The sequence below is a fragment of the Desulfitobacterium elongatum genome, from assembly GCF_055378975.1.
Map to the genome: position 1 here is coordinate 1,268,211 of NZ_AP038772.1, position 57,671 is coordinate 1,325,881.

Sequence of the window (57,671 nt, forward strand, 5' to 3'; positions counted from 1 at the left end):
TTGGAATACTAAAAAACCTTATGATTCTAAAGTAGTGGATTACCAATTTGTTAAAGACACCGGAGTAAGTTATGGCTGGAATGTGACGAGTATTGTCAAGGATTGGTATACAACCGGAAGCAACTATGGTCTAATGCTAAAAAACAATGATGAAGCTTCCATCGGTTATACCGAATATGTTTCGGCCAATACCAGTAGCGAATACACAGCATTGCGGGCTACCGTAGTATTATCCTATATCAATAATTCGGGACTGGAAAGTTATTGGACCTATCATTCGCAGGATGTGGGGAGAGCCGGAACAGGATATGTCAATGACTATAACGGAAATTTGATATTCACCCATAATGATTTATCCATGAATGGAAACCGAATGCCCGTTTCTCTGAAGCATGTTTATAACAGCAATGACAAGGATAAAGACATCAAGTACGGCCCTGGTTGGAGACTGAACTTGAATCAAAGGATAGAGGAACAGACCATTAGCGGCATTCAATATTATATTTATACCGATGAGGATGGCACCAAACACTACTACAAATATGATTCCTCAAGGGGTGCCATTGTTGACGAACTAAACCCGACAGAATACACACTGACCAAAAATCCGGATGCCTCTTATGTTATAAAAGACAAAAAGAACAACCAGTTAGAGTTTGTTGCCGGAGGGTATCTGCTCAAGATTATCGATTCCAACGGGAATGCCTTAAGTTTAAGTTATGATGGGATAAATCTAAAAACCATCACCGATGGAGCAGGAAGAATAACAACCCTCGACCTTACACCGGAAGGATATTTGATTGGAATTATCGATCCAGCAGGCCGAAGAACGAGTTTTTCCTATAATGGAGTTCAACTTGATACCATCACTTACCCTGATGGCGCGACGACGAAATACAGCTATGATGCCTCAAACAAACTTACCAGCGCCAACTATAACAACGGGTATAAAATAACCTACGAGTATTATAGTGCATCTCCATATCGGGTGAGTAAAATTCTTGAAACCCATGTGAATGGAACTTTAGGAAATGAACTTAATATTTCTTACGGTTACAATTCGACGTTCTTCACCGATGTTAAGGGAAGAAAGAACACGTACCAGTTTAATAACAGCGGAAATACGATCAACGTCAAGGATGCCGACGGTTACGCCAAATATTTTGAGTATGGTAGCGGCAACACCGTAAATAAGCTTTCCCTGGAGTCCAAACTGCAGAAGACGGTGATTAACCTTCTCAAAAACCATAACATCGAGACCAGTGGGTACTGGAATGCCGATTATTGGACTGGATCGACGGGAACTGGAAGCTTTACAACAGAAGACAAATATATTGGCAACCAATCATTGAAGGTAAATAAAACCAATAACACGTCGAGGCAGTTTTTCAATCAGGCATTGAGCCTTGAAAAAGGAAAAACCTATACTTTTTCGGGATACGTCAAAGCAAGTAATGTCTCCAGTACAAATAATAAGGGTGCTGCACTTTTTGTAAACTATCAGGATGGTGTCGGTAATTGGTATACAAAAGAGAGCAGCTATCTCAATGGATCTGCCGGATTTAACCGGTTAGAAATTTCCTTTACCCTTCCTGCTGATGCCATTTCCACAACGGTCTATCTACGAGCAGGAATCATTGAGGAAACGGGGACTGCTTATTTTGACAATCTCCAGCTTGAAGAAGGTACTATCGCTAATCGGTATAATTTACTAGAGAATCCAAGTTTTGAATTGGACACAGGAATCCCTTTATTTTGGGGAATTGGTGGAGCGTATGATGCCAATGACACGTCTGTCGATATCGAGAAAGCGTTTGGGTCAAGATCCGTAAGATTAAACGGAGTGGCAGACAACACCAAATATTATGCTCAGACGGTCAATGTATCCGGTTCAAAAGACGAGGTTATCGTTGTTGGTGGCTGGGGTAAAGGAGCCTCAGTTCCTTTAAATAATGGAAGTGGAAGATATTTTGCTTTAGATATCGGTATCAATTTAGATAATGGGACGACTCAGTGGCAAGTTGTACAATTTAATGAGGATTCTTCAGACTGGCAGTATGCAGCGAAGAAATTCCTAGCTTCAGGTCCGTATCACAGCATCACGTATTATTTGCTCTACTACAACGAAGCCAATACCGCCTATTTTGACGGGTTGCAATTGTATAAAGAAGAGTTTGGCCAGAGTTATACCTATGATAACAACGGAAACGTGATATCGACGGTTGAACTTGCAAACCAAAATTCAACCTTTGAATACACGAATAACGATGTATCAAAGGCTATTGATCCGAAAGGGAACCAGTATAATTATACCTATGACACCAACCACAATGTTAAAACAGCCACTTCAGCTGAAAATGTGGTCTATTTCTTTGATTATGACAGCTACGGCAACCCCCTTACTACTAAGGTCGGCGATAGTACGCTATTTAATCAGGCAACAGCTACCTATACCCCCAATGGGAACTATATCGAGACTCTAACGGATAGTGAAGGGAATACCGTAAGGTATAATTATAACCAGACGAAAGGTAATCTGGACACATTCACCGATGCTAAGAATCAAATCACATCATATGCTTATAATCCGAACAATGATACGTTAACATCGGCCTCAAAAACAGCGGATGGCCAAACCGTAGCCAACGGCTACACCTATGAAAATGATCGAGTTAAAACGATCAAGAACAACAACGACCAGGTGACCTATACCTTTGATTACGATTCCCTTGGGAACAACACATCTGTTAAAGTCGGAACCCAATCCCTGGTTACCAACGTGTATGAAACCTATAATTCAAGGAATACCGGGATTTTGAAAGAATCCACGTATGGAAACGGGCAAAAGGTTGGTTTCGATTACGATACCTTGGATCGGGCAATAGCGAAAAAGTATGATGGCACGGTCAAATTCAAGTACCTATATGATGGAAGCGGAAATTTAGGTTATGAAGAAGATTTAATGAACGGCCTTAGTTATCGCTATGTTTATGATCTTGCAGATCGATTAGTCAAAGTTAATGATTCTCAGGGCAATTTAAAAGATTATGGGTACGATAAGAATAATAACCAAACTACCTTCACCGAGGTGATTGGCGGAGTATCCTACGCCACAAGCTACGCCTATGATAAGGATAACCGCCTTACAGAAGTCAACTACTCCAGACCAGGTCAATCCGGTATCAAGATAGCTTTTGCTTATGATCCGAAGGTTGGCAGATTAACGACTAAGACCATCACGATCGGAACCGTAACCCGTACTACAATGTACTCCTATAAGGATGGAAGCACTCCCGGTTCCACGACAAGCAAGATCGCTACCGAAACAATAAACGGTAAAACCATCACCTATGCCTATGATGCTAACGGAAATATTACCGATATCACGGATGGCGACAGCAAGACTATTCATTATGAATATAATGAGCTCAATGAACTAAAACGAGAAGATAGTCAAGTAATAAATAACACCATCGTCTATACCTATGATACAGGCGGAAATATCCTCAAAAAAGAAATTTATCCCTATACCACAGGAACTCTAGGGACACCAACCTCAACGATTAACTATGCTTACAGTGACACGAACTGGAAAGATAAGCTAACAAGTTATGATGGTAAAGCGATAACCTATGATGCTATCGGCAACCCCTTGACCTATGATGGCTGGACATATACCTGGGAAGCAGGCAGACAGCTCGCTTCAATGGTGAAGACTGGGCAAAGCTTAACTTTTAAGTATAACGATTCAGGGATAAGAACCCAAAAGACCGTTAACGGAGTAACCACAAAATATTACCTAAACGGGGACGAAGTAACCCTTGAGGATAACGGTACGGATAAGATCTATTACACCTATGATTCTACAGGCGACCTTGTAAGCATGAACCTTAACGGAGTCGAGTACTATTATATCCGCAATGCCCAAGGGGATATAACAGGGCTTTGGGACGGCTCCGGGAATGAAGTTGTTAAGTATTCTTATGATAGTTGGGGAAGACTGATTTCAACTACAGGAACTCTTGCAAACACGGTAGGAGCAAAGAATCCGTATTTGTATAGAGGGTATAGGTATGATGCTGAGATTGGGTTGTATTATCTGCAGAGCAGGTATTATAATCCGGAGTGGGGAAGGTTTATTAATGCCGATGCTGAAGGGGGAACAGTTGGCGAATTACTCTCCCATAACGTTTTTGCGTATTGTAAGAATAATCCTGTAAATCTTGTTGACCCCAATGGTCATCGCCCAATAATTGGTGCTAATATAGGAGGAGATATAGAAAGTCTTGCTGATTATAATGCAATATCGGATGAACCATATAGGCCTACACCGAATACGGGGGGACAAAGTTCAAATTATGTATTTTCGAAGATAACTGATTTAGGAAGAGGATGGGAATCAAGAGAAGATACTCAATCTGAAGAAGTCCAGAAACACATGCACGTTTATGGCAAAGGAAAACAATGGGCTCAAAATGCTGATGGAAGCGTTCATGACAAAGGTAAGAACAGTCCTGGACAACCACCAAGGAAAGTCTTAGAAGAATTGAAGAGAAAAACAGGTTGGGATTGGAACCCCAAAATCACCCCTATTCAGTTTGATGGCGGGTCTCGAACTCCATTCCTGTTTTTCCCACTACCATTATCAGTGCCAACAACGATAACGATACCGATGACCGCACCAATTCTTATTTTCCCATAATATCTAGGAGGTGGATGATAAATGCAATATTTTACCGACGAGCTTTGGACTAGAATAAATTCTGAGGATTATAATACAAAAATGTTAGCGCAGGAGCAATGGAATAGAAATAAAGAAGCATACTCTATAAGGTTTAAATCTTTAAAGGGTAGATTCTCTAAAAAGACCTTCGATATCTTCTCGAAAAAATCTTTTCACGACTATAATCTCAAAGAGATCCAAATTCCTCATAAGGATTTTGGACAACCTAATCCAATCACTGTTAGTGTAATTTTAACCAACATGGAAGAGGTTTGGACACTTACCTATAAAAAGGTGAGTAAAATAGGTATAAATTTCGTAGAAGAAAAAACTCCTTATAATTATCAAAGGGGATTTGATGACCTCGGATATATGGAGTTCTTGGATGTTAACACAAATGTCTTATCTCACGAAATCCTTTTTGCATCTGGAGCCACGATTCTGGTCCACTTTGCTAACAAAAACGTTTTTATTTCAAAGGAATCAGTCAATTTCATTAGTTCAGCGAAAAGTAAGTAGGGCTTGCTAGCCAAACCCTGATTTTGATTTCAATTAGCCAAAATTATGTCATTATCTTTCCAAAACATCCAGCTCAAAATTTGGACAAAAAGAACTCTGAGCTTATGCTCTAAGTTCATCACCAAGAATTGCATAGCAATCATGCTCTCTGCTGTTTCTTCTAGCTTTGCAGCGATTCGAGCGAGTCCATATTTCCTTTTCCCTTCACCAAACTTGCCTTCAACTGCATTCCGTTCGCTGGCATCTTGTCTTTCGATTCTCTTTTCTGCTTTCTTTATCAAGGCTTTCGCGATCGGTCTGCCAAGTTTCGGTCCACTGAGTCGGATCCCATGTTTTTTGCAATAGGCCAAATTCTCTCGATTTCTATAGATGCGGTCGGCTAGAACTGCCTCTGGATAACAGCCATTTCGACTCTTGTAGCCCTCTAAGCTTTGAATCAGGGTGTTTGCTTCGTTAAAGGGATCCCAGGACAGTTTCTCTATTCGGCTGTATCCGTTTTCAAGACTGATGGCTACCTTGGCTCCAAACTCTACTGCTGCTCCGGCTTTACCTCGGACGATGGGTCTCACATGCGGTTGATAGAGGTTTACGATACGATCTTCTACTCGGTGAATCTTTGTTTTGTACATCTTGCCTTGCTGATCAAGTAACGTTCGAATCGTGGTGAGTAGTTTTTGGTGTCGCTTGCTTAACTGCTCGATTCCTGCAGCTGATTCTTGGAGCATTCGGTCGACAATTCTCAGGTTCCGTCTTGCGTATTGCAATTGTTTCCTAATGGCTTTTCGGAGTTGGTTTTTTTGGGGACTCTTTTGTTTGGAAACATTCAAATAGTCTTTCCGAGCTTTCTCACGATAGGTTCTGGGTCTTCTCTGTTCTTTTCCATTGGCGCTATGAAGTGTATCAACGATTTCATCAAGTTTTTCTCTGGCTTCATTCAATAAACCCAAGTCTGTTGGAAATCGAACGTCGGCAGGGGTGCAGGTTGCATCGAGAATTAACGTTCCTTGGTTAGGTCTATCTTCTGTAGTATTCTCCGAGCTCTCCTCGTTTTCAGCCCTGCTTTCGACAGGCTCAGCTGGAATCACTTGACCGGATCCGCCTTGAGGATCATTGTCGTTGTCGTCGTGGTCTTCCCGTTTTTCGCTTTGTGCTGCTTTTAGTGCCGTTTCGACGGCCATGATACGCTCGTTGATTTTAGCTAACCGTTTGGCATTGAAGCGTTTACGAAATTTAACCATCGCAACAGGGGTAAAGGGTTGGGTTAACTGATATTCCTTCAGACCAATGAAGTATTGCAGATAGGGGTTCTCCGTGATCTGTTGCACCGCTTCGCGGTCGGTATAGCCACAACGGGCCTGTATTATTAACGATCCAAGAGCCATGCGGACAGGTTTAGCCACATTCCCTCGATCACTGGGAAACATAAAAGCGTATTCTTCCTCGATTTCATCCCAGGGGATAATTTTAGCCAATTTTACCCAACGATTCTCGGCACTGAGCTTACCCGAGAAGGGTAGAATGAAATCATCGATTGTAATTTGCGGATCGGGCTTTCGGTACATCTTTTCAGCCTCCATGTGCAAGGTTTTTTAGAGGTAAAATTGTTTTTCCATGCACATATATTCGACAAAAACGCCCTCAAACCCTTGTAAAATAAGGATTTTTTGAGATTTTAGCAAGCCCTAAGTAAGTAATTAGTTATTTGTTTTATAATGAAGGCATCTTGTCGCTTCTCAACTTCTCTGTCGGAGTTGGGAAGCGATTTCTTTATTTCATTGACAGTTTAGCCCATCTGAAATTTATAGTGACCCTAGCCCAATTTTCGTTTTTCCAAGCCAAAATAAGGGGGTTAAAAAACACATTTTTTAAGAGTGAAACAGGGACGGTTTTTTTGTCAAGCTAAATCCTTTGAATTATCCCCGTGTTTCTACGATCGGCAATCCCAAAACCTATGATGGATGGACCTATACTTGGGAAGCAGGAAGACAGCTGGCCTCCATGGTCAAGGGGACGAGCAATCTATCCTTTAAGTATAACGACGCCGGGATAAGAACTCAGAAAACCGTCAACGGAGTCACCACCAAATATTATCTCAATGGGGATAAGGTCACTCTCGAAGAAAAGGGTTCGGATAAGATCTATTACAGTTATGATAGTGCTGGAGACCTTGTTAGTATGAACCTAAACGGTGCGGAGTACTTCTATATCCGGAATGCCCAGGGTGATATTACTGGCCTTTGGGATGCTTCGGGGGCTGAGGTCGTTATGTATTCCTACGATAGCTGGGGTAAACTGATCTCAACCACGGGAACTCTCGCCAGCACTGTTGGAGTAAAGAATCCGTATCTGTATAGAGGGTACAGATATGATGCCGAGACCGGGTTGTATTATCTGCAGAGTAGGTATTATAATCCAGATTGGGGTCGGTTTATAAATGCTGATGACTTGGCCGGAACAGTTGGAGATTTATTAAGTCACAATGTATTTGCTTATTGTGGAAATAATCCCATTAACAGAGTAGACCCTACTGGACACTTTTGGGTTGAATTATTGGATTTAATGTTGGACTTATTAGGCATACCTGACCCAGTACCAGTAGCGTATGATTATGGTTCGGATGGAATGGATAGTCAAGGAGGATTAGTCTTAGCCGATAATTCGAACTCTTCATTAGTATCGCATGATACCCCTCCGCCTAGTTCATCTGGGTATAAGTCTCCTAAAACTAAGGGTGCAGTAGAACCAACAAAAGCCCCAAATGGTCAAGTCGGTTGGCCAGACAGATCGGGTAATGTTTGGGTACCTGTCCCTGCAGGCCATCCAAATGCTCATGGTGGAGAACACTGGGATGTCCAGTATCCTAACGGAGGCTATGATAACGTATATCCAGATGGGTTTGTAAGGAAAGGAAAGGAAAGGGGCCAAGAGGTAAGTTTTCGCCCTCGGGAGTGAGATTTTCTCCGACAGATTTGGGATTGACTGGAGGAGGACTTGCAACTTATTGGATAGTTTCAGAGGATTTAAGGATATTTCCTGCGAGATGGGCAATTCCGTTGCCGTAAACTTTATGAGAATAGGTGATAAAAATGAATGATAAGGATTTATATCAAAAAATTAAAGATGTGGTTTTTTCAGTCCCTGATGAGATTTTTAAGTTTCAAAAACCTAATCACTGTTTTAAGATTGAATGGGATGAGGCAACTCCAAAAGAAAAAGCCTTTCTGTTAATTTATGACTTGATGCTAGAAAGTAATAAAAAACAAGAAAGCGTGGAGGAAATACCTGAAGGAAAGATTGGACAATTAAAATTAGGTAAAGGGCCGAGATTTTTAAGTCGGGCTGATGAAAACATGTTTTTTTCAGCTATATATTCAATGCCCTCATTCGTGAGAATAGTAGGTGAAGGAGGAGAGTTAAATTTATTTTACAAAGAAACGATTTCTAACGAAGAGACGAAATTCTTAATAGACTTGTTAACACGTTATCAGATGCAAGTTTCCTCTGAATTGAGAGATTTGACAAAACGAGGAAAGGGAAATTAAAACTAGCTTATCTTTTTTCAGTGAAGTGTTGGCAGAACACCAAACATCCATACAAACATGGGTCAAGTCTGGCAACGGCCCGGCTCTTATGTTTTCAATTGATAAAGTGGGGCCATCTCTTTCAAGGGGTGGCTCCCTTGCTACCCTATAGAAACGATATAAAATGATTTCCTGATTTTATGAGTTACTGTCGCGTGTAGTGATGGCAAGAGTATTCATTATGATTAAAATGAGCTCAATCAACTCAAGCGGGAAAATAATCAGATCACGAACAGCTCCGTTGTCTACACCTATGATGTGGGCGGGAAATCCTGAAAAAGCAAATCTATCCCTACACGACAGGAACCCTTGGGACTCCGACCTCAACGATTAACTATTCCTATACCGATACCAACTGGAAGGACAACTGACCAGCTATAATGGAAAAGCGATCAGGGGAAGGTTTATAAATGCGGATGCTGAGGGTTGACAAGTAGGAGAACTGTTAGGTCATAATGTGTTTTCGTACTGTCTAAACAATCCTGTAAATTTATTTGATCCAGATGGTTATCGTCCAATTATAGGAGGCGATCCACGTCATGAGAGTATTGCAGATTACAATGTAGTATCAGATGAGCCTTATAGGTCTACAACGTCTTCATCTAACACTGGTGCCCATACATTACCGCCAGTAGCAGCGTTAGTTCAAAAACCCTGGCATTCAGATTATGACCTAAGTAAGAACAAGTATTTGCATTGGAAAGATGATAAATTCAATTTAAGATTTAATCGCGAAGGAAAAATTGTTGAACTTCTGGTAAAGTAATAGGTGAACTACAAGGAAGGGAACTGAAGATTCTAGAAAAACTAATGAAAGCTGCTCCTAATTTTTTCTCTCAACCAAAAGGTTTTGTGCCAATGTTTTTTATTGAAATTGAACACGGAAGCCAGGGGTCTATGAAATTAAGGAGATACCCGACGTTCACTTGGGAAGCGGGAAGACAGCTCGCATCCATGATTAAAGGAACGGCCAATTTATCCTTTAAGTATAACGATGAAGGAATTAGGTCTCAGAAGACGGGGAATGGGGTTACAACCAAAAATTACCTCGATGACGATAAGGTCACTCTCGAGACGCCTGAAAAACAATAAAAGAATGCCGTGGAGAGGGCAATTGCAGGAAAGGCTACAGGATCGTATCGAAGAGATTTTGGGGATTTCTGTTAGGGTGAAACTTGTTGAACCGAAGAGTATCCCACGCAGTGAAGGCAAGGCGACATGCGAAAAGAGTTTTAGATCGTCGCCGAATGAAATAAAATAGCTATATATAACTATTTTCTTGCAGGTTAACATGGCCAACCTTTGCAGCGACTAATAGAGGACGAGCTCCGCAACACAGCTATACACTGTAATTTAAAAGTATACTTTAGGATAAATATTATATAAGTTTTTCACATACAGTTAACGGACCACCTAGAGGATCGGAAAACATTTGGTGTCTCATTGATGGGAATGTTAGGGGGAATGAGAAATGACTAAGGTAAAAGTGATTGATTTACGTTCAGCGATAGAACGACTAAGAACAGTTCCAGGTCAGTTAATCGAAACGGATGAACCCGTAGATCCACATGCTGAATTATCAGGAGTATATCGTCATGTTGGTGCAGGCGGAACAGTCATGCGTCCAACACAAATTGGACCGGCAATGATATTTAACAATGTCAAGGGTCATGATGCTGCAAGAGTTATTATTGGACTTCTTGCAAGTCGTGAAAGAGTAGCCTTAATGCTAGACACAAGACCAGAACGACTTGGTTTTCTTCTTAATGAAGCTGTCAAAAATCCAATTGATCCAATTGCGGTTTCTAGAGATAAGGCTAAGTGTCAAGAGGTAATTCACTACGCTGATGAGCCAGGCTTTGATATTAGAAAACTCGTTCCTGCACCAACGAATACAGAAGAAGATGCAGGACCATACATAACTATGGGTATGTGTTATGCTTCCGATCCAGAAACTAGAGAATCGGATGTTACAATCCATCGTCTATGTTTACAAAGTAAAGATGAGATTTCGATGTACTTTGTTCCAGGAGCTCGTCACTTGGGAGTATTTCGTGAAAAGGCTGAAAAGGCCGGGAAACCCTTGCCAATCTCTATTAGTATAGGTGTTGACCCTGCTCTGGAAATTGCTGCGTGTTTCGAGCCACCTACAACTCCCCTTGGCTTTAATGAATTAAGCATCGCAGGAGCTATCAGAAATGAAGCCGTCGAACTCGTTCAGTGTATGACAATTAATGAAAAAGCAATTGCTAATGCAGAATATGTCATAGAAGGTGAATTGCTCCCCGGAGTACGTGTTCGAGAAGACCAAAACACAAATACAGGAAAAGCAATGCCAGAATTCCCAGGTTATACAGGGCCAGCACTTACTGAAGTACCCGTTATTAAAGTAAAAGCTATTACACATCGACTCAATCCAATCATGCAAACATGTATTGGACCGAGCGAAGAGCACGTTAATTTGGCAGGCATCCCAACCGAAGCAAGTATTTTACAAATGGTAGAAAAGGCTATGCCCGGCAAATTACTAAATGTTTATGCTCATTCTTCAGGTGGTGGTAAATACATGGCTATTTTACAGTTTATGAAGAGCCAGCCCAGTGATGAAGGACGTCAAAGACAAGCAGCGTTATTGGCATTCTCCGCATTTCCAGAGCTCAAGCATGTGATTATTGTCGATGAAGATGTCGATCTATTTGATAGTAATGATGTGATGTGGGCTCTAAACACACGTTATCAAGGTGATATGGATACAATATTTATTCCGGGCGTGCGTTGTCATCCCTTAGATCCTTCTCAAGATCCTGCTTATAATCCCTTAATTACGAATCATGGTATCACTTGTAAGACTATTTTCGATTGTACAGTACCCTATCATTTAAAAGATAGATTCGAGAGAGCAAAGTTCAAGGATGTAGATCCAAATAAATTTGCTCCAGAGTTATTTAGAAAATAGTAGAGTTCAGAAATGGTATGGCTGCCTACGAAAAATAAGAAACAGAATATAAACCTGAAGAAGTATCTAATTTAGTGGATCAAGTTTTATGATACACTAAAAATAGGTGCTAAAAAGCACACAAGAAAATCTTGCGTGCTTTATTTATAGGTAGCATTAGTTTGAATGCATCTAGGCGATGTATTTCTATGCTTAGAATCTTAAGCTACATTTTTTGACCCTTTGGCAGACTCTTTCTTTTCTTCATGAAGAACAAGGTTGAGTACGATACCGACGAGGGTTGCCCAAGCGACACCATGGCTGGAAACTCCGATTCCTATAGCGAAGATTACCGAAGCAATGATGAGGTTTTTGGTTTCGGAGAAATCTACTCTCTCTTCAATCAGAGTTCGAAGACCGGTTACACCGATCATACCAAAGAGGTAGAGGGTAACGCCACCCATGACGGCTTGAGGAATCGACATGATCAAAGCTTGGAGGGGGCTAACACAACTTAGAATAATTGCGATGATAGCTGCTACCCAGATGTTAAAGGAACTGTAGACGCGAGTTACTGCGAGAACGCCGATGTTTTCTCCATAAGTGGTTACCGGAGGCCCGCCTATGAAGCTTGCTACAGCCGTTGCTAAACCATTTCCAAGCAAGACTCGATTAAATCCAGGGTTTTTGATTGGATCAGAGTGTGTAACATTGCCAAGGACGATCATATGTCCAAGGTCTTCAATGATCGTAACAAAGGCAAGGGGAGCCATCATGAGAAGGGCTGTCTTATCGAAGCTGGGCAAGTGCCAAGTGGAGGAATTGATAGGAAAAGCGAAGAATTGTCCCATCGAAGCCTTAATAGGAGCGAAGTCAACGAGACCAAAGAAAGTGGCAGCGATATAACCCACTATAATTGCGGAAAGAATAGGTATGATTTTCAAGAAACCTTTGGCATATATACTGAGGAAAATTGCAATGGCTAAGGTAAAGATTGCAATATACCAGTTGTTTGCAGCCATACCTGAGGCAACTGGGGTTAGGCTCAAGCCGATAATCGCAACAACCGGACCTGCGACAACTGGGGGAACGACCTTATGGATCCAAGCTGTCCCGAAGGCTGACATCAGCAGGTACATAATTACATAGATGAGTCCGATGACCAGAGCACCGCCCATTGCAGCGCCCAAATTATTTTGATCTTTAACAAAATAGGTTAGAGCAGCGATGTACGCAAAGGATGAACCGAGATAAGCAGGGATTTTACTTTTGGTCAAGAGTAAGAAGATAATGGTTCCGATCCCAGATGAGAGGAGTGCAATAGCTGGACTTAATCCCGTTAGAAAGGGGACTAGAACGGTTGCACCGAACATTGCGAAAACGTGTTGGAACCCAAGGGGAATCGTTTGGGCAAGGGGGAGTTTTTCGTGAATCTGAACTTCTCTAGTCATTAGATAGCCTCCTTTTTTCATATAGAAAACCCGACTTGTGCCCGAAGACACTGTCTTCGCACTTGTTAGCTTGCGAAAGCGGAAGTCGCTGGTTGCCCTTAAGCACCCTGTGACTTATACTTTCTGCTATGCGAAACAAAAAACCTCTTCCTTGCCCGCGAGCAAGAAAGAGGTGTCCATGTACATAAGTATGCATGGTCCGCCATTCCCTTCTTAGTCTCACGGGACTAACTTAAAGGTCACGGTAAATTTACCTTGCTTAGAGCATAGCATAAGAGAAATTGTTTTGGCAAGACTTTTTTTATAAAGCTAGAATTTTCGTTATTGAAAAAACTTTTTGCTTCATTATGTGATCTTTGGGCATATTCTAGTCAGAATGTGATGACTGGCTTCAACAATGCATTTTCAGGGGTAAGCAGGAATGTGCCCACACGAGGAAGAATAGCAACTCATAAAAATTTTATTAAACGAGATAATAGCTGAAACAAAAACCTAAGTAATCCGTATTACTAGATGAGGAGAAATTAATGTTCAATCACCTAGAAAACATCTCGGAAAGCAATTCAGAACTCTTAACTCGTCGAGTGCTCGCTTTTGTCGGCGGGTATGGAGCAGGTAAAACTCAGGTATCTATAAGCATGGCCTTACATAAAGCGGAGGCAGGATTGCCCGTCGCTTTGGTAGATCTGGATCTGATTAATCCTTACTTTCGTTCGCGAGAACTTACTGATTTCCTGGAAGAAAAAGGGATCGAAGTAGTGCGACCAGAAGGCGATTTAGCCTTTGCGGAAAATCCGTCTCTTGTTCCAGGAATTGAAGGGGCTTTACGAAATAAGCATAAACACGTCGTGTTGGATGTCGGGGGTGATCCCACAGGGGCGACCATACTGGGACGTTATCGACCCTTCTTGCTCCTAAATGATGTCGCAGTCTTACAGGTTGTCAATGTATTTAGGCCTTTCAGTACAAATCATGAAGAAATCATCAAATTAAAGGACGATCTGGAGATGAAATCTCGGTTGTTGGTTCAGGGTTGGATTAACAATTCGAATCTTCAGGATTGGACGACCCTTGAAGATTGGGAAGCAGGGAAGAGAACACTTAATGAGTTAGTTAAGAAAACTGGAGTTCCCTTAGCCGGTGTAGCGGTTCAGAAGGATTGGGCCAAAAAACTCGAACTCCCTTGGCAGAACGAGTGGATACCCATCCAAAGATATCTCAATCTAGGTTGGAAAATATAAAGGAGGAATTTTACGATGATTATGACCACTACTCCTAATATTGATGGGAGAAAAATCCTGACCTACCATGGAATTATTACAGGTGAAGCGATAATGGGAGCTAATGTCGTGCGTGATATTTTTGCAAGTATTACAGATATCATTGGCGGTCGATCCGGTGTATATGAAGAGAAACTTCAAGATGCACGAGAAGTCGCGATGCAAGAATTAGAAGGTCGAGCTGCTCGCCTTGGAGCAAATGCAGTAGTAGGCATCGATATTGATTATGAGGTAGTCGGTCAAAATGGAAGCATGCTTATGGTCAGTGTCTCTGGAACTGCTGTGACTATTGGATAATGTGATATGATGATTTTACAGGGACGCTGGTGAGCCTATTTCACCTGCGTCCCTGTATTATTTTCGCTATGAAGAATTTGCAAATTGAGATGGGAATTTACCTTAGAATTTAAGATTTTATTTTTTATATGCTACAATAATAGCTTAAGTAGAATGAAAGTATTTGGTATAATAAGCTTGACCTACTTTGACTTTATTCAATGAAGTAGGTATCATACGATACTACTACTTATGTCATTTGTCATTGCTTCGCGCCCATGATTTCAGTGACTCACAATATTAACTCGACATCAGGTGGAATTAAACTCCACCTAAAATAAGTATTTCATTAAGTATGACTCATAAGAATGAAGGAGGCGTTCGAATTGCAGTATGCAGAGGTCCTTGTTGATGTTGCGAATCGTCGCCTTGACCAAGTTTTTCATTATAGAATCCCCCCCGAAATGAGTATAAGGGCGGGGATGCGGATTCTTGTTCCCTTGCAATTCCGACAAGTGCAAGGGGTTGTTGTTAATCTGACAGACGAATTACCTAAGGGAGTTCCAGAGAAATCAATCAAACCCATTCAAGGCATTGTCGAGAATATGGTAATAATCCCTGAGGATCTCATTCAGCTGGCTTTATGGATGGCAGAAACAACGATCTGTTCCATTGCCCAAAGTTTACATGCCGTTTGGCCACTTCTGAAAGGGAAGGTGGAAGATTGGGTTATCCCTCTAGCCTCCCCAGAAGACCAGGATGTTCAAACCTTAAAGTATCTGGATTCTGAGACCTATCAAGCTTTAGCGGTGCTTTTTCGATCACGTCAGAAAGTCTTGCCTATGAATACCTTTCTCAAACGGGCAGGACTATCAAAGAGTCAAGGAGAACAACTCGTAAAGCAAGGCTGGATAAAGATTGAGTCCCGCTTCAGCTCGGGGCTCCCCCAGAGTATTCGCCCCTCGAATCATAACGAGTTGATGAAAGCAAAGAAGCAAACTCTTCCCTTAACCGAGGATGACGGAGCTGAAGTGGTCGATCTAAATTGGAGCTTAGAGGATGCAATAGAACTTTCCTCAGACACGGATTGGGAATTGACTCCAGAGCAGTCCACGGTATGCGAGAGGGTAGCTCAAGCCTTACTAAAGCAGAGTTATGAGACGATTCTCTTGCATGGGGTGACTGGTAGTGGGAAGACGGAGGTTTACCGAAATATTATTCGTCGGGTTTTGAAGTTTGGAGGTTCGGCTATTCTGCTCGTTCCAGAAATCTCCCTAACCTCACAAATTGCTCGTTATTTTCATGAAGAGTTTGGAGAAGAGATCATTGTGCTCCATTCTGGTCTGCAAGCGAGTGAAAAAGCGAAGGCTTGGCAAGATATCTTGAATGGTAAGATGAGGATAGTTATCGGTGCTCGTTCGGCTGTTTTTGCGCCCCTTCCCAACCTGAGATTAATCATTCTCGATGAGGAACATGAAGGAGCTTATAAACAGGAGGAAAATCCCAAATATCATGCCCGAGCTGTAGCTCGCAAACGAATGGAACTGCTTCAAGGAGTCGTCCTCCTTGGAAGCGCCACCCCATCGTTGGAAGCGTATGCAGCAGCGCAGACAGGAAAGATTGGTTTTACAACGATGGAAAATCGGGTGGCCAATCGCCCACTTCCCCCTGTGGAAATCGTTGATATGCGGGAAGAACTGATTAAAGGGAATCGCAGTATATTCTCCCTACCCTTACAGGAAAAACTGAAAATCCGCTTGGAGCGCGGAGAACAAAGTATGCTCTTCTTAAACCGAAGGGGGTATTCTACCTTCGTGGTCTGTAGGGAATGTGGGTATGTGGTACGCTGTGGAGCGTGTGATATTGCTCTAACCTATCATAGTCATGGGAATACTATGCGTTGTCATTATTGCAATCATGAAGAAATCCCACCCCATACCTGTCCAGAGTGTGGAAGTCGGTATATTCGATTTTTCGGTCAAGGAACGCAGCGTGTTGAAGAGGAAATTCAGGGACTCTATCCTGCTGCTCGGATCATGCGCTTAGATTTTGACACCACACGCTCAAAGGACGCCTATCAGGAAATATTGGAGAGATTCCGAAAGCGAGAAGCGGATATCCTTGTTGGAACCCAGATGATGGCTAAGGGGCTTGACTTTCCGAACGTCACCTTAGTTGGGGTGGTAACTGCAGATCAGATACTTAATATGCCAGATTTTCGTGCAAGGGAAAGAACGTTCCAACTCTTAACTCAAGTAGCTGGGCGTGCTGGGCGTAGTGATAAGCCAGGGGAAGTCATCATTCAGACCTATTCCCCCACAGACCGAGCGATAGTGAGAGCGTCTCACCATGATTTCAAGGGCTTTTTCTGGGAAGAAATAAGCTATCGTAAAGAGAGACATTACCCACCCTATACTCATGTTATTCGAGTTACTCTGCTTCATGAAAAGGAAGAGAGAGTGATTAAAGCGGCTCAGAGCCTGGTGAGTTGCCTAAGGCAAGGAATACTTCCAACTGAAAAGGGGAATACTTCCTTGGATATCCTCGGACCTGCGCCTGCCGTGATTCCACGGTTAAAAAATCGTTTCCGTTGGCAAATTTCTGTTAAGGGAAAGCGTTTAAATGTCTTGCGTGAATTCTTACATGAAGGAGTCCGAAGGTATTCATTGGAATCCTTCAGTTCAGGGATTCTGCTCAATATTGAAGTCGATCCCCTATCTATGGGATAATAGATAATTAAGAGTACTAGCAAGTGCGAAAAGCCATAGCGGACTTTTCAGACTTTAGATGGAGTAAAACTCCATCTAAAATAAGTTTTCTTTATAATAACTACGCTCTAAAGATAAAAATAAGTTTGGAGAAGGGAGAAAATCATAATGGCAGTATATCAAATCGTTGAAATGGGTGCGGAGGTACTTCGCGAGAAGTCGATGGAGGTAAAGCAAGTTACTCCAAATATTGTGAAGCTTATAGACAATATGTTCGAAACCATGTATGACGCTAACGGAGTAGGATTGGCAGCTCCACAAATCGGAGTAACGAAGCGGGTCATTGTTATCGACGTGGGAGATGGCCCCATTGAAATGGTAAATCCAGTCATCTTGGAGAGCGAAGGAGAAGAGCTCGATGATGAAGGTTGCCTCAGTATTCCTGGAGTCAACGGACAGGTTGCACGGGCGGCTCATGTCAAGGTACAGGGCTTAGATCGCGAGGGTAAACTTCAGGAGTTCGAGGCAGAAGGGTTATTGGCTCGTTGTTTTCAACATGAGATTGATCACCTAGAAGGGGTGCTCTTTGTCGATAAGGCAAGGAAGACGAAACGGGTGTAAACAACATTATGAAATTAGTTTTTATGGGGACGCCGGATTTCGCTGTTCCTACTTTGCGAGCCTTGGTTGAAAATGGGCATGACGTTGTGGGGGTTTTTACACAACCGGATCGTCCAGCGGGGCGGGGTAAAAATTTAAGGCCTAGTCCGGTAAAAGTTGCGGCTCAAGAACTCGGGCTTTCTATTTATCAACCGGAAAAGGTGAAGACCCCAGAGTCGATTCGACTTCTGAGTGAGCTTGGACCAGAAGCCATTATTGTTGTGGCTTATGGGCAGATTTTAACGAAAGAAATTTTAGAGCTGCCTCGCTTTGGGTGCATTAACGTTCATGCCTCTCTCCTGCCAGATTGGCGTGGGGCTGCCCCAATTCATTGGGCCATAATCCATGGGGAGAAAAAGACCGGGGTTACGACAATGCAGATGGATGTGGGGCTTGATACTGGGGATATGCTCATGAAGGCAGAATACCCGATTTCCGAGGAGTCTACGACCGGAGAAGTTCATGATGCCTTAGCCCAATTGGGTGGAGAGCTACTGATCAAAACCCTCAGCGCCTTGACTAAGGGGGAATTGGATGCGACTCCTCAAGTGGGTGAGACTCGGTATGCCTCCCTTTTAAAGAGAGACCATGAGAAAATTCAATGGTCAAAGAGCGCCCAGGATATTCATAACCAGATTCGAGGGTTGAATCCATGGCCTGGAGCGTATACCACCTTCCGTGATGAGAACCTAAAAGTGTGGAAAAGTAAAGTTTCTAACGAGGTACTCACGACAAGTACCTCACTCACGAGTGCAGCGCTGGGTGAAGTTTTAGAGAGTACCAATGATGGTTTGCTCGTGCAAACAGGTGAAGGAATCATCCTGATAACAGAGGTTCAGCCTGCAGGAAAAAAAGCCATGTCAGCTCGAGACTTTTTCTTAGGACGGCGGGCACAGGTAGGGGAACGCTTCGGAGAGGGTCTGAACAACCATGAGTAACGTTACTGCAAGGGAATTGGCGGTCCGTATATTAGGCCGCGTGGAACAAGAAGCTGCCTATGCTAATCTACTGTTGCAAAAAGCCCTGAATGAATTAAGCGATATCCGGGATCGACAGTTAACGACGCTCCTCGTCAATGGTACGCTTAAAAATCGGCTGACTTTGGATTATGCACTAAGGCGTCATTTGCGGAAGCCTTTGTCTGAATTACCACATGAGGTGCGCTGGATTTTGAGAACCAGCGCATTTCAAATTCTCTATTTATCAAAGATCCCACCAGCCGCGGCGATTAACGAAGGGGTTGAATTAGTCAAAAGACGGCAAGGAAAATATACCCCTTTAGTCAATGGGGTCTTAAGGCGGGTCTTGGGAAGTGGCTGGAATATTTCGTGGCCAAGCCGGGAAAAGGAACCGATTCGGTATCTTTCGCTTCGATACTCGCATCCTGAGTGGATGGTAAAGCGTTGGCTCAACCGTTATGGGGTAGAGGATACGGAAGCACTTTGTCAGGTGAACAATGAGCCAGCTCCGACCTGGATTCGCGCAAATACCCTTAAAATCTCGCGTGAGAATCTTAGAGAAAGACTTGAGAGCGAAGGGGTAACAGTCACTTTAGGAGAACGAGTTCCTGAGAGCTTAAAAATTGAAGATTTTGGTTCTGTAGAAAAACTCCCAAGTTTTCAAGAGGGGCTTTTTACGGTCCAAGATGAAAGTTCACAACTTGTCGCACATGTCCTGAATCCGCATGCTGGGGATCATGTCTTAGATACTTGTAGCGCTCCAGGTGGGAAAACAACGCACTTAGCACAGAGGATGGAAGATCAGGGTGATATCCAAGCGTTTGATATTTACCCGCATAAGCTTGAAGTCATTGAAGAACTTGCAGAGCGTTTGGGAATCTCAATTATTCGGCCCCAATGTGGGGACGCTAGAGAACTTCCAGGCATAGCTGATTCCTCACGCGACAAAGTACTTGTGGATGCTCCTTGTTCGGGGTTGGGAGTAATACGGCGGCGAGCCGATATGCGTTGGAATAAACAAGAAGAAGAGATAAAAACTCTTCCTGAGCTACAATTGGCGATTTTAGAACGGGCAGCACGCTCTGTCGTTCCAGGGGGAGAGTTAGTCTATTCGACCTGTACGATTGAACCAGAAGAGAATTTTGAAGTCGTTAAAACCTTTCGGACAAGGCATCCGGAGTTTGTTTCGGTGAATTTGGTCGAGGAACTTCCCTTTTCTTTAAGCGATGAACGTGATTTACGCCAAGCGAGTAAGGGAACTTTACAACTATTGCCCCATAAACATGGAATGGATGGTTTTTTCCTAGCTAAATTTCGCCGGGGCGAAGTTTAGGTGGAAGGAATTGGGTGAATACTATGGAGAGAGTCGATTGTCGAGGCTTGAAACAAGAAGAGCTCGTTCAATATTGTTTGGATCTTGGTCTAGCGAAATTTAGGGGACGCCAAGTGTTTCAATGGCTCCAACAAAAGGCAGTGCAAGACTGGGATGAACTCAAGAATATTGGACAGGGTGATCGTCAGAAGCTGAAAGAGGGCTTAGCCTTACAGCCCTTAAAGAAAATCCGAGAACAAGTCTCTCAGGATGGAACTCGAAAATTCTTATTCCGATGTGAAGATGGTGAGACCCTCGAGTGCGTGCTTATGAATTATGATCGGGTGAAGAGTCGTGATCGCCATACTGTATGTGTCTCGACTCAGATCGGCTGTCCAGTAGGGTGTGCCTTTTGTGCAACGGGGCTCGGAGGCTTCCGACGTAATTTAAGTCCAGGAGAGATCGTCGGGCAGGTTTTGGATATTACCCATTCTCTACGTCAGGAGGACCCGGATTTCCAGGTTACAAATATTGTTTTCATGGGAATGGGAGAACCCTTACTCAATTATAAGGCTGTCTTAAAAGCGATCGAACTTCTCAATCATCCCGAAGGACAAAATATCGGGATGCGTCGGATGACCATCTCAACGAGTGGAGTTGTCCCAAGGATTCGAGAACTCGCTCGAGATAATCCGCAAGTGGGTTTAGCCGTGTCTTTACATAGCGCGAATAATGTGAAGCGCAATGAACTGATTCCCATTAACCGTAAGTATCCCTTAGAGGAACTCATGGTGGCTTGCCAAGAGTATACCGATCAAACAAATCGCCGAATCACATTTGAAGTGGCTTTAATCGCTGGGCAAGCAACACAGGAAGCAGCGGAGGAAGTTGCGCGGCTTTTGAAGGGGCAATTAGCGCTTGTTAATTTGATTCCAGTGAATCCTGTGCTGGAAACGGGCATGGCCCGCCCTACCGTGGGGGAAATACAGCGCTTCGCACGGATTTTAGAGGATTCTGGGATTTCAGTTTCTGTCCGTGAAGAGAAGGGGACAGACATTGATGCAGCGTGTGGTCAGTTGAGACGTCAATGGGAGAGTGAAGAGGAATGAGCCTATTAGCCCGGTTTGAAGAAGTGGCAGAACTCCTATTTACAGGCATGTTTAAGAAGAATAGTAATACAAGACTTCAGCCGGTGGAGATTGCCAAAGAGCTGGTTCGAGCTATGCTTAAAAATAAGCAAGTAAGTATCTCACAAGTGTACGTGCCGAATGTCTACCGGGTTTTTCTTCATTCAAACGATTGGAGTCCTTTCGCTAGTTTTGGAGATGCTTTTTTAATTGAACTCTCAAAGTACATTTATGCTGAAGGGCAGAAAAGTGGCTTTACCTTTCTTAGTAAACCCTCTATCGAGCTCCATTCCGATGATACGGTCAATCCTCATGAAATGTTCATTGAAGTGGATTTTGATGATTCAATCGAAGTTCTTTGGGAGGATCCCGAGGAGGAAGACAGGGATTCTCCTGAATCCAGTGGTGTTAGCGAGGATTGGCGGGATAGAACTAATGTTTTTCAGGGACAACTTCCGTTAAATCTAGTAAATCCCCAAGACTATGGCAGGAAATCCCGCTCGGTTCTAGAAATTATTCAAGGGCCGGATTCTGGAAGAACCTTCACCTTAGAAGGGAATGAATATCACATGGGTCGGCATGCCCAATGTGAGATCGTCTTGAATGATGCTGAGGTTTCGAGAAGGCACCTGAAGATCAGCCAGGCAGGGGACGATTGGATTGTTGATGATTTAGGAAGTACAAATGGAACGTGGCTCAATGGACAGAGGATTACAAAGCAGAAGATTTCTCCTGGGGATCGGGTTGAGATTGGAGAGACTGTGTTTATCCTTCGCAAGGAAGAGTAAAGGAAATTGAGCAAACGACGGAGGTTTCTATGCGGGTCATATTAGTGTTTGGGCGCCTTTTGTTCATAGGGTTAATCTATTTATTTCTTTTCCGAATTCTAACGGCTCTAATGGCTGATTTACAGTTCAAGGGTCTCCTTAAGAAATCTGAAACCGATTTTGGTCGGTTAGAAGTGCTCTCCGGGGGTGAACTGCTACCGAAGGGTCGAGCTTTCCGAATTGACCGGAAGGGTTTAAGAATTGGCCGAGGGAAGAATAATGATGTGGTCTTGGCTGACCATTTTGCTTCGATGGATCATGCCTATATAAGGCATCACAAAGGGGTAACCACCATAGAGGATGTGGGGAGCACAAATGGAACTTGGGTCAATGGGGAACGTATCCATTCTTTGGTTCAACTGGTTGTCGGTGACTATGTGAAAATTGGAAGTATTACATTCCAATATTCGAGGTGGCAAAATGAGAGTTCTAAGCTTTAGCGAAACGGGTTGCGTGCGCAAAAATAATGAAGATGCTTATCTCGTCTTGGAGGATTACGGAGTGTATGCTGTGGCGGACGGGATGGGAGGACATCTCGCAGGAGAAGTAGCTGCACGAACCGCTTTGGATGAATTGAAGAGAAGTGCCTTGGAACTTAGGGAAGCTGAGGATAAGGAGCTCGAGGCCTGTGTCAAAGAGGCGCTTGCTCGAGCGAATCGGATAGTATTTGAGTCCTCCACCCGTAATCCAGCAAATGAAGGTATGGGTACGACGTTAACGGTTCTTGTCTTTCGAGAACAACAGGTGGTTATTGCGCATGTTGGGGATAGTAGGGCGTACTTATGGAGGGAAAAGAGTCTGACTCAGTTAACAGATGATCACTCTTTGGTGGGTGAACTGGTTCGACTCGGGCAGATATCGCTTGAAGAAGCTGATAACCATCCCCAGCGTCATGTGCTTGTCAGAGCCGTAGGTGCCGCCTGGGATATCGAGGTCGATGCCCAATTCGCAGAATGGAAGCAAGGAGATGCCTTTCTTCTTTGTACAGATGGGTTCTCGAATGTTATTAGTGATCAAGAACTGACAGAAGAGTTATTAAAACCCGTTCCTTGGGATGAGCATCTAGAGAACATGAGACAGCTCATCTTAGAACGGGGTGCACCGGATAATTTTACAGCCTTATGCTGTATAGCGGAGTGACAGGATGAAAAAGGTTTGGTTTTTACGATTGTTAATCCTAACCATTCTTTGGGTCGGTCTCGGAGTGTTAGCGTTGGATGGGAAAGCAAATGAGCAAATTCTCTGGCAAGCCGGAGTTTTTTCTCTATTGCTTCTTATTGGAGCAGTCCTTGAAAGTCTGGTCGTCTATAGAGGTGATCCGCTTCTCCTACCGACGGTTCAACTCATTTTAGCCATTGGGCTCGTGTTTTTGACCCGAATTCGTCCAGCCTCTGCGCTTAGGCAATTTTGGTGGGCTAATCTTGGCTTGCTTGTATTCTATGTGGTGCTCTATCTTCTACGGGATTATAGAATTCTGGGGCGTTTCCGTTATCTTTCAGGTTTAGGGGCAGTTGGATTACTCCTCGTGACCTTGATATTCGGGGCAACGCATGGGGGAGCAACAAGCTGGTTCCATATTGGTGCGATGAATTTTGAGCCTGAAGAACTGGTTAAAGTTGCGATGCTCATTTTCCTCGCCTCGTATTTAAGCGAACACGAAGAGATTCTGCGTGTAGGGACGGTTCAGTTGGGTTGGCTTTCCTTACCAGATTGGCGAACGCTTGGGCCTTTTCTCGTGATGGGGGGCTTCTCGTTAGGCCTCTTAGCCGCACAAAAGAGCTTAGGAACAGCTCTCGTGTTCTATTCCCTTTATGTATTAGTCTTATACGTTGTGACGGAACGATTGCTCTACCTTGGGGTATCTATCCCAGTCTTTCTGGGTACAGGTGTTTTGGGGTATTTCCTCTTTGGACATGTTCGGGTCAGAGTATCGACCTGGCTAGATCCATGGGTAGATACGAGCGGAGGGGGATACCAGATTGCTCAGTCCTTATTTGCAATTGGCGGGGGGAAAATCCTCGGGACCGGATTGGGCAATGGAATTGGAGCCTCCCAAGTTCCAGCTGCGAGTACTGACTTCATCTTTTCGGTCATAGCAGAAGAACTGGGATTTGCTGGAGCAATGGCTGTGCTTATCCTTTTCCTCGTGGTGGTTCTGCGGGCATTTGTGGTCAGCATGCAGGCACCTGATCGTTTTGGGCAGATTTTGGCCGCTGGGATTGGAATCTTGGTAGGTACTGAGACCCTGATTATCCTTGCCGGAGTGACAAAGCTTCTCCCGCTTACTGGAATTCCTCTGCCTTGGGTAAGTTATGGCGGAAGCTCACTCCTCATTCATTTTCTCCTTCTGGGTATTTTAGCGAATATATCACATTCTACCGCTGCAGGACCCTTTAATCTCAAGAACCGAGAAAGGGAGTATGCAGTATGAAAAAGGGATTAAGAAATATCGCCCTTGGTTTTTCCCTTGGAATTGTATTCTTAAGTTTCGGTTTAATTTATTGGCAAGTCCTTCGTTCAGATGCATTACAGGAAAACCCTTCGAATCGCCGCCTGATCCTATTGGAGCAGCGGGTTGTCAGGGGAGGAATTTTCGACCGAAATGGCGAAGTATTGGCGCAGACTAAAGTGACAGATGGAAAAAAGACTCGAATTTATCCGAAAGGGGAAGCGCTTGAACCCTTGATCGGGTATGCTACAATACAACATGGTTCCTCAGGGATGGAAGCCTTCCTAGGAGATTGGCTCCTAGGGATAAAGAATGCAACTGCGACACAGGAAATAGAGCAGGTTTTCCAGCTGCCACGTCGTGGGGATGATGTGGTACTTACCCTCGATTACCGCCTTCAGAAGGCAGCCTATGAGGGCTTAAAGGGAAAGACTGGGGCTGCGGTGGCCATAGATCCGCGAAGCGGAGAGGTCCTAGCTTTGGTGAGTCAACCCAGTTTCGATGCGTCTTCGCTCGATAAGGACTGGGAAGAAATTAGTAAGAAATCAGGGAGTCCCTTCCTCAATCATGCCTTCGCACTTTTCCCCCCAGGTTCCACGATGAAAGTTATAACCTCTGCAGCACTGCTGCGTGCTGGAGTAAATACGAGTGATCTTTATAATTGCACGGGATCGACAATCATCAATGGGCAAGTGATTCGCGAACAAAATGATAAGGCTCATGGCTGGGTGAATTATAATATGGCCTTAGCCGATTCTTGCAACACCTACTTTGCAACCTTTGGGGTTCAAAGTGGAGACAAACAATTTCTTGAGGCAACGAAACGATTTGGTTTTGGTAAAGAGATTCCTCTTGAATTGCCGGTTAAGAAAAGTACTTTGACGAATGAGTCTGAGATTCCCAATCGATTGGATGAGAATTTGCTCGCTGCAAGCTCTTTTGGACAAGGAGAGGTCTTGGTGACCCCGTTTCATATGGCCATGGTCGCTTCGGGAATCGCAAATCAAGGAGTCATAATGACTCCACATATTGTCGATCAAGTTTTAGATGCCAACCAAAGCGTCCTCTATAAAAAAGATCCTAAGCCATGGTTAACCGCTCTTTCCAAAGACGAAGCAGAGAAAATTAAGAGCGCTATGGTCACGGCTGTTAATGACGGAACAGCTGCCCCAGGTGGGATAGCAGGCTTTCAGGTCGCAGCAAAAACCGGTTCTGCTGAACCGGGTGGGGATGTGAAAACCCATGCCTGGTATATTGCTTTTGCCCCAGCCGATGACCCAAGAATAGCCGTCGCGGTACTTGTTGAGCATGGGGGAACAGGTGGCGGTGCTGCGGCACCTATTGCTAGAGAAATAATCCAAACTGCATTAAGTCAGAAAGCAGGTGATAAGAAATGAGCAAAGTATTTGGCGATCGTTATGAAATAATCGAACGAATAGGATCCGGAGGAATGGCTATTGTCTATAAGGCCAAAGACCTCTTGTTGAATCGAATCGTAACAGTTAAAGTACTCCGTGAACAATTCGTTGCGGATGAAGAATTTGTGCGTCGTTTTCGCAGAGAAGCGCAGTCAGCAGCTAGCTTATCACATACGAATATTGTCTCCATCTATGATGTGGGTAAAGAAGGGGAAACCGAATACATTGTCATGGAGTATATCGAGGGGCAAAATCTTAAAGAGCTTATCCGAAATTATGCTCCCCTGTCTACGGAACAGACCTTAAATCTGGGAATTCAAATTGCCGAAGCCATTCGTCATGCCCATGAGCATCATATCATTCACCGGGATATCAAACCGCATAATATTCTTGTTACAGCAGACGGACGAGTTAAAGTTACGGATTTTGGGATTGCGCGTGCCGTTTCAGCCGCAACCATGACTCATACCGGAGATATCGTAGGATCAGTTCACTACCTTTCCCCTGAGCAGGCTAAAGGTATCCAAACCAATGAACAATCAGATGTCTATTCCTTAGGAATCATTCTCTATGAGCTGTTGACAGGGAAAGTTCCTTATGACGGAGAAACGCCGATTTCCATTGCCCTTAAGCATTTACAAGAAGAGGCTGTTCCACCGAGCAAGCTTAATCCTCGTGTGAATCTAGCCTTGGAAAACTTAGTGCTACGGGCTATCGCTAAGGCCCCTGAACAACGCTATGCGACGGCAAAAGACCTTTTACAGGATCTCCATAATGTTCAAGCAGGTCAGCCTGTACCTAAGTTTGAGAGTCAAGGTCAACGGGACCTCGAAAGTACCCGGGTTCATCGCTCATTAAGTACGGGTGTGAATTCCGCTCTAGAATCTGAAGAGAGAGAAAAAGATAGAGAAGCAGTTTCCACGAAAAAGCCAAGGAAGCTCTGGCCTTGGATTGCGACTGTGGTTCTTCTTGTCGTTTTAGGAGGAGCATGGTATGGATTCTCGAATTGGCTTAATGTGGGATCAACAGAGGTCCCTCCACTCGTAGGGAAGACCGTGGCAGATGCTGGAGTCTTTGTTAAGCAGGCGAACTTAGGACTCGATCCGAATGTTGAAGAAGAGTTTAATGATACAGTTGAAAAAGGTCGTATTATTCGAACCCAACCTGCCGAAAAGACGAAGGTTAAGGTTGGACGGGACATTAAACTCTGGGTGAGTAAGGGCCCAGAAACGTTGAAATTCCCCAACCTAAAGACAGGGCAGTTGACACAGGAAGCCGCCATTAATAGCCTAGAGAGCATGGGTTTTAAAAGCGAGAACATTAAGGTGGAAACGGATAACAATTCTACTCTACCTTCAGGTACGGTGATTGGACAAGATCCTGCTGCTGGGGCCGATTGGCCTAAGAACGGCAAAATCGTGTTAACAATTAGTGGGGGGGCTCCGAATCAGAGCTTCGCACTGCCCAGTGTAATTGGTAAGTCAGTTCCTGAAGCCAGAGCTTTATTGACACAGTACAAATTAAACGTCGTTCAGGATAGTAAGGATTCGACGGTTTATCCCGCGGATGTGGTGATGGAAACAACACCAAAGCCTGGGGAAATGGTTCAGCAAGGGACTACAGTGAAGATCATTATTTCACGTGGACCGGGTCCTTTGGCGATGGATCCAACCCGTCCTATCTATATCGCAAATTTAAGATAAACTGAACTTTTCCGGAAAGGGTAAAAGGTAACACATGATATCTGGAATACTGCTTAAGGGGTATAGTGGATTTTATTATGTCTATGCGGAAGGCCGAGTATGGGAATGTTCCCTGCGCGGTCGCTTTCGTATTCGTGATCAGGAATTTTTGACGGGAGACCGAGTCAAGATTTTACCTGGAGCTGGTAATAAAGCGACGATCGAGGAAGTAGAGGAACGCCGAAATTCACTCGTTCGTCCAACGATTGCCAATGTAGATCAGGCCTTTCTCGTCTTTGCTTTAGTTTCACCGAAACCAGATCTGAATTTGCTCGACCGATTAATCCTTCAGGTTACTGCAGCTGGAATTAAGCCTGTAATCATTTTGAATAAAGCCGATCTTGCTAGGACGATAGCAGTAGATGATGGTAATGTCCTTCCCGGAGAAGAACTCGATTTTTACCGTGAGTTAGGGTATGACCTTGTTAAGGTATCCACAAAAACAGGAGAAGGGCTTTCTGAGGTACAGGAACATATTAACGGTAAAGTAACCGTATTAGCCGGTCCTTCAGGGGTTGGAAAATCAAGTTTGGTGAACGCTTTGTCCCCTGGCATGGAATTAAAGACGGGAGAAGTTAGCCAGAAGCTCAAACGGGGCAGACATACGACTCGGCATGTAGAACTTATGGTTTGTGGAGATGGACTTTTAGCTGATACCCCAGGCTTTTCTTCCCTTTATCTTCCAAGCATGAAGCGCGAAGAACTCACTGGATATTTCAACGAGTTTCAGGACGCTCCAGGAGGCTGTCGTTTTGCTAATTGTATGCATCATAAGGAACCTGACTGTGCGGTTAAGGCTGCTGTGGAAGCGGGGAAGATTCAACGCTCAAGGTACGAGCACTATTGTCAGTTTTTAGAGGAAGTTATCGCAGCAGAGAGGAGATACTAATATGGTTCAGATTGCGCCTTCAATTTTATCCGCAGATTTTTCCCGCCTTGGAGATCAAGTTCGCCTAGTTGAGGAAGCCGGTGCTGAAGTTCTACATATCGATGTCATGGATGGACATTTTGTTCCGAATCTGACGATTGGTTCTCTCGTAGTGAAAGCCCTTCGCCCCCATTCAAAGATGCGGTTTGATGTCCACTTGATGATCGAAAATCCGGAGCGTTTCATCGATGACTTCGCAAAGGCTGGAGCCGATCATATCACGGTTCATTTGGAAGCTACTCCACATATCCATAGGGCAATTCAGCAGATTAAAGGCTTAGGCCTTACCGCTGGAGTATCGCTTAATCCGGCGACACCTCTGGATGGGATTAAATATATCTTAGAAGATCTGGACATGGTTCTAATTATGAGTGTTAATCCTGGCTTCGGCGGTCAAAAGTTCATACCTAACGTTCTTCCTAAGATTGAAGTCCTTCACCGTCATCTCGATCAGATGCAATCCTCTTGTGAAATCGAAGTGGATGGTGGGATTAACATTGATACCGCTGCTGCGGCAGTTAAAGCAGGAGCTAATATCCTCGTAGCTGGTGCTGCTGTCTTCGCTGCTCCTGACCCAGCTCAAGCGGTCCGAACAATTCGGGAGGCAGCTCAAGCACAAATAGGTGGAGTACGGTGAACATCGCCGTCGTTGCCAACGGAGAATGGGATTCTGAATGGGGGAAGCAGGAGTTAGCCTTATTCGATTGCCTAGTCGCAGCAGATGGTGGGGGTAATCGTATCCTAGAATCTGGCTACCTTCCTCATGCCTTGATTGGCGATTTAGATTCTATTCGTCCAGAAAATCTAGAAAAATGTCGTGCGACAGGAATACCTATTCAGCAATTTCCTCGTGAAAAAGATGAGACCGATTTGGAACTCGCTCTTGAATACTCGGTTTCTCACTTGAAGAGTCTTGAGAATCCAGATGGAAACAGACTAGGAGCAGCCCAGCATGAGGTTGAATCCCAACGACAAGATGCCTTAAAGGATATATGGCTTCTTGGAGCAACCGGTGGGAGGGTCGACCATCTTCTGGGGAATCTCGCCATAATGCTTGGTTTTTTAAAAAGAGGCTACCGTATCCGGGCAAAAGACCCTTATCATGAACTTTGGCTCATTCGTGGAAACGAGCGGATCAAAGGGGAAAAAGGACAGGAATTATCCCTGATTCCGATTTCAGAATTTGCAGTCGTTCGCACCGAAGGGATGTATTACCCTTTGAATAAGGATACCTTGAGACAAGATTCTCCCCGCGGGATAAGCAATGTCTTTTCTGGGGAAGATGCTTTAGTAGACGTGAGCGAAGGGATTGTGCTCGCTGTGCTTTTGAATCCTAAGAAGCGACGTTAGGGCCGATTTAGGGTCGTGAACCGACGATAAAACGTCTGGGGTCGTGTAGCTTCTCGCACATCCGTTCACTTAGCGCTCCAGGGCTGGCTCTCTAGCTTCCGCAGCAGCTTCGCCAAACCTCAGGGTAATACCTGTAGTGAACCGGTGGCTACGCAACGCTACGAAAGCTTCGTTCGCTTTAACGCCCCTCCGCCGCAAATCGTTCACTCCTGTGCGAGAAGCTACGCTATCGGGTCCTAACGGGTTTCTCGTTAGACCCATAAGCAGGCGAGCTGCATTGCGGAGAGAATCTTTTAGGCCGAAGAGCTATGTGAGCGCCGGAGACGGAGCGTGAAGCCGAGCTATGGTTCACTCCAGGTATTACCCTGAGGTTCAGCGAGGTAGCGAAGACGACTAGCGAGCGGGCTCTGAACCTATTAGATGAACGGAGCAATGCAGCTCGCCGCTGACCCAAGAAATTTCTTGAGATATAGTAAAGGATGATCAAATTGTATACAGACGAATTATGGCTAGGCACACTTTTAAACGGAGAAGCACGGTGGGTTATTGCTGGGACGACTAATACGGTCGAAGAAGCCTCTAACCGCCACAAGACGACCCCCGTAGCTACTGCTGCGCTGGGACGGCTGATGAGTACATCACTCCTCTTAGCGAGCTCCTTAAAGGACGATGAAGCGATAACCTTAAGACTTATAGGAGATGGTCCCCTAGGTGGTGTAGTTGCCGTTGGAAACGCTCAGGGAGAGGTTCGGGGCTATGTCCATGAGCCCAACGCAGATCTTCCACTCAACGCTATGGGGAAACTCGATGTTGCGGGTGCAGTCGGAGTCGGCGAATTCGTCGTGAGTCGAAGTTTGGCAAATGGGGAAAACTATACGGGAATGGTCCCCATTGTGAGTGGAGAAATTGCAGAGGATTTGGTTCATTATCTGCTTAATTCCGAACAGATCCCTTCAGCAGCTCTTCTCGGGGTATTAGTAGAAAAAGATTACCATGTTGCTGGTTCCGCTGGTTTGCTGATTCAGCTTCTACCCGATGCCTCCGAGGAGACGATCCAAGAGATTGAGACTCATTTAGCGAAGCTGAACAGAGGAATTAGCCAAATCGCAGCTGAGAGCACCTCCATGGAAGGGTTGGTTCAGGATCTCATTGGAGAATTAGAGTATCAGGTGCTTGAAAAACGGCCTGTAAAGTTTCAGTGTAGCTGTTCAAAAGAGCGGGTCAGTGGAACTTTAGTTAGCTTGGGACGTGAAGGGTTTAAGGAAATCCTTGAAGATAAACACGCTGAACTCATTTGTCATTTCTGTAATGAGCATTATCAGTTTGATGAGGAAGAGCTTCTCGTGCTGTATGAGCAGGCGAAGTAGAAATTTTATCTAAAGAAAAAAGCCCGAGATTTCTCGGGCTTAATAAAAAACTAAGGCTGCTACCAAGCTAAAAAGCTGGTACCAGCCAAGTTTTCATCAACAATTGAATGGACATCAATTATACCGCACGTTGGACTTTACCGGAACGTAAGCATCTGGTGCAAACACTGATCCGGGTCGGAGTGCCGTTGACGATGGCGTGAACCCTTTGCAGGTTAGGTTTCCAAGTCCGCTTTGATCTGATATGGGAGTGGCTGACCTGAATACCTGTAGCAACCCCTTTTGCGCAAATAGCACATACATTAGCCATGATCTTACCTCCTTTACACCGGAAATGATACCTATGTATTTTATCAAAAGTTCTAAGGGTTGGCAAGGTTTTCCCGAAGCTTTTTATCGAAAAGAAATTATTTGGACAAAAAAATTCTAGAATTATTAAATTTTCTTTGAACATTTCCTATTTACTTGATAGAATAGTGACGATATGGACACATGCCGAAAGGGGAGGTCCTTTGATTATGGGAAAAGAAATTAACAACAATTTAGGTAAGATTGATATTTCAGAAGAAGTCATTGCGACAATTGCTGGAGCTGCAGCAGTGGAATGCTATGGACTTGTTGGGATGGCTTCTCGTAAATCGACGGATAAGTTCGCCGAACTCTTAGGCCGAGAAAACTTGGCTCGCGGGGTCGTGGTATCAATCGATGAGAACCTAGTGGTTATTGATTTGTATATCATTGTCGGATACGGAGTTAAAATTTCGGAGGTTGCCGCAAATGTAATGGAACGCGTTCGGTATACCACAGAAAATCTAACCGGATTGACAGTTGCTCAAGTCAATGTCAACGTCCAGGGTGTTCGAGTCCTGGAGTAGGCCAGGTTCTTATAGAGTAGGGGGATATAGTTTGAAACCAGCTACGGAAATAAGCAATATGATTAATGGTCAACAGTGGAAACATATGATGCGTACTGGTGCTAAGGCCTTGGAGCGTAAGAAGCATGATGTTGATGCTCTGAACGTGTTCCCAGTACCTGATGGAGATACTGGAACTAACATGAATTTCACGATTCAATCTGCTGTGAGAGATGCAGAGAAAACCTCTGGGAATTCTGTCTCAGAAGTCGCCGCTGCAGTTTCGATGGGTTCTCTGATGGGAGCCCGCGGAAATTCGGGAGTTATCTTATCTCAGCTTTTGAGAGGAATCGCTAAGGGCTTAGAAGGCCAACAGATGGTTACAGCCCAGCAGATTGCACATGCGCTACAGGTAGGGGTAGATACTGCCTATAAAGCAGTAATGAAGCCTGTTGAGGGGACAATTCTTACTGTGTCACGCGAAATCGCCAAAGGGGCGCAAAGCAGTGCCAAACACGGCGGTACTCCTCTAGAAGTACTGAGAGATGCCTACACACGCGGTCAGCAGACCTTGGCGAAGACACCGGATATGCTCCCCACTCTTAAGCAAGCTGGTGTCGTAGACGCAGGTGGCCAAGGATTCTTGATTATACTCGGTGGTTGGATTTCTGCTTTAGAAGGGGCCGAGGAGTTCGAGGAGCTTCCATACACGCAGGCTAAGACTGAAGCTCAGCCGTCTGAACCTAAGATAGGAATTACCGCTGTCGAGAATTTGGAGTTCCCATATTGCACAGAGTTTTTAGTCCAGGGGAAAAACTTGCAAGTAGAGAAGATTCGCAAGGATTTAATGGGTAAAGGAGACTCACTTCTTGTTGTTGGTACGAATGAAGTGGTGAAAATCCATGTCCATGTGAAGAACCCAGGAAAAATCCTCGATTATGCCATTCAATGGGGCGCACTGCATGAGGTAGCCATCCATAATATGCTTGCGCAAAATGAAGCAATGGCACATTCTCAAAAAAATAAAGAACAGCATAACATCCAAGATTTTGCTGAGAAAGATTCTGTTCCCCGTGATTCCGGGTATATGCAGCCCGACATGCATGAGGAAAAAGAACACGCTGTCGTTGCAGTGGCTATGGGACAAGGAATTGCAGATGTTTTAAAAAGCCTCGGTGTGGATGTAGTCGTGTTTGGTGGACAAACCATGAATCCAAGTACAGAAGATCTAGTCGAAGCAGTTCGCCAGGTCTCTGCTAAGAATATATATATCCTCCCGAATAATGGGAACATTGTTATGGCTGCACGTCAGGTTAAAGAGATTGTAACCGATCGTGAAGTGTATATTATTCCCACGAAGTCCATTCCTCAGGGTATTTCGGCTTTGGTCAATTACGATCCGAACGGAAATGCAGAAGAAAATGCGCATAACATGGAAAAAGGGTTATCACTGGTTAAATCCGGAGAAGTAACCTATGCTGTTCGAGATTCGCAATTCGGGGAATTAGAAATTAAAGAAGGAGACATCCTTGGACTTGTAGAGGATGTCATCCAAGTCACGGGGCGAGATTTACTCAGTGTTGCCCAGGCTACTTTGGAAAAAATGGAATGGCGAAGCCGTGATCTGGTAACCATCTTCTATGGGGAAGAAGTCTCGGAAGAACAAGCCGAAAAACTTCGAGAATGGGTCGGAACAGAAGCACCTCAGATCGAACTGGAGCTTTATCCAGGGAACCAACCGCTTTATTATTACATTTTTGGGGTAGAATAATTATAAGACAGATTAAACATCCCTCCGGAAAAATCCGGAGGGGTTTTTACAATAATGAGTTATAGAGTTTTAAGAGCTAGAGTACTCAGCTTTTTTGTTTTCATAAAGAGTTGCAAATCACAGAGGAGGGTTATATGGGTAAGAGCACTGCATTTGATTTAATAGGACCAGTTATGGTCGGCCCATCCAGCTCGCACACCGCTGGAGCGGTTCGTTTAGGGGAAATGGCCCGTAAGATATTAGGAAGTGAGCCGGTCGATGCAGAAATCATCCTCCATGGCTCCTTTGCAGAAACGGGTAAAGGTCATGGAACCAATCTTGCTTTAGTGGCAGGCCTTCTTGGAATGCATACTGACGACGAAAGAATTCCACAAGCCTTTGAAATAGCCAAGGAGAAAGGACTCTCCTTCAGCTTCACAGCAGGGAATTTGGGAGAGGTGCATCCCAATACGGTAAAGATGAAATTAGTCGACCAGGAAGGGAACAAGGTTGATGTAACGGGTTCCTCAATTGGCGGGGGACGGATTCAAATTCAGGGTATCAATGAATTTCAGGTCGAAGTGATGGGGGACTATCATACCTTGGTTGTATTACAGAACGATTTACCGGGGGTTGTTGCCCAAGTGACTTCTCTCATCGCCTCGACACAGATTAATATTGCCCAGATGAGAGTTTCCCGAGAAAAGAAAGGGGCACGTGCCCTCATGATCATTGAAACAGATCAAGCGATTGACCCAGCGGCCTTGGCATTAATGCGGAAGCTCCCTACGGTTAATCAAGCAATGGCGATTGAACCGCTTGTATAGGAGGTTTTAAATATGCGTGCATATGTCGATTATGTTCACCTTGCCGAGCAAAAAGGGAAAAAAATCGGAGAGATTGTCTTGGCTGAACAGGCTGAGGAATCGGAAAAGCCTGAAGCTGAATTAAGAGAACGGATGGCCCAAAATCTTCAAGTAATGAGGGAAGCGGTAAGTATCGGTCTCGCTGGAAATAGAAAGTCCTTATCTGGGTTAGTCGGTGGGGATGCGATTAAGGTCGAAGCGCTGCGCCATTCAGAGAAGAGTTTAATCGGAGAACTGGTTAACGGTGCGATTGCACGAGCTTTGGCTGTCGTTGAAGTGAATGCGAGTATGGGCAAAATTGTCGCTGCACCAACGGCTGGATCCTGTGGGGTTTTGCCAGCAGTTCTCTTAACGGTGGAGGAGGCTTTGAACGTCTCGGAGGAAGAACTTGTTACTGCTCTATTCACTTCAGCGGGAATTGGAATGATCATTGCTGATCGAGCGAATGTCTCCGGTGCAGAAGGAGGTTGTCAAGCAGAGATAGGGTCAGCGGCTGGGATGGCGGCAGCTGCAGCTGTCGAACTTGCTGGGGGGAGTCCAATAGATACTGCTCATGCTGCAGCAATTGCCATGAAATCCTTTCTTGGCCTTGTTTGTGACCCCGTAGCAGGACTTGTTGAAGTACCGTGTGTTAAGCGGAATGCGACCGCAGCTACGGTGGCTTTGTCCGCTGCAGAGATGGTCTTGGCAGGAATAAAAAGTGCCATTCCTCTAGATGAAGTGATTGATGCGATGAATGAAATTGGCAAGCAGATGCCTTGCAGTCTCAGGGAAACTGCCCAAGGGGGACTAGCAATCACGCCAACCGGGCGAAGAATTCAGGCTGATTTCCTATGATCGGAAATCAAGGCAAAATCGTCTTAAACCACCTTCAACGTGCTGTCTTAGCTGAAGAGAAGCAGGGCTGTAGCAACACAGGGGTCGTAGGCGGGTTCCATTCGTTTTTGAAGGGAATTTTATCGCGTTTAGAGCAACTTGAACCGGGGAGTGATTTCGGGGTACTCAAATCGATTGCTGGGCAGTATTCTACTTGGAGTCCCTTACAGCGTCGTCAGGCCATAGTTCATCTTCGGAGCTTCATCGAGGAGCATAATCAGTCGGTTGAAAGCATTCACCCGAAAGAACCACTTCCTCCCAGGGGATCTTTGCATCAACCTCCGACAGACACCTCACATTCAACGGATACTTTACATATTACTGATCAGAGAACACCTAAAGTGCATTCTCCAGCACACACTCCAAAAGAGAGCATTTCTAACAAAGAACACTCTCTTGAGCACTCACATGAATTCCCTCCCACTATAGCTCCAAAATCTCAAGAGCGTCACAAAACTCCTGACCCTTTGCCTATTTCCCCTAAATCGGTTACCCCAACGGAATCAGATAGAAGGCCTTCACAAAGTTCGGCTTCTGCTTCATCTTCACGCTCGTTACAGTATTTAAAAGGAGTAGGCCCAGAACGGGCGAAGCTACTCGAACAGATTGGCTTACATACCGTTAAGGATCTTCTGATGTACTTTCCGCGCCGCTACGAAGACCGAAGGCTCCGTCGAATAGGTGACTTAAAAGATGGTGAACTAGCCTCCATATCAGGAAAAGTGGTAGCAAGTCATATTACTCGAGGTAAGACAAAGGTCATTAAGCTAAGCATCGAACAGGACGGGCGGCTTCTGAATGGAGTATGGTTTAACCAGACCTTTATCGTAAAGCAATATCCAGTAGGGACTTCAGTAATTCTCACAGGAAAAGTTCGTTGGCAGCAACGAGTTCCTGAAATACAAGCCACAGATATTCAAAAAGCAGGGTCTGAGGAATACCGTGAAATTATTCCTATTTATTCAGAAACGGCACGTCTCTCTTCAAAGGTCCTTCGAAGTCTAATAAAAGGTATCCTCCCCCAAGCAACGGAGTATTTTTCAGAAATTCCGAACCTAGTCGAAGGGCGAAATTGGCCAGGCCGCTCTCAGGCCTATCAGGAAATTCACTTCCCACATACCTTTCACGGTCTGGGCTTAGCACGCGAACGGCTTGTTTTTGAAGAGGTGCTTTTCTTACAATTGGCGGTTGCCCGACTTCGTAAGGGAGTACAGCGGGAGAACAGTCCAATTCTCCAGGGCGGAAAAAGCCTCGTGGAACGGTTCTTTCAAGATCTTCCCTTTGAGCTAACTTCAGCACAAAAACGAGTTATTCAAGAAATTTTTCATGATATGTCGGGAACTAAAGGGATGGCACGACTCGTTCAGGGGGACGTCGGTTCAGGAAAAACGGCCGTTGCTATGGCAGCCTTGCTTCAAGCAGTAGGTTCGGGGTATCAGGGGGCTATGATGGCTCCGACGGAAATTCTTGCACTTCAACATTTTCAATCCCTTGAAGCGGCTTTTGCCCCACTGGGAATCCGGGTAATCTGCCTACTTGGGAGTCAAACTAAATCGGAGCGGCAAAAGATACTCCATGAAATCTCTACTGGAGCAGCAAACGTCGTAGTCGGGACGCATGCCTTAATCCAGGAGAGTGTTCAATTTCTGAAGTTAGGTTTAGCGGTAACGGATGAACAGCATCGATTTGGTGTAAAACAACGGACTATACTTCAAACCAAAGGAGAAAATCCGCACGTACTTGTCCTTACGGCGACCCCAATCCCTCGAACACTCGCTCTTACTCTATATGGCGATTTACAGCTTTCCGTCTTGGATGAAATGCCTAAGGGGCGCAAGCCTATCCTTACCCGTAAATTTACGGAACGCGGGCGGCCCAATCTCGAGAAGTTTATGGAAGAACAGATGGCAAAGGGGAGACAAGTCTATGTTGTCTGTCCCTTGGTCGAGGAATCGGAAACGTTGGACTTGATTTCTGCGACAGAACGGTATGAGTCCTTGCAAGAGCGTTTCCCGAATCGTCGAGTTGCCTTACTTCATGGTCGAATGAAGGGTGTACAAAAAGAAGAGATTATGAATGGATTTCAGACGGGGAATATCGACATTCTCGTCTCCACTACGGTCGTGGAGGTTGGGGTTAATGTACCTAATGCCACAATCATGGTCATCGAAGGTGCAGAACGCTTTGGTCTTGCCCAACTCCATCAGCTCCGTGGACGAGTCGGGCGTGGGAGTGAGCAGTCCTATTGTATTTTGCTCTCTGACGTCAAAAACAGCCGAAGACTCGCCATCCTCTGTGAGACCCAGGATGGATTTAGGATTGCAGAGGAGGATCTCCGCATTCGGGGGGCAGGAGAATTACTTGGTACAAGGCAGCATGGAATTATGGAATTGCGCCTTGCGGATTTGTCTCGCGACGGTCACTTAGTGGAAGAAGCATATCAAATGGCCCAAAAAGTGCTATCAAATCCGGAACACTACATTGAATTATGGAATGAAGTTGAAAAATACTTTTCTTTAGAAAAAGTGGGACTTCATTAAATTCCAGCTTCACCATGAATTGTCGCGAATTGTTCTGACGTAGTTGGACGATAATAAAATCAGAATAAAGTTAAAGAAGAGCAAGGTAGCGATGAAGGCCTGCCTGAATTATGTGTCCACTATCCGAAAAGAAAGAGGAGGGCTTACGAATGGCTGATTCAACTAATAAAACGAATAAACCCGTTTTGAGTTCTGCACTAGAAAAGTTCAAATACGAAGTAGCGCAGGAAATCGGCATCGCAAATCGTAAGCACAAGAAGTTCCCGAATACCTAGTCATTTAAACTTAAGACAACGAAGAAGAGAGCGGGGTAAGCCCGCTCTCTTATTGTAAGTTCTCTCCAAAACATTGTTTCCTGTATATTCCATCCCTACTGCAAATACATCTGATACTCTTCCTGACTTATTCCTGGATGGAGGCTCATTCCTAATGCACCTGAAATGATACGTGCTGTCGACTGAATGAGTGTATCAATTTCTTTTGGAGTCACCATAAGGTTACCGTTATAAGGGGAGAGGGCCCGATTGAGGACTTGTTCTAGAGCTTTCGGGCTAAATTCTTTATAGATTTTGTATAGGGAGGGGCTCGTCTTTAATTCGTCAAAAAGGGCTTCAAGACAATTGTTGGCGATGATAGCAGCATTAACAACTGTGGGTAGGCCAATAGCAATGACCCTGCAACCCAGTGTTTCTTCTGTAATTCCTGTGCGGCGATTTCCTACCCCAGATCCAGGAGAAATCCCCGTGTCAGATATCTGAATGCTCGTTCCGATACGATCAAGAGATCCGGCAGCGAGTGCGTCGATAGCAATGACTAAATCAGGTTTAACATGCTCCACAATCCCACGAATGATCTCCGCAGTCTCAATTCCAGTGATTCCGAGGACTCCAGGGGCAATGGCACTAACTTTTCTTAATTTCCCTTTGAGTTCTTCTGGGGTGTAATTAAAAAGATGTCGAGTGACTAAGCTTTTGTCGATAACCTGTGGTCCTAGCGCATCTGGTGTAGCATTCCAATTTCCTAGACCAACCAAAAGGATACTGGCGCTTTCAGATAGATTCATGAGTTTAACGAGCTTATCAACTAGGATTTCAGTGATTTCTTGATGAATCAGATAGTTATTGTCTCGGACTTCAGGGGCATCGATCGTTATGTAGGTTCCTTTGGGTCGTCCCATTTCTTGAACGCCTTGGTCAGTTTCGATAACGATAGTCGTCACTGTTGCATGGTCAAAATTTTCTTCATCCATACGTACACCAGAAATCTCAGTTTCTGCTTCACCACGTAAAAGTTCATGAGCTTCAACCGCTAGATCAATGTTTACATTAAATTTGCGAAATAAATCGGATTTTTCCATGGTTCGTAGTCCTCCTTTACTTGAAACAGCTCGGGCCTTTGAATTTTTCTGGGCGGATTTTCAGGGCTCATACGAAAAAAATCACTGGCCCTCACGACCAGTGACCAGAGAGGAGAAACGTAAGGAAGAACTGGATGGGGGAAAGGCATCGATAAAGAAAATTATTGTCCAATGACCTTGCACCACTCAGTTTTCTGCACTTTCGTGAGTAAGTGGCGCTAAGCCCTTGGATAAGTTAACTATACTTTAGTTGAACTCCAACTAAAATAAGTTTACTTTATCGGCTACCAAACTTAGTATTTGCTAAAAAATAGGTTTTATACGAGATTTTTGGGCAAGAAATTTGTAGATTGTGGTATACTTATGGAAGAGTTTACCCTGAGGATGATAAGAAGAAAAAATACTAAATATTCCCAAGTTATATATGTCAAAATCTGATGGAGTGAAGTGCAGAATGAGAATCATTTCTGGAGATTTCCGTGGACATCGCATAAAGGCAGTCCCTGGAGTGGGAACACGTCCGACAGCTGATAAGATTAAAGGGGCCATCTTTAATGTGCTTCGAGAAAAAATCGAAAATTCCCGAGTTCTTGACTTATTTTCTGGTACAGGGAACCTTGCCTTCGAGGCCTTATCCCGAGGAGCAAAGGAAGCTGTACTCGTGGAGAAAAGCCGAATTGCCCAGGAGGTTATTCGGGAGAATATCGAGCATTTGGGGATGGAAAATGCCAAACTCATGACCATGGATGCCTTCGAATATCTTAAGCAATCACAAGAGGATGAATTTGACTTGGTTTTTATCGATCCTCCCTATCATCAAGGTCTTGCAGGAAAATCTTTGAATCACTTAGTAAACCCTTGCCGGCTATCAGCTCTTGGGGTTATTATCGTGGAGACGGCAAAAGATGAGATACTTCCTGAAGTAAAGCCCTTTGAAGTGAGAAAAACAGGAGAATATGGGGACACAAAAATCTGGTATATTCAAAGAATTGATTGAAAGATTGGAGTGGATTGGACTTGGAAAACGATGTTCTCGCTTTGTTAGAAGAATTGGAAGAAATTGTCGATCGCGGGACCAAGATTCCGATGACTGGAAAAGTTCTAGTCGATGATAATGTGATTTTCGAACTCATAGACCGAATGAGGGCATCTCTCCCCGAAGAAATTCGTAATGCAAAATGGGTATTAACAGAGCGGCAAAAGATTTTGGATGAGGCTCATGCAGAGGCCGAAAGGTTACTCGAACGGGGAAAAACCTACATAGAGAAGATGGCTGAGGAGAATGAAGTTGTAAAACAGGCTCAGAGTTACGCAGAAGATATTGCACGTCAAGCTCAAGCCTATGCAAAAGAAGTTAAATTTGGAGCGATACAGTATACTGACGAGATGCTTCTTCAGGTTGAACAAAGCGTAACAGAGACCTTACAGGGTCTAAGACGTAATCGAGAAGAACTTCGTAATCTAGCCAAACGAGAGCAACGTGAAAAAAGTAGCGACAAAGCTACTGAAAAGAGTGAGTAAGGGATACCCGTTTGGGTACCCCTTTTTTCTAAGGACTAGTCTAAGTGTGGTTATGAGTAGTGAAGTGAGTTTTAAATAATAATAGGGTGAAAAAATAATTGGGCGAAAAATTAACGGCGATAAACAAGTCTTAGTATGAAACTTATTCCAAATAAAAGCAACATTACCACGCAGAAAATCCAAGCGCTGAGTCGCCAAGTCTCCAAGAATCCATAGGATGGAACGGATAGTCCAGGCTGGAAGACAGGAATTTTGACAAAACTTAAGAAAATTTGACTTAGGAGAAAAGCAAAAATCGCGTGCATTGCTCTCCCTACGACAAATGGGGTAAAGCGAAGATCGGTCGTACTGGTAAAGCTTGCGACCTGTGCAAAGACTGAGAGACCACCCCAGCCCAGCAGGGCGGCTAATATACCGACTTGAAGGTGCAAGGTCGAAAAGGCATTAATTGTCGTTCGACACCCCAAGGTAGTTTCGAGAAATCCATTGACAAGGGCAGATACTGCTGGCAATGTGATTGCTCCACTCGATAGTAACTGTAGAAGATAACCGAGACTATCTGTGATTCGCAAAACTTCAAGCATGTGTACGAGGACAGAGAAGATCGTGATGAACCCGCCGACGAGTAAAATCGTATTCACACTTTGGCGTACAGCATCACCTAAGAGTTGCCCAAAGGGACGATTGTCCTGATTTTGGGCTCTTTGCAGCTCTTGGTAAGCCCTCTTGAGTGAGGGGGGACCAGAAAGGAGTTCTTCGGATTTCTTCATCCTATAAAAGCGAAATAAAATTCCTACAAGGAGATTTGCAAGATACACTGAACCTGCAAGTACCACTCCGAGGCCGGGTTTCCCCATCATGCTCGAGGCTACAGCCCCAAACATAAACCCTGAACTGGGGTTGCTTGTGAAAGCGAGGAGGCGTTCACCTTCTTCTCTTGTGACAGCATTTTGCTGTCGAAGCTTGCTAGTAAGGACAGCACCGATGGGAATGCCAGACGTAAAACTCATAGCAAGCACAAAAGAAGCTTGCCCAGGTAAACGGAACACAGGGCGCATTATAGGCTCGAGTAGTACCCCGAGAAAATGGACAAAGCCCGCTCCCATTAAAAGTTCGGATAGAATAAAGAAGGGAAGTAGAGCAGGTAAAACGAATTTCCACCACAAGGAAAGCCCATCAGCTGCTGACAGAACAACTTCTTGTGGGTAATAAAACATAGCCATAGCCAAAAGAAAAAATGGTATTACCCGAACTGCAGAAGCCATATCTCACCCGCCCTTCCACATAGATATATATGGAGGAACTGCGCAAGATAGAAGAGATTCATTTTCAGGAGGGTTTCCTATGAAAAAGGGGTTGGTACTTGGAGCGGGTGGCGCCCGTGGGATGGCCCATCTCGGCTTTTTGCAGGTGCTTGAAGAAGAGGGCATAAAGATGGATTATGTGGTAGGCTGCAGTATTGGATCAATATTCGGGGCGCTTTGGGCTGCAGGAATTGACCTTTACCGCTTAGAGAGACTGCTGACTTATCCTGGATTTACTAAAAAGCTCTTTGATGTTTCTGTTTCTCGGGAGGGATTTGTAAAAGGGGATAAACTCTTGGATGCGATGCGTCTCTTGACGAAGGATTTAACGTTTGAGGAACTGAAGATTCCACTGTCTATCGTAGCTACAGATATTGAGACGGGAGAACTCGTGGTCTTTCGTGAAGGAAACGTTGCTCAAGCTGTCCGTGCCAGTGTTTCCATACCAGGGGTATTTAAGCCCTATCGCTACCAAGAGCACTTACTCGTTGACGGTGCAGTGATCAATCGCCTGCCTATCCATATCGTGAAGGAAATGGGGGCAGAGCAAATCTTGGCTGTGGATGTAAAACGAGGATTAACGATGAAACTTGCCACGGCTATGGATGTGATGCTTCAATCTCTAGAGATACTCGAGGAAGAGGTTTTTCGTAGCAATTGTAAAGGTGCAGATTTACTGATACAACCTGAAGTGGGTCATATCGGGGTATTGCAGTTTGATTCTGCTGCAGAAGTAATTGCACTCGGGCGGCAAGCTGCGCTGGCGCAATCTTCTGAAATTCGACGTATCTTTACATAAGACTTTGAAAAAGGAGGGGATTGTGCTAAACTAATTAGTGTTTTGTGTAATGAAACAAGAGTGTTGATAACTTTTCTAAAGATTATTTCTCACAAGTAGAAGAATGTTCGTATTTTGGATAAACTAGATAGAGAAAATTTATCCTTGATATTAACATAAAGAAAAAAGAGAAAAGAGAAAAATCAGAAAGAAAATCAGAAAAAAGAAAAAGAGAAGAATGGGTGGAAAAGGAAAAATAGGGGGTAATAAACGTGAAAATTCTTGTAATCAATTGCGGGAGTTCGTCTTTGAAGTACCAACTTCTTGATATGACGACTCAGAATCCATTGGCAAAGGGTCTGGTTGAGCGCATTGGCCTTCCAGGCGCTGTTCTCACTCATCGTCCAGCTTCAGGTGAAAAAGAGATTATCACAGCAGAGATTCCGAATCATACGGTTGCTATTCAGCTCGTCCTTGACGCTTTAGTAAACCCTGAATATGGTGTTGTGAAGAGCTTAGATGAAATAGGTTCTGTCGGTCACCGTGTTGTTCATGGTGGAGAGAAATTCGCAAGCTCTGTCTTGATTAACGACGAGGTAATGCAAGCTATCGAAGATTGTATCGAATTAGCACCACTTCATAATCCACCGAACATTGCAGGGATTGAGGCGTGTCAAAAGTTAATGCCTAGCGTTCCTCAAGTTGCGGTCTTTGACACTGCCTTTCATCAAACCATGCCACCACATGCCTATCTTTATGGATTGCCCTATGAACTTTATGAAAAGTACAAAATCCGTAAATATGGATTTCATGGAACCTCTCATAAATATGTCAGCCAACGGGCTGCAAAAATGCTCAATCGCCCGCTGGAAGATTTAAAGCTGATTAGCTGTCACTTGGGGAATGGCTCTTCGATCACAGCCATCCAAGGTGGGGAATCCATCGAAACCTCCATGGGCTTTACACCTTTGGAAGGTCTTATGATGGGAACTCGTTCTGGAGATTTGGATCCAGCGATTGTTTCCTTTATTATGCAAAAAGAGAATCTTTCCTCCGATGAGGTTAATGACTTCCTCAATAAAAAGTGCGGTGTCCTAGGGCTATCGGGTGTTAGTAGCGATTTCCGTGATATTGAAAATGCTCGTGATCAGGGAAATTATCGTGCGAAACTTGCGCTCGATGTCTTCGCTCATGATGTTAAGAAGTATATCGGCGCTTATGCTGCAGTGTTAGATGGAGCAGATGCAATTATCTTCACAGCAGGTTTGGGCGAAAATTCCCCGGAGATGCGTGAAGGAATCAGCATGGGGCTTAATTATCTTGGAGTCAATGTAGACTCTGAAAAGAACAATGTTCGGGGTAAAGAAGTCGATGTATCTAAATCAGAAGCGACTTGCCGTCTTCTTGTTATTCCTACGAACGAAGAACTTATGATTGCAATGGATACCCAGGAGATTGTTAGCAAAGGTTAAGGAGTTTTCCTTGACAAAGAAAATCATGCCAACTATAATAATGGATGTGCATTGGAGTGATCATATGAAAGTGAATGTCGCTCAAGTTCGTCGCAATGAAGGTGGGACTGCTCATTTTGATTTGACGGAGGATTTTTCTTCGTTTGATTCAGAATTAGATGAGGTGTCATTTGCTGCTCCTGTACACGTGAAGCTTCAGGTGAACAACACGGGAAAATCCTTGCTGGTGGAAGGAAAAGTCCTCACTGAGTTGAAAGCTCGATGTGGACGATGCTTAGAAGACTTTATTTATCCGATCGATCAAATCTATGAGGATGAGTGGGTTTTTACTCCTGAAGCAACGGAAGAGCAAATAGAAACTGCGCTGCTGTTCGATAAAGATGAAATCGAATTGAACGAGCGCATTCTAGAACAGATTGTGTTAGCGTTACCTATGAGGTTTATCTGTTCTCCTGAGTGTAAAGGGCTATGTCCTGTTTGCGGTGTGAATCAAAATGTAAAGTCTTGCGACTGTGTCCAAGAGAACATTGATCCCCGTTTTGCTGCGCTTGCTCAATGGACTCGTGAAGATTAATTATTCGAAAGCTTAAAGGGGGTGTAATCAATGGGTGTTGCTCAACATCGCCAATCCAAATCAAGAGTTCGTAAACGCAGGGCTATGTGGAAGTTAACTGCACCAAACCACATCGAATGCCCCCAATGCCATAAACCAAAGTTATCTCATCATATCTGCCCTAGCTGCGGTTATTACAAGGCAAAAGAAGTTATCTCTATGGGAGAATAATATTGCTGCAAACGAGAAGCCCTCATGGGCTTCTTTTTGTTTTGTTGCTTGTAATGCCAAAAGCCATAAGCTATAATAATTAGTACCAGGTCATAAAATTATAAGAGTTGGTGGTTATCATGACAAGGCATCATAAACATGAACGGCATCAAGCGTTGCGTACTGAAATAGAAAAGAATCCGTTTTCTACCGATGAGGAACTGGCAAAGTACTTCGGTGTCAGCGTCTCAACAATCCGGCTCGATCGGACTGAGTTAAGTATTCCAGAACTTCGAGAACGCACACGAGCAGTTGCCCATGAAGCCTACGACACCATTAAGTCCTTAGGAGAGCAGGAATTAATTGGAGAGTTAAGAGAGCTTCACATCGGAGAATTGGGAAGCACGCAAATGACGATTGATGAAAGCATGGTCTTAAGCAAAGCGCGGGTTACTCGTGGACATCACTTATTTGCACAGGCTAACTCCTTAGCGATTGCCCTAGTGGATGCCGAGGTGGCTGTTACGGGCAGTGTGGAGATGAAGTTTATCAGGCCTGTACATTTTGGGGAAACTGTCTTGGCTGAGGGAAAGGTTCTTCAGCGTAAAGGAAATAAATATTTAGTGGAAATTGATTTGCGAGTGAACCAAGAAAAGGTATTGTCAGGCACGTGGGTTCTTTTTGCCTTTGATGACCAGTTGGATCTATAGGGGGGTAAAGCATGAGAATAGCTGTAGATGCGATGGGTGGAGATTTTGCTCCAGGAGAGATCGTTAAAGGAGCACTTCGTAGTGCTATGGCATATCAAGATATTGAGGTTATCCTAGTTGGACAACCAGAGCGGATCGAAGAATGTCTGCCAAAAAACGATCGTCCGAAAAACATAAGTATTAAAGCGGCATCTGAAGTCGTTGAGATGGATGAACATCCAGCTCAAGCGGTTCGGAAAAAGAAAGATTCGTCTATCGTGGTTTCTACTCGCATGGTCAAAGACGGTGAGGCAGATGCAATCGTCAGTGCCGGAAGTACGGGGGCACAGATGGCAGCAGCCCTACTTGGACTTGGTCGAATCAAAGGGATTGATCGTCCTGCAATTGTTACCGTACTTCCAACGTTGGAGGGCGGCAAACTTGTCTTGGATGTAGGAGCGAACCCTGATGCCAAACCAGAGCATCTTGTTCAATATGCCATGATGGGAAGTATTTATGCAGAACGGATTTTAGGGATTGAGAATCCTAAGGTTGGCCTTCTCAATATTGGGGGGGAAGAGGGCAAGGGGAATGAACTTACCCAAGCTACCTACCCGCTTTTAAAAGAAGTTCCCTTGAATTTTATCGGGAATATTGAAGGACGAGATGTCCCATACGGACGGGCCGATATAGTAGTTTGCGAAGGGTTTGTCGGGAATGTTTTGCTGAAAACAACGGAAGGATTAGCAGGAGCATTGTTCCAACTGATTAAGGAGAAGATAACTTCGACTCCAGTCCGTAAGTTAGGTGCACTTGCTGTGAAACCTGGGCTTAAAGAAATCGGCAAAATGCTTGATTATGCTGAGTACGGAGGAGCTCCACTTCTTGGAGTCAATGGAATCAGCATTATCTGTCATGGAAGCTCAAATGAGAAAGCAATCTTCAATGCAATTCGCGTTGCCAAGGAGTGTGTCGAGAGTCGCTTCCTAGAGAAGATCAGGGAAGAGCTACCGCGTTTCTCAGTCAATCCAAAGGAATAGGGCACTGCGGGATTGATATGATCCTGGATAAGGTTAACTAACAAGTGGGAAAAGTCTTCACAGACCTTTCGGACTTCAGATGAAGTTGAAACTCCACTTGAAGTAAGTTTCCTTTATGAAGGTTGAGAAAGAAGGAGAGATTCATGGTTAGTGTTGGAATCGTGGGAACCGGTTCGTATATGCCGGAAAAGGTTTTAACGAATTTTGAATTAGAGAAAATGGTAGATACGAGTGATGAATGGATTGTGGCTAGGACAGGAATCAAGCAACGCCACATAGCTGATTCAGATACTCCAGTATCGGAATTATGCTACCAAGCTGCTCTACGGGCTTTGGAGGATGCGAGGATTTCCCCTGAAGAGTTAGATCTCGTAATCATTGGGACGATTACACCTGATTATGCCTTTCCTGCAACAGCGGGTCTTGTAGCGGAAAGACTGGGTGCTAAAAAGGCTGCAGCCTTTGATATAGAGGCGGCTTGCACAGGCTTTCTCTATGGAGTAACTACAGCAACTCAATTCATTGCTACTGGCATGTATAAGACCGTCTTAGTTATTGGTGGGGAAACTATGAGCAAGATTCTTAACTGGGAAGATCGAGGAACTTGTATTCTTTTTGGTGACGGAGCTGGGGCAGCAGTGCTTCAACCTGTAGAAGACGGTTATGGATTCCTTGGCTTTGAGCTCGGAGCGGATGGTTTAGGTGGAAAGCTTTTGTCCATGCCAGGTGGTGGATCTATGTATCCTGCAACCCTTGAAACCGTCGAAAAGAAAATGCATACAGTCCATATGGCCGGTAGTGAAGTCTTTAAGTTTGCTGTCCGGATTATGGGAGAGACGGCTCTGAAGGCACTTGAGCGGGCAGGTTTACAGAAGGAAGATATCGATTGTCTTATCCCACACCAGGCCAATATGCGAATTGTGGATTCCGCTGTAAAACGCTTGGGAATCGACGCCGAAAAAGTTGTGGTTAATCTTGATCGTTATGGAAATATGTCTGCCGCATCCATTCCGGTAGCACTCGATGAAGCGGCCCGCGAAGGACGGTTCAAATATGGAGATATCGTTGTTATGGTAGGCTTCGGTGCGGGTTTGACCTGGGGAGCAGCTGTTTTGAAGTGGGCGAAGAGAGGAGCTTAAAAACATATGATTAAAACTAGAATTTGTGAGTTAATTGGGATTGAATACCCAATATTTCAGGGAGGAATGGCTTGGGTAGCCACTGGGGAACTCGCTGCAGCAGTTTCTGAAGCAGGAGGGCTCGGAATTATTGGCTCGGGTCAAGCACCAGCGGATTGGCTTAAACATGAGATTCAAAAGATCAAGAAGATAACCTCTAAGCCCTTCGGAGTAAATGTTATGCTTATGTCTCCGTATGTGGAGGATGTGATGAAAGTCATCGTTGAGGAGCGGGTCTCTGTCATTACGACGGGTGCAGGGAGTCCCGGAAAATATATCCCGATGCTCAAAGAAGTCGGTACAAAAATTATTCCGGTTGTTGCTTCTGTGGCTTTAGCAAAACGATTAGAAAAGGCTGGAGTCGATGCGCTCATCGCTGAGGGGATGGAATCTGGCGGACATGTTGGGGAGATAAGTACTTTCCCCCTCGTTCCACAAGTCGTTGATGCAGTGAGCATTCCGGTCATTGCTGCGGGTGGAATCGTCGATGGACGGGGAATGCTCGCTGCTTTGGCTCTGGGTGCTGAAGGAGTACAGATGGGTACACGCTTTATGTGCGCTACAGAGTGTACGATTTCTCCTAAAATCAAGGAGCTGATCCTAAAGGCAAAGGATAGAGATACCGTAGTAACAGGACGCTCCACAGGTCACCCTGTTCGATGTCTCGCAAACCGCTTTACTCGAGAATTAGAGAAAATGGAAAAAGAAGGGGTTCCACCTGAGGAACTTGAAAAACTAGGTGCAGGAAAACTCCGCATTGCCATGGTCGAGGGTGATATCGAGAATGGGTCTGTAATGTCTGGTCAGGTTGCTGGAGCTGTCCAGAAGATAGAATCCGCTCATGATATCGTTCAGGATGTCATACAGGGCGCCGAACGCGAGATGGAGCGACTATCGCAAAGGTTCATGAAGTAGGACTTAGAAGGGTCGAAAAAGGAGCGATGGGTTTGGGTAAACTGGCATTTATTTTTCCCGGCCAAGGATCACAATACGTCGGGATGGGTCAGGAACTCTTTTCTACTTCCTCGGGAAAGGAAGTTTTAGAGACTGGCCGTAGAGTCCTAGGGGACGAATTTATCCGAATTCTTCAGGAGGGTCCGGAAGAGGAACTCAAGAAAACGTCAAATACTCAGCCTGCTATTTTACTTGTCAGTATTGCCGCTTGGAAAGGTCTGCAGGAACAGGGAATTAAGGCTGATTACTTTGCAGGACATAGCTTAGGAGAATACTCTGCTTATGTCGCAGCTGGAAGTCTTAGCCTTGAGGAAGCCTTGCGAGTCGTACGGCAGCGGGGGGAATTCATGCAAAGGGCTGTTCCCGAAGGACAAGGTGGTATGGCGGCTATACTTGGATTGGATACGATAAAGGTGGAGGAAGCTTGCCAAAGGGCTAGTCAGGAGGTCGGCTGGGTTGCACCGGCTAATTATAATTCCCCTGGGCAGATTGTTATCTCAGGAGAAGCGGAAGCAGTAAGCAAAGCGATCGAATACGCTAAAGCTCTTGGTGCAAAACGGGCTATGCCTCTTGCGGTAAGTGGACCATTTCATTCGTCCTTAATGAAGGAAGCCGGCATAAGGCTTCGGTCCGTTCTAGAAGACGTATCTTGGAAGGCGCCCAGTTCGCCGATTATCTCAAATATCGATGCTCAAGAGGTGGGTGACACCGCAAGAATCGTTGAGAGTCTTGTTCGGCAAGTCAGCGGGGCAGTGCTTTGGGAGCAATCGATTCGACACCTGGGGGATAAAGGGGTCGATACTTTCGTCGAGCTTGGCCCAGGGAAGGTTTTGACTGGCCTCGTGAAGAAGATTGTCCCAGGAGTGACCCTCATGAATTGTGAAGATAGCGCTTCCCTTGAAAAGTTACTTGCATATTTAAAGGAGAGTCGATAAAATGTTGCTGAATAACAGCGTAGCGCTGGTCACAGGGGGAGGACGCGGAATCGGTCGCGCCATAGCCTTGGAACTCGCACGCTCAGGTGCAAAAGTGGTTGTGAATTATGCCGGACGTGCTGATAAAGCAGAGGAAACAGTTCAACTCATCAAGGAAGCAGGAGGAGAAGGAATTGCAGTCCAAGCTGATGTCAGTGTCGCTGAAGACGTCGACCGATTAATTCAGACTGCTGTGAATACCTATGGTAGAATTGATATTTTGGTTAATAATGCAGGGATTACTCGGGATACTTTACTTCTGCGTATGAAAGAATCAGATTGGGATGCTGTTTTAGACACCAATCTGAAAGGCGTTTTTTTATGCACAAAGGCTGTGAGCAAAGGGATGATGAAGCAGCGTTCTGGAGCGATTATTAATATCTCCTCGGTGGTTGGAATCACTGGGAATGCTGGACAGGCAAATTATGCTGCAGCCAAGGCGGGAATCCTTGGGTTTACTAAATCGATCGCCAAGGAGCTTGCCTCCAGAGGAATTCGAGTGAATGCAGTAGCCCCGGGGTATATTTCAACGGATATGACGGAAACCTTACCAGAAGAAGTAAGAAAGCAAATCCTTGAACAAGTTCCTTTAGGACGAATTGGAAACCCGGATGAAATCGCGAAAACCGTTGTTTTTTTGGCGTCTCCTGCTGCGTCCTATATTACTGGACAAACGCTATCAGTAGATGGTGGAATGGCGACAACATAATTAAAAAAGCTTTAGATTAAAGTGGAAATCGTAGCCCTAAGTTGTTAATATATATCTTTGAGAGGAGGTGAACAGGCAACATGAGCGTTTTTGATAAAGTTAAATCCATCGTAGTAGATCAACTCGGAGTAGAAGAGGAAGGTATCAGCTTAGAAACCTCCTTCGCAGAGTTAAATGCTGATTCTTTGGATATCGTTGAACTAATTATGGCTCTTGAAGAGGAATTTGACCTCGATATTCCGGACGAGGATGCAGAAAAAATTCGTACGGTTGGGGATGCAGTCAACTACATTAAGGAAAATCAGTAGCCGAGTACATAGAGAGTCCCGTAGGATCCTGCGGGGCTCTCTTTTAAGACGATACTTCCCTTTTATGAAGGTCCGTTGTGAGACGGAAGGTCGAAAGGGTTAATATAGACTAAGAAAAACGAAGTACGACGCTAAATCCTATGGACTTGTATCATGCAGGTATAGGATGGTTAAAGGATAATCCGTACTGAAGATTGAATGGAGGAAATTCCGTGAAAATACCAGAACTCCATCTGGCAGATTTAGTTGCGAAGATGCCTGTCATCCAAGGGGGGATGGCAGTTAGAATTTCGATGGCCCCTTTAGCGGCAGCTGTTGCTGAGGAAGGTGGAATCGGCATCATTGCCGGGAGCGGCCTCAGTGTCGAGGAATTAAAGCAAGAGATTCGAGAGGCACGGAAACGTACTCAAGGAATCATTGGTGTGAATATTATGTTCGCGGTGCGCGAATTTGCCCAACTCGTTAAGGCTGCCTTTGATGAGAAAATTGATCTACTCATTTCAGGTGCCGGGTTTTCTCGGGATATGTTCACCTGGGGCAAAGAAGCCGGTATACCTGTGGTTCCGATTGTTTCATCGGCTAAGCTTGCCCGCTTATCTGAGAAATTAGGAGCTGCTGCGATTATCGTGGAGGGAACGGAAGCAGGGGGGCATCTAGGGACAGACCGCTCCATGCGCGAGATTCTTCCGGAAGTAAGGGAAGCAGTGAAGATTCCGGTGATTGGCGCTGGCGGTGTCATTAATGGCAAAGATGTTGTGGAAATACTGCGACTGGGAGCGGATGGAGTACAGATGGGGACCCGCTTTGCAGCAAGTGAAGAGAGTAGTGCTGCTCTCGAATGGAAAAAGCACTTAATCAATGCTACTCAAGAGGATATGGTCATTGTTCATAGCCCCGTAGGTTTACCGGGACGGGGGATCCGTAATCCTTTCACAGATGCGCTTGCTGGTGGAGGGGATGTACGGCCTAAAAAGTGTGATCACTGCCTCAAACACTGTGAATCCAACTTTTGTATCATGGATCGTCTCAATAAGGCTCAGCAAGGAAACATTGATGAAGGCCTAGTTTTCTCAGGCTCACAATTTACACGCGTGAATGAGATCTTATCGGTTCACCAGATTTTTGAAAATATTCGTGAAGAGATACTCCGAGCTGAATAAAGGGAGGATGAAAGCTTTGAATAATCGAGCGGTCATTACTGGAATGGGAGTAATATCTCCTATTGGAAATACTTTGGAAGAGTTCTGGAATCATCTGGTTGAGGGGCAATCTGGAATCGACCTTGTGACTCGATTCGATGTGAGTGAAATGCCTACCAAAGTCGCAGCTGAGGTCAAGAACTTCGAACCTACAGATTGGCTGGACAAAAAAGAAAGCCGACGCATGGATCGATTTGTTCAATTAGCAGTTGCAGCGGCCAAAATGGCAATTAAGGATGCCAATCTTGATATAGAGACAATGGATAAGGAACGTGCTGGCGTAGTCATCGGTAGCGGAGTCGGAGGTGTCACAACCTTTGAAGAGCAGAAAGAGATTTTAATGGCTAAAGGCCCAGGCAGGATTAGTCCATTCTTTGTTCCGATGCTCATAAGCAACATGGCTGCTGGACATCTTTCCATTGCTTTCGGTTTACAAGGAGCAAGCTCGACTGTTGTCACGGCTTGTGCCTCGGCGACCAACGCTATAGGGGAAGCTTTACGCTTAATCGAACACGGGGAAGCGGATATTGTTCTATGTGGTGGAACAGAAGCTCCATTGACTCCTCTTGCCTTTGCCGGATTTTGTGCTATGAAAGCGATGTCTACGGAGAAGGAAAATCCCAAAGAAGCATGTCGCCCTTTTGATTCTCGGAGATCCGGATTTGTCATGGGAGAGGGGGCAGGAATCCTCGTACTTGAATCCGTCGAACATGCGAAAGCAAGAAACGCAAGAATCTATGCTGAACTTGCGGGATATGGAAGCACCTCTGATGCTCACCACATAACGACTCCAGTCCCCGGAGGCGCTGGGGCAGCCCGCTCTATGCGCAAAGCGATTGAAGATGCGGGATTAAAACCAGAAAATGTGGACTATATTAATGCTCATGGCACGGGTACCGGTGCCAATGACTCGACGGAAACCGCTGCAATCAAGGATGTATTTGGTTCAGTAGCTTACCAGGTTCCTATCAGTTCCACGAAGTCGATGACAGGACATCTATTGGGAGCAGCGGGTGGCGTTGAAGCGATTGTTTGTGCTTTAGCGATTCAAAACGGCGTGATTCCGCCCACCATGAACTACGGTGAGCCAGATCCTGAGTGTGATCTAGACTATGTTCCAAATCAAGCTCGGAAAAAAGAAGTCAAGGTCGCCTTGTCAAATACCTTTGGTTTTGGTGGACATAATGCTACAATTGTCTTAAAGAAGTTTGAAGACTAAGTAAGGAGTTTTGAGCGGTGGATAAAAAACGCAAGGGTGCGACAAAAACAGCGAAAGATAGGCTTGAGGTAAGTAAACGCCATAAATTTCATGCGGAACCCTTGAAGCGGATTCCAACCGGCATTGAGCTAGCAAAACGATTGGAATTAGATACGCCACCCAACCGTCTATTGACGACCGCTTTGACCCATCCATCATATTTATTTGAAAATCCGCAATCCGGACTAGAGAATAATCAACGACTCGAGTTTTTAGGGGATGCTATCTTAGATTTTGTGGTCGCTGAGTACCTCTATCTGAATTATCCTGATCGTCCCGAGGGAGAGCTTACTAAGATGCGGGCCGCGGTGGTCAATGAAACCACCTTGGCCCGTACTGCCAAACAAATTCACCTGGGTGCAGAACTCCTGCTAGGTAAAGGTGAGCAGGTTTCTGGAGGTAGAGAGCGTCCATCGATTTTAGCGGATGCTTGGGAAGCAGTCGTTGGAGCGATCTATTTACAGTTTGGTCTCCAGGAGGCACGCAGAGTCATTTTGAATATGCTTAAACCAGAAATAGCTGAGGTGGCCCAGGGAAACTATGGGGATTATAAAACAATGCTCCAGGAAAAAGCGCAGCGTGAAGAAACAGAAGTGAGCTATCGTATCTTAGCTGAGGAAGGCCCGGATCATAATAAGCGGTTTACAGCTGGAGTTTTTCTTCAAGGTAACCTCAGAGGAAAAGGAATCGGTCGCACGAAGAAGGAAGCTGAGCAACGCGCTGCTCAACAAGTTTTAGACGAGTTAGGAGGGGAGAACCATGGCTAAGGCCGGAGCTCTCCCTGTTTTCTTAAAAGCGATTATTATCCAAGGGTTTAAGTCCTTCGCGGATAAAGTGAAGTTAGAACTCGGTCATGGACTAAGCGTCGTCGTTGGCCCAAATGGTAGTGGCAAAAGTAATGTCGCTGATGCTGTACGCTGGGTACTCGGTGAGCAAAGTGCCAAAAATCTACGCGGAACTAAGATGGAGGACATCATCTTTGCAGGGAGCTCGGGGAGGCGCTCGGTGGGGATGGCTGAAGTTTCCTTGGTTTTTGATAACTCCACAGGGATTTTTCCACTTGAATATCAGGAAGTCACAATTACTCGTCGTGTATACAGGGATGGGGAAGGACAGTTTTTCATTAATCGTTCTGCTTGCCGTCTTAAGGATATCCATGAGCTTTTTATGGATACGGGTGCGGGTAAAGAAGGCTTCTCGATTATAGGGCAGGGTCGGGTTGAAGAAATCCTCAATTTAAAATCCGAAGAGCGTCGTCTTCTTATCGAAGAGGCCTCGGGAATCACGAAGTACCGGATGCGTAAACGCGAAGCACTCAAACGCTTGGATGATACAGAACATAATCTAGAACGCTTAGACGATATTTTGACTGAAATCGAAGGACAACTTGCTCCTTTAGAAGAGCAGGCGCGCATTGCAGAGCAATCCTTGGCTTTAACGACAGAACAGCAAGCTTTGGAGATCCAGATTGTTGTGCGAGATCTGAAGGACGTTAGGGATAAGCTCACCTTATCAACTCAAGAAGCGGAAGAGCTCCGCTTGGCGCTAGGCGCGGCTGTGGCTGGTCTAGGGCAGACTGAAAGCCAGACACTTCAGAACAAGGTGAGTTTAAATCAGTTAGAAGAGCGAATTCAGACCCAGCAGGAGACCACTTATCGGATCGATCAGTCTCTAAATCAAATCACTCAGGAACTTAGAATAAGACAGGAGCGGGAAGGATATATCTCAGAACAGCTTTCCCGCGTAAGTAAAGAAGTTAGCGAGAATGAGGAGAAAAGGAATCATGCGTCGGAGCGTCTACATGCTTTGGACGGAAGGAAGAGCATTCTCCTCAAGACGGTTGAAGAAGCTAATCGAACGTTACTTGAGGATGAAAAACGATTCGCTGAAGTGAAGGCGCAAAGCGGGTTAGACGATATTGAGGTCTATAAGAATGCTCTTCAAAGGACACAATCTGAGCATACAGGGATATCCACAGAATTGAATAGTGCCAATCATTCGCTGATTGCCCTAAAGCAAGTATTCGAGCAACTTATTGGAGAAAAAAGTAGCAAGGAAAACGATTGGATTACCTATGAGGGGCAAGCGGAACAGCAGCAACGACAGATTGAAGCTGGAGAAGGCCGGGAACAAGAAAATATCCGAAAAATCGAGCTGATCCAAAATGAACTCAGAGCGCTGTTCGAACAGAATAAAGGAAGACAAAATCATCTCGTTGAAATGAATCGTGAACTCGAGCGGATGAAGGCGAAATACCATGCCTTAAAGAACCTCGAAGATTCCTTGGAGGGTTATCAGCGCGGAGTTCGTGAGGTGATGCAGGCGAAGAGAAAGAAGGTCCCTGCCTGTTCAGGTCTATGTGGGACAATTGCAGATTTGATTCAGGTTGAAGAGCGCTATGAAGTTGCGATCGAGACGGCTTTAGGTGGGGGCCTGCAGAATATCATAGCTGAGACGGAGAAAGCTGCTAAGGCTGCGGTGAATTACCTTAAGTCCCATCAACTTGGCAGAGCTACTTTCCTACCACTTGATGTCATTCAAGGCGGACGTACGACGGTGAGTAAAGATGCAGCTGCTGATCCAGGCTTTGTGGGAATTGCTGTGGATCTTATCCGTTTCGAGGAGAAGTATCGTTCAGCCTTTGAATCCCAGCTGGGGAGGATACTTATCGTAACCGATATGGAAGCTGCAACTCGCGTCGCCCGTGCTTCAGGCTATCGAGCTCGGATTGTAACCCTAGAGGGAGACCAGGTTCATCCCGGGGGATCCTTAACTGGAGGAAGTATACAGAGAAAAGGCGGAAATCTTCTGGGGCGTTCCCGAGAGATTCAGGAGCTTAAGCAGGAACTGGAGTCTCGGAGTGCTAAACAGAGAGAGCTTGAAAATGATGTGCAGGCTTATTCGAAGCGTAAGTTGGAACTCGAAGAAATTCTTAAAGGACTCGTTGTTGAGGGACAAGAACTTAAAGAAGGTCTTGCAGTCTTGCGCGCTCAAGCTAAGAATACCAAAGATCAAGTAGCGCGAATTCAGACTGAAATCGAAGGGCTCAAAATTCGGGAGGAAGCTTTACGGCAAGAAGAGGCGAATCATACGGCTCGGAAAGAAAATTTAGAGAAACGTCTCCATGAACTCACAGAGCAGGTTGATGAAGCTCAAAGTGCCTTGGCGCTACAAGAACAAAAGGCTAGAGAAGCAGGTCAGGAAGCGGATGCTCTTCTTGAACGTCTAACCCAAACCAAGGTTCAATCGGCCAAGTGGGAACAGGAGCTCAAGCAAGCCGAAGAAAGAATAGTCCAAGAACGAGCTGTTTTGAGTGAACTACAGAGTACCTTAGAACAAAAACGTCAAGACTTGACCTCTTTGGAGGCGGGAAAAGAGCTGCTCTTTAAAGAGAAAGAAGAATGGGAAACCCGTCGAGCAGAAGTGACTGAACATCAGATTCAGGCTCAGGAAGCCCTTGTCGCCCTTCGTAAGGAGCGAGAAGCACTGTCTGTAAAAGTCATCGAGCAGGAAGGTTTGGTGAGTAAAAAGCGTCAGGAACAGCAGAGTATCGAGCAGAAACTTCATGCTTTAGAACTTCGTGTTGCGCGCTGGGATACAGAGTGGGAAACCGGCCATAACCGTTTACAAGAGGAGTTTGAACTTTCCTGGGAAGAGGCTCAAGGGTAT

At 44.9% G+C, this 57,671-nt stretch carries 52 protein-coding genes and 1 pseudogene (2 of these 53 cut by a window edge); 47 read left to right on the plus strand and 6 right to left on the minus strand.

Features of this window, described 5'->3' with window-relative positions; genetic code table 11:
* Nucleotides 1-4,702: the 3' portion of a DNRLRE domain-containing protein gene (locus ACZ42W_RS05870; RefSeq protein ID WP_464169119.1), read on the plus strand. The gene continues 1,175 nt to the left of window position 1, outside the view; 4,702 of the gene's 5,877 nt are visible here — the last part of the coding sequence; its start codon lies beyond the left edge, outside the window; the stop codon is at nucleotides 4,700-4,702.
* A 21-nt stretch (nucleotides 4,703-4,723) separates the two neighbouring features.
* Nucleotides 4,724-5,242 (plus strand): hypothetical protein, encoded by a 519-nt coding sequence (locus ACZ42W_RS05875; protein WP_464169121.1) that lies wholly within the window; start codon nucleotides 4,724-4,726, stop codon nucleotides 5,240-5,242.
* Nucleotides 5,243-5,271: 29 nt separating this feature from the next.
* Here the strand turns inward: ACZ42W_RS05875 and ACZ42W_RS05880 are convergent, their stop codons facing one another.
* Entirely contained in the window at nucleotides 5,272-6,804 is a 1,533-nt protein-coding gene (locus ACZ42W_RS05880) for an IS5 family transposase (protein ID WP_464167084.1), read from the minus strand.
* A gap of 346 nt (nucleotides 6,805-7,150) precedes the next feature.
* Here ACZ42W_RS05880 and ACZ42W_RS05885 point away from each other — a divergent pair, with 346 nt between their 5' ends.
* The 5 genes and pseudogenes from ACZ42W_RS05885 (at nucleotide 7,151) to ACZ42W_RS05905 (ending at nucleotide 11,779) form a co-directional block, all read left to right on the plus strand.
* A complete protein-coding gene (locus ACZ42W_RS05885) occupies nucleotides 7,151-8,194 on the plus strand; it encodes an RHS repeat-associated core domain-containing protein (protein ID WP_464169123.1) in 1,044 nt (347 codons plus the stop codon).
* 134 nt (nucleotides 8,195-8,328) lie between these two features.
* Entirely contained in the window at nucleotides 8,329-8,784 is a 456-nt protein-coding gene (locus ACZ42W_RS05890) for a hypothetical protein (protein WP_464169125.1), read from the plus strand.
* Between the two features lie 936 nt (nucleotides 8,785-9,720).
* A complete protein-coding gene (locus ACZ42W_RS05895) occupies nucleotides 9,721-9,915 on the plus strand; it encodes a hypothetical protein (RefSeq protein ID WP_464169127.1) in 195 nt (64 codons plus the stop codon).
* A 22-nt stretch (nucleotides 9,916-9,937) separates the two neighbouring features.
* Nucleotides 9,938-10,084, plus strand: a pseudogene (locus tag ACZ42W_RS05900) (acyl-CoA synthetase family protein); the annotation flags it as partial.
* A 210-nt stretch (nucleotides 10,085-10,294) separates the two neighbouring features.
* Nucleotides 10,295-11,779 (plus strand): UbiD family decarboxylase, encoded by a 1,485-nt coding sequence (locus ACZ42W_RS05905; RefSeq protein ID WP_464169129.1) that lies wholly within the window; start codon nucleotides 10,295-10,297, stop codon nucleotides 11,777-11,779.
* A gap of 200 nt (nucleotides 11,780-11,979) precedes the next feature.
* Here the strand turns inward: ACZ42W_RS05905 and ACZ42W_RS05910 are convergent, their stop codons facing one another.
* Complete coding sequence (locus ACZ42W_RS05910) at nucleotides 11,980-13,209, minus strand: solute carrier family 23 protein (protein WP_464169131.1); 1,230 nt, start codon at nucleotides 13,207-13,209, stop codon at nucleotides 11,980-11,982.
* A gap of 527 nt (nucleotides 13,210-13,736) precedes the next feature.
* Here ACZ42W_RS05910 and ACZ42W_RS05915 point away from each other — a divergent pair.
* From ACZ42W_RS05915 to ACZ42W_RS05990, 16 genes are all read left to right on the plus strand, one after another.
* A complete protein-coding gene (locus ACZ42W_RS05915) occupies nucleotides 13,737-14,450 on the plus strand; it encodes a hypothetical protein (RefSeq protein WP_464169133.1) in 714 nt (237 codons plus the stop codon).
* Between the two features lie 15 nt (nucleotides 14,451-14,465).
* A complete protein-coding gene (locus ACZ42W_RS05920) occupies nucleotides 14,466-14,786 on the plus strand; it encodes a heavy metal-binding domain-containing protein (protein ID WP_464169135.1) in 321 nt (106 codons plus the stop codon).
* 365 nt (nucleotides 14,787-15,151) lie between these two features.
* Nucleotides 15,152-17,494 (plus strand): primosomal protein N', encoded by a 2,343-nt coding sequence (priA, locus tag ACZ42W_RS05925; protein ID WP_464169136.1) that lies wholly within the window; start codon nucleotides 15,152-15,154, stop codon nucleotides 17,492-17,494.
* A gap of 147 nt (nucleotides 17,495-17,641) precedes the next feature.
* Nucleotides 17,642-18,094, plus strand: a complete 453-nt coding sequence (def, locus tag ACZ42W_RS05930; protein WP_464169138.1) for a peptide deformylase — start codon at nucleotides 17,642-17,644, stop codon at nucleotides 18,092-18,094.
* Nucleotides 18,095-18,102: 8 nt separating this feature from the next.
* Nucleotides 18,103-19,071 (plus strand): methionyl-tRNA formyltransferase, encoded by a 969-nt coding sequence (gene fmt, locus ACZ42W_RS05935; protein WP_464169140.1) that lies wholly within the window; start codon nucleotides 18,103-18,105, stop codon nucleotides 19,069-19,071.
* Nucleotides 19,064-20,425 carry a 16S rRNA (cytosine(967)-C(5))-methyltransferase RsmB gene (gene rsmB, locus ACZ42W_RS05940; RefSeq protein WP_464169142.1) on the plus strand — a complete coding sequence of 454 codons (1,362 nt, stop codon included), beginning with the start codon at nucleotides 19,064-19,066 and terminating at the stop codon, nucleotides 20,423-20,425. The genes fmt and rsmB overlap by 8 nt, the downstream gene beginning before the upstream one ends.
* A gap of 14 nt (nucleotides 20,426-20,439) precedes the next feature.
* Nucleotides 20,440-21,513, plus strand: a complete 1,074-nt coding sequence (gene rlmN, locus ACZ42W_RS05945) for a dual-specificity RNA methyltransferase RlmN (RefSeq protein ID WP_464169144.1) — start codon at nucleotides 20,440-20,442, stop codon at nucleotides 21,511-21,513.
* Nucleotides 21,510-22,319: an FhaA domain-containing protein gene (locus ACZ42W_RS05950; RefSeq protein ID WP_464169146.1), complete on the plus strand. Its 810-nt coding sequence runs from the start codon at nucleotides 21,510-21,512 to the stop codon at nucleotides 22,317-22,319. The genes rlmN and ACZ42W_RS05950 overlap by 4 nt, the downstream gene beginning before the upstream one ends.
* A 29-nt stretch (nucleotides 22,320-22,348) precedes the next feature.
* Nucleotides 22,349-22,798, plus strand: coding sequence for an FHA domain-containing protein (locus ACZ42W_RS05955; protein WP_464169148.1), 450 nt, complete (start codon nucleotides 22,349-22,351; stop codon nucleotides 22,796-22,798).
* Nucleotides 22,779-23,498, plus strand: coding sequence for a Stp1/IreP family PP2C-type Ser/Thr phosphatase (locus ACZ42W_RS05960; RefSeq protein WP_464169149.1), 720 nt, complete (start codon nucleotides 22,779-22,781; stop codon nucleotides 23,496-23,498). The genes ACZ42W_RS05955 and ACZ42W_RS05960 overlap by 20 nt, the downstream gene beginning before the upstream one ends.
* Nucleotides 23,499-23,502: 4 nt before the next feature.
* On the plus strand, nucleotides 23,503-24,789 hold the full coding sequence (locus tag ACZ42W_RS05965) for an FtsW/RodA/SpoVE family cell cycle protein (RefSeq protein WP_464169151.1): 1,287 nt from the start codon (nucleotides 23,503-23,505) through the stop codon (nucleotides 24,787-24,789).
* The gene (locus ACZ42W_RS05970; RefSeq protein WP_464169152.1) at nucleotides 24,786-26,204 is read left to right on the plus strand and encodes a peptidoglycan D,D-transpeptidase FtsI family protein; all 1,419 of its coding nucleotides are present in this window, start codon (nucleotides 24,786-24,788) and stop codon (nucleotides 26,202-26,204) included. Before ACZ42W_RS05965 ends, ACZ42W_RS05970 begins: the two co-directional genes overlap by 4 nt.
* A complete protein-coding gene (pknB, locus tag ACZ42W_RS05975; RefSeq protein ID WP_464169154.1) occupies nucleotides 26,201-27,928 on the plus strand; it encodes a Stk1 family PASTA domain-containing Ser/Thr kinase in 1,728 nt (575 codons plus the stop codon). The genes ACZ42W_RS05970 and pknB overlap by 4 nt, the downstream gene beginning before the upstream one ends.
* Before the next feature lie 34 nt (nucleotides 27,929-27,962).
* Nucleotides 27,963-28,856, plus strand: coding sequence for a ribosome small subunit-dependent GTPase A (gene rsgA / locus ACZ42W_RS05980; RefSeq protein WP_464169156.1), 894 nt, complete (start codon nucleotides 27,963-27,965; stop codon nucleotides 28,854-28,856).
* Between the two features lies 1 nt (nucleotide 28,857).
* On the plus strand, nucleotides 28,858-29,532 hold the full coding sequence (gene rpe, locus ACZ42W_RS05985; RefSeq protein ID WP_464169157.1) for a ribulose-phosphate 3-epimerase: 675 nt from the start codon (nucleotides 28,858-28,860) through the stop codon (nucleotides 29,530-29,532).
* Entirely contained in the window at nucleotides 29,529-30,245 is a 717-nt protein-coding gene (locus ACZ42W_RS05990; RefSeq protein ID WP_464169159.1) for a thiamine diphosphokinase, read from the plus strand. Before rpe ends, ACZ42W_RS05990 begins: the two co-directional genes overlap by 4 nt.
* A gap of 69 nt (nucleotides 30,246-30,314) precedes the next feature.
* On the opposite strand, the gene ACZ42W_RS05995 is transcribed toward ACZ42W_RS05990, so the two are convergent.
* The gene (locus ACZ42W_RS05995; protein ID WP_464169161.1) at nucleotides 30,315-30,443 is read right to left on the minus strand and encodes a hypothetical protein; all 129 of its coding nucleotides are present in this window, start codon (nucleotides 30,441-30,443) and stop codon (nucleotides 30,315-30,317) included.
* A 281-nt stretch (nucleotides 30,444-30,724) separates the two neighbouring features.
* Between ACZ42W_RS05995 and hslO the strand changes: the two genes are divergently transcribed.
* Nucleotides 30,725-31,612 carry an Hsp33 family molecular chaperone HslO gene (hslO, locus tag ACZ42W_RS06000; protein ID WP_464169162.1) on the plus strand — a complete coding sequence of 296 codons (888 nt, stop codon included), beginning with the start codon at nucleotides 30,725-30,727 and terminating at the stop codon, nucleotides 31,610-31,612.
* Nucleotides 31,613-31,730: 118 nt separating this feature from the next.
* On the opposite strand, the gene rpmB is transcribed toward hslO, so the two are convergent.
* The gene (gene rpmB, locus ACZ42W_RS06005; protein WP_464169164.1) at nucleotides 31,731-31,922 is read right to left on the minus strand and encodes a 50S ribosomal protein L28; all 192 of its coding nucleotides are present in this window, start codon (nucleotides 31,920-31,922) and stop codon (nucleotides 31,731-31,733) included.
* 208 nt (nucleotides 31,923-32,130) lie between these two features.
* Between rpmB and ACZ42W_RS06010 the strand changes: the two genes are divergently transcribed.
* From ACZ42W_RS06010 to ACZ42W_RS06035, 6 genes are all read left to right on the plus strand, one after another.
* Nucleotides 32,131-32,487: an Asp23/Gls24 family envelope stress response protein gene (locus tag ACZ42W_RS06010; RefSeq protein WP_464169166.1), complete on the plus strand. Its 357-nt coding sequence runs from the start codon at nucleotides 32,131-32,133 to the stop codon at nucleotides 32,485-32,487.
* A gap of 58 nt (nucleotides 32,488-32,545) precedes the next feature.
* The gene (locus ACZ42W_RS06015; RefSeq protein WP_464170883.1) at nucleotides 32,546-34,237 is read left to right on the plus strand and encodes a DAK2 domain-containing protein; all 1,692 of its coding nucleotides are present in this window, start codon (nucleotides 32,546-32,548) and stop codon (nucleotides 34,235-34,237) included.
* A 134-nt stretch (nucleotides 34,238-34,371) separates the two neighbouring features.
* Entirely contained in the window at nucleotides 34,372-35,043 is a 672-nt protein-coding gene (gene sdaAB, locus ACZ42W_RS06020; protein WP_464169168.1) for an L-serine ammonia-lyase, iron-sulfur-dependent subunit beta, read from the plus strand.
* 12 nt (nucleotides 35,044-35,055) lie between these two features.
* Nucleotides 35,056-35,919 carry an L-serine ammonia-lyase, iron-sulfur-dependent, subunit alpha gene (gene sdaAA / locus ACZ42W_RS06025; protein WP_464169170.1) on the plus strand — a complete coding sequence of 288 codons (864 nt, stop codon included), beginning with the start codon at nucleotides 35,056-35,058 and terminating at the stop codon, nucleotides 35,917-35,919.
* Entirely contained in the window at nucleotides 35,916-38,498 is a 2,583-nt protein-coding gene (recG, locus tag ACZ42W_RS06030) for an ATP-dependent DNA helicase RecG (RefSeq protein ID WP_464169171.1), read from the plus strand. Before sdaAA ends, recG begins: the two co-directional genes overlap by 4 nt.
* 149 nt (nucleotides 38,499-38,647) lie before the next feature.
* Nucleotides 38,648-38,773 carry a small, acid-soluble spore protein, alpha/beta type gene (locus tag ACZ42W_RS06035; protein WP_464169172.1) on the plus strand — a complete coding sequence of 42 codons (126 nt, stop codon included), beginning with the start codon at nucleotides 38,648-38,650 and terminating at the stop codon, nucleotides 38,771-38,773.
* Between the two features lie 95 nt (nucleotides 38,774-38,868).
* On the opposite strand, the gene gpr is transcribed toward ACZ42W_RS06035, so the two are convergent.
* Nucleotides 38,869-39,855: a GPR endopeptidase gene (gpr, locus tag ACZ42W_RS06040; RefSeq protein ID WP_464169173.1), complete on the minus strand. Its 987-nt coding sequence runs from the start codon at nucleotides 39,853-39,855 to the stop codon at nucleotides 38,869-38,871.
* Nucleotides 39,856-40,309: 454 nt separating this feature from the next.
* Between gpr and rsmD the strand changes: the two genes are divergently transcribed.
* A complete protein-coding gene (gene rsmD, locus ACZ42W_RS06045; protein WP_464169174.1) occupies nucleotides 40,310-40,852 on the plus strand; it encodes a 16S rRNA (guanine(966)-N(2))-methyltransferase RsmD in 543 nt (180 codons plus the stop codon).
* A gap of 20 nt (nucleotides 40,853-40,872) precedes the next feature.
* Nucleotides 40,873-41,376 carry an ATPase gene (locus tag ACZ42W_RS06050; protein WP_464169175.1) on the plus strand — a complete coding sequence of 168 codons (504 nt, stop codon included), beginning with the start codon at nucleotides 40,873-40,875 and terminating at the stop codon, nucleotides 41,374-41,376.
* A 110-nt stretch (nucleotides 41,377-41,486) separates the two neighbouring features.
* On the opposite strand, the gene ACZ42W_RS06055 is transcribed toward ACZ42W_RS06050, so the two are convergent.
* Nucleotides 41,487-42,641, minus strand: a complete 1,155-nt coding sequence (locus tag ACZ42W_RS06055; RefSeq protein ID WP_464169177.1) for a nucleoside recognition domain-containing protein — start codon at nucleotides 42,639-42,641, stop codon at nucleotides 41,487-41,489.
* Nucleotides 42,642-42,720: 79 nt separating this feature from the next.
* Here ACZ42W_RS06055 and ACZ42W_RS06060 point away from each other — a divergent pair, with 79 nt between their 5' ends.
* The 15 genes from ACZ42W_RS06060 to smc all read left to right on the plus strand — a co-directional run.
* The gene (locus tag ACZ42W_RS06060; protein ID WP_464169179.1) at nucleotides 42,721-43,479 is read left to right on the plus strand and encodes a patatin-like phospholipase family protein; all 759 of its coding nucleotides are present in this window, start codon (nucleotides 42,721-42,723) and stop codon (nucleotides 43,477-43,479) included.
* 251 nt (nucleotides 43,480-43,730) lie between these two features.
* Nucleotides 43,731-44,930: an acetate kinase gene (locus ACZ42W_RS06065; RefSeq protein ID WP_464169181.1), complete on the plus strand. Its 1,200-nt coding sequence runs from the start codon at nucleotides 43,731-43,733 to the stop codon at nucleotides 44,928-44,930.
* Nucleotides 44,931-44,994: 64 nt separating this feature from the next.
* Nucleotides 44,995-45,504: a YceD family protein gene (locus ACZ42W_RS06070; RefSeq protein WP_464170885.1), complete on the plus strand. Its 510-nt coding sequence runs from the start codon at nucleotides 44,995-44,997 to the stop codon at nucleotides 45,502-45,504.
* 30 nt (nucleotides 45,505-45,534) lie between these two features.
* Nucleotides 45,535-45,714, plus strand: coding sequence for a 50S ribosomal protein L32 (rpmF, locus tag ACZ42W_RS06075; protein ID WP_464169183.1), 180 nt, complete (start codon nucleotides 45,535-45,537; stop codon nucleotides 45,712-45,714).
* Nucleotides 45,715-45,833: 119 nt separating this feature from the next.
* A complete protein-coding gene (fapR, locus tag ACZ42W_RS06080) occupies nucleotides 45,834-46,403 on the plus strand; it encodes a transcription factor FapR (RefSeq protein ID WP_464169185.1) in 570 nt (189 codons plus the stop codon).
* An 11-nt stretch (nucleotides 46,404-46,414) separates the two neighbouring features.
* The gene (gene plsX, locus ACZ42W_RS06085) at nucleotides 46,415-47,422 is read left to right on the plus strand and encodes a phosphate acyltransferase PlsX (protein WP_464169187.1); all 1,008 of its coding nucleotides are present in this window, start codon (nucleotides 46,415-46,417) and stop codon (nucleotides 47,420-47,422) included.
* 143 nt (nucleotides 47,423-47,565) lie between these two features.
* Entirely contained in the window at nucleotides 47,566-48,561 is a 996-nt protein-coding gene (locus ACZ42W_RS06090; protein ID WP_464169189.1) for a beta-ketoacyl-ACP synthase III, read from the plus strand.
* A gap of 6 nt (nucleotides 48,562-48,567) precedes the next feature.
* Nucleotides 48,568-49,515, plus strand: a complete 948-nt coding sequence (gene fabK / locus ACZ42W_RS06095; RefSeq protein ID WP_464169191.1) for an enoyl-[acyl-carrier-protein] reductase FabK — start codon at nucleotides 48,568-48,570, stop codon at nucleotides 49,513-49,515.
* 32 nt (nucleotides 49,516-49,547) lie between these two features.
* Nucleotides 49,548-50,489 carry an ACP S-malonyltransferase gene (gene fabD, locus ACZ42W_RS06100; RefSeq protein ID WP_464169193.1) on the plus strand — a complete coding sequence of 314 codons (942 nt, stop codon included), beginning with the start codon at nucleotides 49,548-49,550 and terminating at the stop codon, nucleotides 50,487-50,489.
* Between the two features lies 1 nt (nucleotide 50,490).
* Nucleotides 50,491-51,237, plus strand: coding sequence for a 3-oxoacyl-[acyl-carrier-protein] reductase (fabG, locus tag ACZ42W_RS06105; RefSeq protein ID WP_464169195.1), 747 nt, complete (start codon nucleotides 50,491-50,493; stop codon nucleotides 51,235-51,237).
* Nucleotides 51,238-51,317: 80 nt separating this feature from the next.
* Entirely contained in the window at nucleotides 51,318-51,545 is a 228-nt protein-coding gene (acpP, locus tag ACZ42W_RS06110; RefSeq protein WP_464169197.1) for an acyl carrier protein, read from the plus strand.
* Between the two features lie 212 nt (nucleotides 51,546-51,757).
* The gene (locus ACZ42W_RS06115) at nucleotides 51,758-52,705 is read left to right on the plus strand and encodes an NAD(P)H-dependent flavin oxidoreductase (protein WP_464169199.1); all 948 of its coding nucleotides are present in this window, start codon (nucleotides 51,758-51,760) and stop codon (nucleotides 52,703-52,705) included.
* A 7-nt stretch (nucleotides 52,706-52,712) separates the two neighbouring features.
* Complete coding sequence (gene fabF / locus ACZ42W_RS06120; protein ID WP_464169201.1) at nucleotides 52,713-53,963, plus strand: beta-ketoacyl-ACP synthase II; 1,251 nt, start codon at nucleotides 52,713-52,715, stop codon at nucleotides 53,961-53,963.
* Nucleotides 53,964-53,980: 17 nt separating this feature from the next.
* On the plus strand, nucleotides 53,981-54,769 hold the full coding sequence (gene rnc / locus ACZ42W_RS06125; protein WP_464169203.1) for a ribonuclease III: 789 nt from the start codon (nucleotides 53,981-53,983) through the stop codon (nucleotides 54,767-54,769).
* Nucleotides 54,762-57,671, plus strand: partial view of a chromosome segregation protein SMC gene (smc, locus tag ACZ42W_RS06130; protein WP_464169205.1) — the 5' portion only. The gene runs 687 nt beyond the window's last position; the window shows 2,910 of its 3,597 coding nt (coding positions 1-2,910); its start codon is at nucleotides 54,762-54,764; the stop codon falls past the right edge of the window. The genes rnc and smc overlap by 8 nt, the downstream gene beginning before the upstream one ends.

Bases quoted from the DNA above. Each gene is read 5' to 3' on its own strand.
- ACZ42W_RS05875 (WP_464169121.1), top strand. From the start codon at position 4,724: ATGCAATATTTTACCGACGAGCTTTGGACTAGAATAAATTCTGAGGAT.
- ACZ42W_RS05880 (WP_464167084.1), bottom strand. From the start codon at position 6,804: ATGTACCGAAAGCCCGATCCGCAAATTACAATCGATGATTTCATTCTA.
- ACZ42W_RS05890 (WP_464169125.1), top strand. From the start codon at position 8,329: ATGAATGATAAGGATTTATATCAAAAAATTAAAGATGTGGTTTTTTCA.
- ACZ42W_RS05895 (WP_464169127.1), top strand. From the start codon at position 9,721: ATGAAATTAAGGAGATACCCGACGTTCACTTGGGAAGCGGGAAGACAG.
- ACZ42W_RS05905 (WP_464169129.1), top strand. From the start codon at position 10,295: ATGACTAAGGTAAAAGTGATTGATTTACGTTCAGCGATAGAACGACTA.
- ACZ42W_RS05910 (WP_464169131.1), bottom strand. From the start codon at position 13,209: ATGACTAGAGAAGTTCAGATTCACGAAAAACTCCCCCTTGCCCAAACG.
- ACZ42W_RS05915 (WP_464169133.1), top strand. From the start codon at position 13,737: ATGTTCAATCACCTAGAAAACATCTCGGAAAGCAATTCAGAACTCTTA.
- ACZ42W_RS05920 (WP_464169135.1), top strand. From the start codon at position 14,466: ATGATTATGACCACTACTCCTAATATTGATGGGAGAAAAATCCTGACC.
- def (WP_464169138.1), top strand. From the start codon at position 17,642: ATGGCAGTATATCAAATCGTTGAAATGGGTGCGGAGGTACTTCGCGAG.
- fmt (WP_464169140.1), top strand. From the start codon at position 18,103: ATGAAATTAGTTTTTATGGGGACGCCGGATTTCGCTGTTCCTACTTTG.
- rsmB (WP_464169142.1), top strand. From the start codon at position 19,064: ATGAGTAACGTTACTGCAAGGGAATTGGCGGTCCGTATATTAGGCCGC.
- ACZ42W_RS05950 (WP_464169146.1), top strand. From the start codon at position 21,510: ATGAGCCTATTAGCCCGGTTTGAAGAAGTGGCAGAACTCCTATTTACA.
- ACZ42W_RS05955 (WP_464169148.1), top strand. From the start codon at position 22,349: ATGCGGGTCATATTAGTGTTTGGGCGCCTTTTGTTCATAGGGTTAATC.
- ACZ42W_RS05960 (WP_464169149.1), top strand. From the start codon at position 22,779: ATGAGAGTTCTAAGCTTTAGCGAAACGGGTTGCGTGCGCAAAAATAAT.
- ACZ42W_RS05965 (WP_464169151.1), top strand. From the start codon at position 23,503: ATGAAAAAGGTTTGGTTTTTACGATTGTTAATCCTAACCATTCTTTGG.
- ACZ42W_RS05970 (WP_464169152.1), top strand. From the start codon at position 24,786: ATGAAAAAGGGATTAAGAAATATCGCCCTTGGTTTTTCCCTTGGAATT.
- pknB (WP_464169154.1), top strand. From the start codon at position 26,201: ATGAGCAAAGTATTTGGCGATCGTTATGAAATAATCGAACGAATAGGA.
- rsgA (WP_464169156.1), top strand. From the start codon at position 27,963: ATGATATCTGGAATACTGCTTAAGGGGTATAGTGGATTTTATTATGTC.
- rpe (WP_464169157.1), top strand. From the start codon at position 28,858: ATGGTTCAGATTGCGCCTTCAATTTTATCCGCAGATTTTTCCCGCCTT.
- hslO (WP_464169162.1), top strand. From the start codon at position 30,725: ATGATCAAATTGTATACAGACGAATTATGGCTAGGCACACTTTTAAAC.
- rpmB (WP_464169164.1), bottom strand. From the start codon at position 31,922: ATGGCTAATGTATGTGCTATTTGCGCAAAAGGGGTTGCTACAGGTATT.
- ACZ42W_RS06010 (WP_464169166.1), top strand. From the start codon at position 32,131: ATGGGAAAAGAAATTAACAACAATTTAGGTAAGATTGATATTTCAGAA.
- ACZ42W_RS06015 (WP_464170883.1), top strand. From the start codon at position 32,546: ATGATTAATGGTCAACAGTGGAAACATATGATGCGTACTGGTGCTAAG.
- sdaAB (WP_464169168.1), top strand. From the start codon at position 34,372: ATGGGTAAGAGCACTGCATTTGATTTAATAGGACCAGTTATGGTCGGC.
- sdaAA (WP_464169170.1), top strand. From the start codon at position 35,056: ATGCGTGCATATGTCGATTATGTTCACCTTGCCGAGCAAAAAGGGAAA.
- recG (WP_464169171.1), top strand. From the start codon at position 35,916: ATGATCGGAAATCAAGGCAAAATCGTCTTAAACCACCTTCAACGTGCT.
- ACZ42W_RS06035 (WP_464169172.1), top strand. From the start codon at position 38,648: ATGGCTGATTCAACTAATAAAACGAATAAACCCGTTTTGAGTTCTGCA.
- gpr (WP_464169173.1), bottom strand. From the start codon at position 39,855: ATGGAAAAATCCGATTTATTTCGCAAATTTAATGTAAACATTGATCTA.
- rsmD (WP_464169174.1), top strand. From the start codon at position 40,310: ATGAGAATCATTTCTGGAGATTTCCGTGGACATCGCATAAAGGCAGTC.
- ACZ42W_RS06055 (WP_464169177.1), bottom strand. From the start codon at position 42,641: ATGGCTTCTGCAGTTCGGGTAATACCATTTTTTCTTTTGGCTATGGCT.
- ACZ42W_RS06060 (WP_464169179.1), top strand. From the start codon at position 42,721: ATGAAAAAGGGGTTGGTACTTGGAGCGGGTGGCGCCCGTGGGATGGCC.
- ACZ42W_RS06070 (WP_464170885.1), top strand. From the start codon at position 44,995: ATGAAAGTGAATGTCGCTCAAGTTCGTCGCAATGAAGGTGGGACTGCT.
- rpmF (WP_464169183.1), top strand. From the start codon at position 45,535: ATGGGTGTTGCTCAACATCGCCAATCCAAATCAAGAGTTCGTAAACGC.
- fapR (WP_464169185.1), top strand. From the start codon at position 45,834: ATGACAAGGCATCATAAACATGAACGGCATCAAGCGTTGCGTACTGAA.
- plsX (WP_464169187.1), top strand. From the start codon at position 46,415: ATGAGAATAGCTGTAGATGCGATGGGTGGAGATTTTGCTCCAGGAGAG.
- ACZ42W_RS06090 (WP_464169189.1), top strand. From the start codon at position 47,566: ATGGTTAGTGTTGGAATCGTGGGAACCGGTTCGTATATGCCGGAAAAG.
- fabK (WP_464169191.1), top strand. From the start codon at position 48,568: ATGATTAAAACTAGAATTTGTGAGTTAATTGGGATTGAATACCCAATA.
- fabG (WP_464169195.1), top strand. From the start codon at position 50,491: ATGTTGCTGAATAACAGCGTAGCGCTGGTCACAGGGGGAGGACGCGGA.
- acpP (WP_464169197.1), top strand. From the start codon at position 51,318: ATGAGCGTTTTTGATAAAGTTAAATCCATCGTAGTAGATCAACTCGGA.
- fabF (WP_464169201.1), top strand. From the start codon at position 52,713: ATGAAAGCTTTGAATAATCGAGCGGTCATTACTGGAATGGGAGTAATA.